The sequence below is a fragment of the Candidatus Saccharibacteria bacterium genome (genome assembly GCA_016789455.1).
Taxonomy (GTDB): Bacteria; Patescibacteriota; Saccharimonadia; order Saccharimonadales; family Saccharimonadaceae; genus CAIJKY01.
In genome coordinates this window covers 949,311-1,005,131 of record JAEUQU010000002.1, presented here as the reverse complement: position 1 = coordinate 1,005,131, position 55,821 = coordinate 949,311, and the positions used below count along the sequence as shown (strand labels likewise).

The 55,821-nt window shown below is 57.4% G+C and carries 66 protein-coding genes and 4 tRNA genes (2 of these 70 running past the window's edge); 44 read left to right on the top strand and 26 right to left on the bottom strand.

Going from position 1 to position 55,821, the window contains the following annotated elements:
* Positions 1-421, top strand: the 3' portion of a protein-coding gene (dinD, locus tag JNJ66_06440) for a DNA damage-inducible protein D (protein ID MBL8160065.1). It extends 416 nt beyond the left edge of the window; only the last 421 of its 837 coding nucleotides appear in the window; its start codon lies beyond the left edge, outside the window; its stop codon occupies positions 419-421.
* Positions 422-423: 2 nt separating this feature from the next.
* Here the strand turns inward: dinD and JNJ66_06435 are convergent, their stop codons facing one another.
* The 10 genes from JNJ66_06435 to JNJ66_06390 all read right to left on the bottom strand — a co-directional run bounded on the left by JNJ66_06435 (position 424) and on the right by JNJ66_06390 (position 8,207).
* Positions 424-687, bottom strand: a complete 264-nt coding sequence (locus JNJ66_06435; GenBank protein ID MBL8160064.1) for a hypothetical protein — start codon at positions 685-687, stop codon at positions 424-426.
* A gap of 6 nt (positions 688-693) precedes the next feature.
* Entirely contained in the window at positions 694-2,154 is a 1,461-nt protein-coding gene (locus tag JNJ66_06430) for a F0F1 ATP synthase subunit beta (GenBank protein MBL8160063.1), read from the bottom strand.
* Between the two features lie 112 nt (positions 2,155-2,266).
* Complete coding sequence (locus JNJ66_06425; protein ID MBL8160062.1) at positions 2,267-2,545, bottom strand: hypothetical protein; 279 nt, start codon at positions 2,543-2,545, stop codon at positions 2,267-2,269.
* A 182-nt stretch (positions 2,546-2,727) separates the two neighbouring features.
* Entirely contained in the window at positions 2,728-3,249 is a 522-nt protein-coding gene (locus JNJ66_06420) for a hypothetical protein (protein MBL8160061.1), read from the bottom strand.
* Between the two features lie 2 nt (positions 3,250-3,251).
* Positions 3,252-4,100: a F0F1 ATP synthase subunit gamma gene (locus tag JNJ66_06415; protein MBL8160060.1), complete on the bottom strand. Its 849-nt coding sequence runs from the start codon at positions 4,098-4,100 to the stop codon at positions 3,252-3,254.
* Positions 4,101-4,187: 87 nt separating this feature from the next.
* A complete protein-coding gene (locus JNJ66_06410) occupies positions 4,188-4,658 on the bottom strand; it encodes a hypothetical protein (GenBank protein ID MBL8160059.1) in 471 nt (156 codons plus the stop codon).
* Between the two features lie 76 nt (positions 4,659-4,734).
* Positions 4,735-6,219, bottom strand: a complete 1,485-nt coding sequence (locus JNJ66_06405; protein ID MBL8160058.1) for a sodium-transporting two-sector ATPase — start codon at positions 6,217-6,219, stop codon at positions 4,735-4,737.
* Complete coding sequence (locus JNJ66_06400) at positions 6,209-6,712, bottom strand: F0F1 ATP synthase subunit delta (protein MBL8160057.1); 504 nt, start codon at positions 6,710-6,712, stop codon at positions 6,209-6,211. The genes JNJ66_06405 and JNJ66_06400 overlap by 11 nt, the downstream gene beginning before the upstream one ends.
* On the bottom strand, positions 6,702-7,331 hold the full coding sequence (locus JNJ66_06395; protein MBL8160056.1) for a hypothetical protein: 630 nt from the start codon (positions 7,329-7,331) through the stop codon (positions 6,702-6,704). Before JNJ66_06395 ends, JNJ66_06400 begins: the two co-directional genes overlap by 11 nt.
* 9 nt (positions 7,332-7,340) lie before the next feature.
* Entirely contained in the window at positions 7,341-8,207 is an 867-nt protein-coding gene (locus JNJ66_06390) for a hypothetical protein (protein ID MBL8160055.1), read from the bottom strand.
* A gap of 75 nt (positions 8,208-8,282) precedes the next feature.
* Here JNJ66_06390 and JNJ66_06385 point away from each other — a divergent pair, with 75 nt between their 5' ends.
* The 30 genes from JNJ66_06385 to JNJ66_06240 all read left to right on the top strand — a co-directional run bounded on the left by JNJ66_06385 (position 8,283) and on the right by JNJ66_06240 (position 38,426).
* Positions 8,283-8,654: a cupin gene (locus JNJ66_06385; protein ID MBL8160054.1), complete on the top strand. Its 372-nt coding sequence runs from the start codon at positions 8,283-8,285 to the stop codon at positions 8,652-8,654.
* A 254-nt stretch (positions 8,655-8,908) separates the two neighbouring features.
* Positions 8,909-9,493: a hypothetical protein gene (locus JNJ66_06380; protein ID MBL8160053.1), complete on the top strand. Its 585-nt coding sequence runs from the start codon at positions 8,909-8,911 to the stop codon at positions 9,491-9,493.
* Between the two features lie 263 nt (positions 9,494-9,756).
* Positions 9,757-10,032: a hypothetical protein gene (locus JNJ66_06375; GenBank protein MBL8160052.1), complete on the top strand. Its 276-nt coding sequence runs from the start codon at positions 9,757-9,759 to the stop codon at positions 10,030-10,032.
* Positions 10,033-10,068: 36 nt separating this feature from the next.
* Positions 10,069-12,249 (top strand): hypothetical protein, encoded by a 2,181-nt coding sequence (locus JNJ66_06370; protein MBL8160051.1) that lies wholly within the window; start codon positions 10,069-10,071, stop codon positions 12,247-12,249.
* 24 nt (positions 12,250-12,273) lie between these two features.
* Positions 12,274-12,978, top strand: coding sequence for a hypothetical protein (locus JNJ66_06365; protein ID MBL8160050.1), 705 nt, complete (start codon positions 12,274-12,276; stop codon positions 12,976-12,978).
* A gap of 443 nt (positions 12,979-13,421) precedes the next feature.
* On the top strand, positions 13,422-14,126 hold the full coding sequence (locus tag JNJ66_06360) for a hypothetical protein (protein ID MBL8160049.1): 705 nt from the start codon (positions 13,422-13,424) through the stop codon (positions 14,124-14,126).
* 146 nt (positions 14,127-14,272) lie between these two features.
* Positions 14,273-15,073 (top strand): M15 family metallopeptidase, encoded by an 801-nt coding sequence (locus JNJ66_06355; protein MBL8160048.1) that lies wholly within the window; start codon positions 14,273-14,275, stop codon positions 15,071-15,073.
* 61 nt (positions 15,074-15,134) lie between these two features.
* The gene (locus JNJ66_06350) at positions 15,135-16,916 is read left to right on the top strand and encodes an ABC transporter ATP-binding protein (GenBank protein MBL8160047.1); all 1,782 of its coding nucleotides are present in this window, start codon (positions 15,135-15,137) and stop codon (positions 16,914-16,916) included.
* A 139-nt stretch (positions 16,917-17,055) separates the two neighbouring features.
* The gene (locus JNJ66_06345; protein ID MBL8160046.1) at positions 17,056-17,322 is read left to right on the top strand and encodes a hypothetical protein; all 267 of its coding nucleotides are present in this window, start codon (positions 17,056-17,058) and stop codon (positions 17,320-17,322) included.
* Between the two features lie 145 nt (positions 17,323-17,467).
* Entirely contained in the window at positions 17,468-18,142 is a 675-nt protein-coding gene (locus JNJ66_06340; protein ID MBL8160045.1) for a response regulator transcription factor, read from the top strand.
* 73 nt (positions 18,143-18,215) lie between these two features.
* Positions 18,216-19,205 (top strand): HAMP domain-containing histidine kinase, encoded by a 990-nt coding sequence (locus JNJ66_06335; GenBank protein MBL8160044.1) that lies wholly within the window; start codon positions 18,216-18,218, stop codon positions 19,203-19,205.
* Positions 19,206-19,362: 157 nt separating this feature from the next.
* Positions 19,363-19,890 carry a tetratricopeptide repeat protein gene (locus tag JNJ66_06330; GenBank protein MBL8160043.1) on the top strand — a complete coding sequence of 176 codons (528 nt, stop codon included), beginning with the start codon at positions 19,363-19,365 and terminating at the stop codon, positions 19,888-19,890.
* Positions 19,883-22,219: a hypothetical protein gene (locus tag JNJ66_06325; GenBank protein ID MBL8160042.1), complete on the top strand. Its 2,337-nt coding sequence runs from the start codon at positions 19,883-19,885 to the stop codon at positions 22,217-22,219. The genes JNJ66_06330 and JNJ66_06325 overlap by 8 nt, the downstream gene beginning before the upstream one ends.
* A 117-nt stretch (positions 22,220-22,336) precedes the next feature.
* Positions 22,337-22,903, top strand: a complete 567-nt coding sequence (locus JNJ66_06320; GenBank protein ID MBL8160041.1) for a tetratricopeptide repeat protein — start codon at positions 22,337-22,339, stop codon at positions 22,901-22,903.
* Entirely contained in the window at positions 22,890-25,289 is a 2,400-nt protein-coding gene (locus tag JNJ66_06315; protein ID MBL8160040.1) for a hypothetical protein, read from the top strand. The genes JNJ66_06320 and JNJ66_06315 overlap by 14 nt, the downstream gene beginning before the upstream one ends.
* Before the next feature lie 87 nt (positions 25,290-25,376).
* Positions 25,377-26,423 carry a type IV pilus assembly protein PilM gene (pilM, locus tag JNJ66_06310; GenBank protein ID MBL8160039.1) on the top strand — a complete coding sequence of 349 codons (1,047 nt, stop codon included), beginning with the start codon at positions 25,377-25,379 and terminating at the stop codon, positions 26,421-26,423.
* Positions 26,424-27,167: a hypothetical protein gene (locus JNJ66_06305; protein ID MBL8160038.1), complete on the top strand. Its 744-nt coding sequence runs from the start codon at positions 26,424-26,426 to the stop codon at positions 27,165-27,167.
* A 4-nt stretch (positions 27,168-27,171) separates the two neighbouring features.
* A complete protein-coding gene (locus tag JNJ66_06300) occupies positions 27,172-27,834 on the top strand; it encodes a hypothetical protein (GenBank protein MBL8160037.1) in 663 nt (220 codons plus the stop codon).
* Positions 27,831-28,073: a hypothetical protein gene (locus JNJ66_06295; protein MBL8160036.1), complete on the top strand. Its 243-nt coding sequence runs from the start codon at positions 27,831-27,833 to the stop codon at positions 28,071-28,073. Before JNJ66_06300 ends, JNJ66_06295 begins: the two co-directional genes overlap by 4 nt.
* 12 nt (positions 28,074-28,085) lie before the next feature.
* The gene (tadA, locus tag JNJ66_06290) at positions 28,086-29,867 is read left to right on the top strand and encodes a Flp pilus assembly complex ATPase component TadA (protein MBL8160035.1); all 1,782 of its coding nucleotides are present in this window, start codon (positions 28,086-28,088) and stop codon (positions 29,865-29,867) included.
* A gap of 63 nt (positions 29,868-29,930) precedes the next feature.
* On the top strand, positions 29,931-31,004 hold the full coding sequence (locus tag JNJ66_06285) for a type IV pilus twitching motility protein PilT (protein MBL8160034.1): 1,074 nt from the start codon (positions 29,931-29,933) through the stop codon (positions 31,002-31,004).
* Between the two features lie 3 nt (positions 31,005-31,007).
* Positions 31,008-32,222, top strand: coding sequence for a type II secretion system F family protein (locus tag JNJ66_06280; protein MBL8160033.1), 1,215 nt, complete (start codon positions 31,008-31,010; stop codon positions 32,220-32,222).
* A 130-nt stretch (positions 32,223-32,352) separates the two neighbouring features.
* Positions 32,353-32,844, top strand: coding sequence for a hypothetical protein (locus JNJ66_06275; GenBank protein ID MBL8160032.1), 492 nt, complete (start codon positions 32,353-32,355; stop codon positions 32,842-32,844).
* A gap of 44 nt (positions 32,845-32,888) precedes the next feature.
* Complete coding sequence (locus tag JNJ66_06270; GenBank protein ID MBL8160031.1) at positions 32,889-33,410, top strand: hypothetical protein; 522 nt, start codon at positions 32,889-32,891, stop codon at positions 33,408-33,410.
* A gap of 156 nt (positions 33,411-33,566) precedes the next feature.
* A complete protein-coding gene (locus tag JNJ66_06265) occupies positions 33,567-34,052 on the top strand; it encodes a type II secretion system protein (GenBank protein ID MBL8160030.1) in 486 nt (161 codons plus the stop codon).
* Between the two features lie 112 nt (positions 34,053-34,164).
* Entirely contained in the window at positions 34,165-35,106 is a 942-nt protein-coding gene (locus tag JNJ66_06260; GenBank protein ID MBL8160029.1) for a prepilin peptidase, read from the top strand.
* A gap of 69 nt (positions 35,107-35,175) precedes the next feature.
* Complete coding sequence (locus JNJ66_06255) at positions 35,176-35,931, top strand: hypothetical protein (GenBank protein MBL8160028.1); 756 nt, start codon at positions 35,176-35,178, stop codon at positions 35,929-35,931.
* The gene (locus JNJ66_06250) at positions 35,924-36,526 is read left to right on the top strand and encodes a prepilin-type N-terminal cleavage/methylation domain-containing protein (GenBank protein ID MBL8160027.1); all 603 of its coding nucleotides are present in this window, start codon (positions 35,924-35,926) and stop codon (positions 36,524-36,526) included. Before JNJ66_06255 ends, JNJ66_06250 begins: the two co-directional genes overlap by 8 nt.
* A gap of 1 nt (position 36,527) precedes the next feature.
* The gene (locus JNJ66_06245; protein ID MBL8160026.1) at positions 36,528-37,160 is read left to right on the top strand and encodes a hypothetical protein; all 633 of its coding nucleotides are present in this window, start codon (positions 36,528-36,530) and stop codon (positions 37,158-37,160) included.
* Positions 37,161-37,235: 75 nt separating this feature from the next.
* Positions 37,236-38,426, top strand: a complete 1,191-nt coding sequence (locus tag JNJ66_06240) for a hypothetical protein (GenBank protein ID MBL8160025.1) — start codon at positions 37,236-37,238, stop codon at positions 38,424-38,426.
* 429 nt (positions 38,427-38,855) lie between these two features.
* Here the strand turns inward: JNJ66_06240 and JNJ66_06235 are convergent, their stop codons facing one another.
* On the bottom strand, positions 38,856-39,836 hold the full coding sequence (locus JNJ66_06235; protein MBL8160024.1) for a tyrosine-type recombinase/integrase: 981 nt from the start codon (positions 39,834-39,836) through the stop codon (positions 38,856-38,858).
* A 272-nt stretch (positions 39,837-40,108) separates the two neighbouring features.
* On the opposite strand from JNJ66_06235, the gene JNJ66_06230 reads away from it, so the two are divergent.
* The 9 genes from JNJ66_06230 to JNJ66_06190 all read left to right on the top strand — a co-directional run bounded on the left by JNJ66_06230 (position 40,109) and on the right by JNJ66_06190 (position 45,748).
* Positions 40,109-40,540 (top strand): type II toxin-antitoxin system death-on-curing family toxin, encoded by a 432-nt coding sequence (locus JNJ66_06230; GenBank protein MBL8160023.1) that lies wholly within the window; start codon positions 40,109-40,111, stop codon positions 40,538-40,540.
* Between the two features lie 74 nt (positions 40,541-40,614).
* Positions 40,615-41,079, top strand: coding sequence for a hypothetical protein (locus JNJ66_06225; GenBank protein ID MBL8160022.1), 465 nt, complete (start codon positions 40,615-40,617; stop codon positions 41,077-41,079).
* A 174-nt stretch (positions 41,080-41,253) separates the two neighbouring features.
* Positions 41,254-41,778, top strand: a complete 525-nt coding sequence (locus tag JNJ66_06220; GenBank protein MBL8160021.1) for a nucleoside-diphosphate kinase — start codon at positions 41,254-41,256, stop codon at positions 41,776-41,778.
* Between the two features lie 142 nt (positions 41,779-41,920).
* A tRNA-Arg gene (locus JNJ66_06215) sits at positions 41,921-41,997 on the top strand.
* 9 nt (positions 41,998-42,006) lie between these two features.
* Complete coding sequence (locus tag JNJ66_06210) at positions 42,007-42,837, top strand: SDR family NAD(P)-dependent oxidoreductase (protein MBL8160020.1); 831 nt, start codon at positions 42,007-42,009, stop codon at positions 42,835-42,837.
* Between the two features lie 12 nt (positions 42,838-42,849).
* Positions 42,850-43,395: a hypothetical protein gene (locus JNJ66_06205; protein MBL8160019.1), complete on the top strand. Its 546-nt coding sequence runs from the start codon at positions 42,850-42,852 to the stop codon at positions 43,393-43,395.
* Between the two features lie 23 nt (positions 43,396-43,418).
* Complete coding sequence (locus JNJ66_06200) at positions 43,419-44,201, top strand: hypothetical protein (GenBank protein MBL8160018.1); 783 nt, start codon at positions 43,419-43,421, stop codon at positions 44,199-44,201.
* A 7-nt stretch (positions 44,202-44,208) separates the two neighbouring features.
* The gene (locus JNJ66_06195) at positions 44,209-44,730 is read left to right on the top strand and encodes a PH domain-containing protein (protein ID MBL8160017.1); all 522 of its coding nucleotides are present in this window, start codon (positions 44,209-44,211) and stop codon (positions 44,728-44,730) included.
* Positions 44,705-45,748: a SurA N-terminal domain-containing protein gene (locus JNJ66_06190; protein MBL8160016.1), complete on the top strand. Its 1,044-nt coding sequence runs from the start codon at positions 44,705-44,707 to the stop codon at positions 45,746-45,748. Before JNJ66_06195 ends, JNJ66_06190 begins: the two co-directional genes overlap by 26 nt.
* 151 nt (positions 45,749-45,899) lie before the next feature.
* Here JNJ66_06190 and JNJ66_06185 read toward each other — a convergent pair whose 3' ends face one another.
* The 7 genes from JNJ66_06185 to JNJ66_06155 all read right to left on the bottom strand — a co-directional run bounded on the left by JNJ66_06185 (position 45,900) and on the right by JNJ66_06155 (position 48,699).
* A complete protein-coding gene (locus JNJ66_06185) occupies positions 45,900-46,313 on the bottom strand; it encodes a hypothetical protein (GenBank protein ID MBL8160015.1) in 414 nt (137 codons plus the stop codon).
* Positions 46,314-46,486: 173 nt separating this feature from the next.
* Positions 46,487-46,885 carry a hypothetical protein gene (locus JNJ66_06180; GenBank protein ID MBL8160014.1) on the bottom strand — a complete coding sequence of 133 codons (399 nt, stop codon included), beginning with the start codon at positions 46,883-46,885 and terminating at the stop codon, positions 46,487-46,489.
* Positions 46,886-46,902: 17 nt separating this feature from the next.
* Positions 46,903-47,109, bottom strand: a complete 207-nt coding sequence (locus tag JNJ66_06175) for a hypothetical protein (GenBank protein ID MBL8160013.1) — start codon at positions 47,107-47,109, stop codon at positions 46,903-46,905.
* 395 nt (positions 47,110-47,504) lie between these two features.
* Positions 47,505-47,579 (bottom strand) — tRNA-Gly (locus JNJ66_06170).
* A gap of 121 nt (positions 47,580-47,700) precedes the next feature.
* Positions 47,701-47,776, bottom strand: a tRNA-Thr gene (locus tag JNJ66_06165).
* A 99-nt stretch (positions 47,777-47,875) separates the two neighbouring features.
* Complete coding sequence (locus JNJ66_06160) at positions 47,876-48,211, bottom strand: hypothetical protein (protein MBL8160012.1); 336 nt, start codon at positions 48,209-48,211, stop codon at positions 47,876-47,878.
* A gap of 146 nt (positions 48,212-48,357) precedes the next feature.
* Positions 48,358-48,699 (bottom strand): hypothetical protein, encoded by a 342-nt coding sequence (locus JNJ66_06155; GenBank protein ID MBL8160011.1) that lies wholly within the window; start codon positions 48,697-48,699, stop codon positions 48,358-48,360.
* A gap of 166 nt (positions 48,700-48,865) precedes the next feature.
* Here JNJ66_06155 and JNJ66_06150 point away from each other — a divergent pair.
* Positions 48,866-48,943 (top strand) — tRNA-Asp (locus JNJ66_06150).
* Here JNJ66_06150 and JNJ66_06145 read toward each other — a convergent pair.
* From JNJ66_06145 to JNJ66_06130, 4 genes are all read right to left on the bottom strand, one after another.
* A complete protein-coding gene (locus JNJ66_06145; GenBank protein ID MBL8160010.1) occupies positions 48,902-50,077 on the bottom strand; it encodes a recombinase family protein in 1,176 nt (391 codons plus the stop codon). The two genes, JNJ66_06150 and JNJ66_06145, sit on opposite strands and share 42 nt — an antisense overlap.
* 448 nt (positions 50,078-50,525) lie before the next feature.
* Positions 50,526-50,711 carry a hypothetical protein gene (locus tag JNJ66_06140; GenBank protein ID MBL8160009.1) on the bottom strand — a complete coding sequence of 62 codons (186 nt, stop codon included), beginning with the start codon at positions 50,709-50,711 and terminating at the stop codon, positions 50,526-50,528.
* A 115-nt stretch (positions 50,712-50,826) separates the two neighbouring features.
* On the bottom strand, positions 50,827-51,561 hold the full coding sequence (locus JNJ66_06135; protein MBL8160008.1) for a hypothetical protein: 735 nt from the start codon (positions 51,559-51,561) through the stop codon (positions 50,827-50,829).
* Positions 51,562-51,578: 17 nt separating this feature from the next.
* Positions 51,579-51,962 carry a hypothetical protein gene (locus JNJ66_06130; protein MBL8160007.1) on the bottom strand — a complete coding sequence of 128 codons (384 nt, stop codon included), beginning with the start codon at positions 51,960-51,962 and terminating at the stop codon, positions 51,579-51,581.
* A gap of 257 nt (positions 51,963-52,219) precedes the next feature.
* Between JNJ66_06130 and JNJ66_06125 the strand changes: the two genes are divergently transcribed.
* A complete protein-coding gene (locus tag JNJ66_06125; GenBank protein ID MBL8160006.1) occupies positions 52,220-52,441 on the top strand; it encodes a hypothetical protein in 222 nt (73 codons plus the stop codon).
* 1 nt (position 52,442) lies between these two features.
* The gene (locus tag JNJ66_06120) at positions 52,443-52,781 is read left to right on the top strand and encodes a hypothetical protein (GenBank protein MBL8160005.1); all 339 of its coding nucleotides are present in this window, start codon (positions 52,443-52,445) and stop codon (positions 52,779-52,781) included.
* A 190-nt stretch (positions 52,782-52,971) separates the two neighbouring features.
* On the opposite strand, the gene JNJ66_06115 is transcribed toward JNJ66_06120, so the two are convergent.
* Both JNJ66_06115 and lexA read right to left on the bottom strand, forming a co-directional pair.
* Positions 52,972-53,142 (bottom strand): YegP family protein, encoded by a 171-nt coding sequence (locus JNJ66_06115; protein ID MBL8160004.1) that lies wholly within the window; start codon positions 53,140-53,142, stop codon positions 52,972-52,974.
* Between the two features lie 111 nt (positions 53,143-53,253).
* A complete protein-coding gene (gene lexA / locus JNJ66_06110; protein ID MBL8160003.1) occupies positions 53,254-53,892 on the bottom strand; it encodes a repressor LexA in 639 nt (212 codons plus the stop codon).
* Positions 53,893-54,021: 129 nt separating this feature from the next.
* Between lexA and JNJ66_06105 the strand changes: the two genes are divergently transcribed.
* Positions 54,022-54,993, top strand: a complete 972-nt coding sequence (locus JNJ66_06105; GenBank protein ID MBL8160002.1) for a hypothetical protein — start codon at positions 54,022-54,024, stop codon at positions 54,991-54,993.
* Here the strand turns inward: JNJ66_06105 and JNJ66_06100 are convergent.
* Positions 54,990-55,499: a hypothetical protein gene (locus JNJ66_06100; protein MBL8160001.1), complete on the bottom strand. Its 510-nt coding sequence runs from the start codon at positions 55,497-55,499 to the stop codon at positions 54,990-54,992. The two genes, JNJ66_06105 and JNJ66_06100, sit on opposite strands and share 4 nt — an antisense overlap.
* Positions 55,500-55,740: 241 nt before the next feature.
* On the bottom strand, positions 55,741-55,821 hold the end of the coding sequence (locus JNJ66_06095; protein ID MBL8160000.1) for a hypothetical protein. 897 nt of this gene lie beyond the right edge of the window; 81 of the gene's 978 nt are visible here — the last part of the coding sequence; its start codon lies beyond the right edge, outside the window — the gene reads right to left on this strand; its stop codon occupies positions 55,741-55,743.

Here is a 55,821-nt window from a genome sequence, read left to right as displayed (position 1 = left end):
CGAATTTACCGAGTCCGACAAGCGCTTGTCTGGAGCTGTCTTGGAGAAGGGCGTACACCCTCGTGGACTTGCCCAGATTAAACAAGAGGGCGATAAGAGCATGTTTGGTGGCAAGAGTACCGATGAGATGAAGCGCGCCTATGGCATCGTGAACAAAAGAATCCCATGGGCAAACAGAGCTCCCAATGTTGTCTTGGCTGCCAAGAGCTTGGCTAACGAGATGACGGCCACTAACCTGGAAGACTATGCTATTGATAGCTACCCACAGATTATGGACGAAAACAAGGGCAACAACACTGAAGTAAGGAAGGCATTACTGGAGCGGGGAATCATTCCGGAGGAAATGCCACCCGAAGAAGATACGGACAAGATAATGCGGAGGGTGGCTGCCGAGGATAAGCGCAAGGCGCTTGAGGAGTAGTGCTACATATTCACAAACACCATCACCTCATTATCCCGCACCGTCAGGATGCCGTTACTGATGTTGAAGGTGACCGGATCTGACTTCATGTCGAGTGTGATGATCACCTCGCAGGGGAGCAGCATGGAAAAGAAATCGGCGTGGCCGGGCAGGACGTCGAAGGGACCCACCTTGTTGAGGGCTGAGACGGCGATGGCCGGCCCTTCGTAGTACACCTCGAAAGGGGCGCGGGCGATGACAGTGAGGAGGGCGGGCTGGCTGGCCATCTGCGGCTACTTCTTTTCGTCTTTTTTGCCTTTGTCGTCACTGGTGGCCTCAGGCTTTTCGGCGTCCTTCTTGGGCTCGGCAGCTTTTTCTTCTTCGCCTTCCGGCTTGCTTTCCAGGATGGCCTCGATGCCGTCCAGCGTCTGCTCCAGCGTAAAGTATTCGCCAGGCCGGCCGCTGAACTTTTCCGCCACCGAGAAGTCCTGATTAAAAAACTGGATTAACTTTTTAGCGTTCTGGTAATCGGCCCGGTCGGCGGGTGACAGCTCGTTTTCACCGACGATGGCGATGATGTTCTTCAGGCTGTCGTACTTCTGCATGATGGCCTGCACCCGGCCGGCCAGACGGTAATGGCGCTCGCCGACGACCTCCGGGGTGAGTAGTGACGACGTCGTCTTTAGCAGGTTGACGGCCGGTCGGATGCCGGTCTCAGCGATGGAACGGTCAAGCACCAGCACGGAATCCAGCTGCTGCGAAATAGCCTGCACCGCCGGGTCGGAAAGGTCATCCGCCGGGATATAGACGGCCTGGACGGAGGTGATGGTGCCGCTTTCGGTGGAGCTGAGGCGGTCCTGCAGGCGCCGCAGCTCGGCAAAGACCAGGGGAGAATAGCCACCTTCAGACGGAATCAGGCCCAGGTTGGTGGACAGCTCGGTCAGCGCCTGGATATGACGGTAGATGTTGTCGACGAAGAACAGGATGTCTTTGCCTTCTTCGTCGCGGAAGTACTCGGCAGCGGTGGCAGCGGCCGGCGCCACCATCGAGCGGATGGCCGGCGTGCTGTCCATCTGGCCGAAGAACATCACCGTATTCTTGAGTACGTCGGTGTCCTTGAGCGTCTCGTATAATTCGTTACCTTCACGGATACGCTCACCGACACCGCAGTAAATGGACATGCTCTTATCGCTGCGGCTGACATTATGGATCATCTCCGTCGTCAGAACCGTCTTGCCGACACCGGCGCCGCCGACGATGCCGATCTTACGGCCTTTGACGAACGGCGTCATGAAATCGATGACTTTCAATCCGGTTTCGAGCAGTTCCAGTTTCTTGCTGCTGCGGTAGCTTTTGGTGCCGGAGGGCTCGGCGACGGAGCGGCGCTGCTCGGTGACATCGACGCCTTCGTCCAGCGGTTCGCCCAGGGCGTTAAAGACGCGGCCCAGCGTCTTTGGCCCCACCGGTACGGTGACTTTCTTGTAACTGCGCGTGACGGTCTGGCCGCAGCGCAGCGCCGTGCTGTTGGCCAGGTTGATGCAGACGGCGCCGCCGTTCTTAAAATAACTGACCTCCAGGAAGATTTCCGGGTAGCCCTCGACGTTCAGCAGCTCTTTGGCATCGGGCATCTCGCCCAGGATCTGCACCTCCACCATCAGCCCGCGCAGCGAGCGGATGACGCCGACGCTGGCTGCCGGCTTGGCAGCGGGGGCAGGGGCCGGCTTGGCGTGAGTGGCGGAGGCGGTTTTTGTCATAATACTTACGGTTAAGTATACATCAGCGGCGGCAGAGACTCCACGCTGCTAGTATCAAAGTGAAAAGACTCCACCAGCCCCGGCACATGGCCAGGGCTGGTGGAGCGACGGCTCAGGCGTCGTGGGCCGCTTCGAGCGGGCTGGCCAGGCGGACGACCTGCTCGGCCTGGTCCGACAGGGCGGCGGCGCGGACGGCATCGGATGAGTCCAGCCTGAAGGTCCGGCCACCCCGCCTGCAGGCCCCGGTGTGTCCTTCGGCCAGTTCACCCATGCGCGTCAGGTCGCGCACCGTCGCGTTGTTGTGGCCATTGTGGCCGTAGTCGCAGTGGGCGCAGCGGAGCCACAGCTCCCGACGGATGTGCGGCCGGCCGTCCTCCGTCCACTCGGTCACGACCGTGACGAGCCAGAACTGGGGCTCAGCCCTCGCTTCGTCGATCAGGAGCGGCAAGTAGGTCACCGATCGGCGCAGGTCGGCGAAATCGGGCAGTTCCGTTGGAGCCGGTGTGGTGGGCATGGGGCCTCGCTTCGGTAGGGGACAGCTACGGCTCTATCATAAAATGCCAAAGCGAAAAGTCAATCAGTGTACGAATGGGCCAGGATGTCAGCGACCACTTCCGGCAGGGCTTTCTGCGTGGTAATGCCAACTGCACCCCGCGCCACAAGGCTTTGCTCAAAATGCCGGTGCATCAGCATGATATCCGATAGCTCCTGGCGGTCATGCCCGTAGGCGCGCTCCGTGCGGGAGTGGAGCCGCTGCAGCATGACGGTCTCGTCGAGCAGTAGCAGGAAAATCTTGTCAAAGCGGTCATAAAATAGGGGTTGATTGTCGGCCAGCGCACAGAAGTAGGCTTCGCCCGGCTGTTGCAATAACCGCTCGATCCGGCTGACATTCCAATTGTAGGCACCTACCCGGTCAAACCAGCCAGCGGGCACGGGCGAGGGCAGATGGATGCGCTGGCCGCCATGACTCTCGGCGTGCATGTAGCCGGGCATGGCCTCGGTATCGTAGGCGGTGTGGCCGCGGTGCTGCAAGGCGCGGGCGACCGAGGACTTGCCGGTGCCAGGGTATCCGGTAATCAGGAACTTGCCGGGCACGCTTAGGCCTGCGTCCGCCGCTTCTTCTTAAGCGCGATCAGCACCTCGCGCAGCCGCCGGTCACTCTCGGCACGCTTGGCGCGGTGGAATTCCAGCATGTAGTCGCCCAGTAGCTCATTGGCCCGTTTTTTGGCGACGGCCATTGCGTTGAAGCGGCTGGCGGACTGTGCCAGGCTCGACTCCATGATGGACTGGCTGAGAGCCAGGGTCATCATCGTCATCTCCATCTGGTCGGCAATCTCATCAAGCGACGGCTCAAAGATGGTCTCGGCCGTTGTCATGGTGTCTTCGTCGGAAGCCTCGCTCATCGTCTTGACGCTGGAGATAAGGTCGATTGATTTGATATCCTGCACGCCCAGCGACACATACTCCTCGTAATACACGATAATCTGCGAATAGGGCAGCACTGCTTCTATCACCGGCATGACGTTGATATAGCGGTCAGTCTCTGGCACTTGAAAGAATCTGATGTAAGGAATACCACGTTGAGATAACTGCGACGCTCCGTGCGAACCCAGCACGATGACATCGGTCGTCTTGGGGTCGTAATCATGGCTCATGGTCTCGACCAGCCGCTGGTCGATATCACCGCTCAGGCCGGCTTCGGCAGAAATTACGACAAAAACCGTGCGGCCATCGCCCAGTTCCCGGTTGGTGATGCGGGCATTAGGATCGGCCCGGATGGCGCTATAGCGCTTCCAAATCAGCTGGAAGAAGCTTTTTGATAACTCCACCTTCGTCTTGACTTTGGCCACCTGCGTACTGGCCAGACTCTCAAAGACACCGGTCAGGTCCTTGACGGTGCCGATCTGTTTGGCTTCTTTTTCAATCGCGTTGGGGCGACGGGTCATACACGCAGTATACCATCATGCTTATGGATGAAGATGTGCATGAAAATGTCCCAGGGACCCGCGTTGCCGCAGGGTCCCCAGGACGGTTCAGGCGATGGCCGGCTTGCGTAGCGCCGGCCTGAGCCGCGTCGTGCCCCTCAACGGCGGTATGTAATCGCTGAGGAGGGCGACGTGCCAGCTGCGCTTGTCCTCCTCCATGACTACCTCGTAGGTCATGGGATAGAGGGCGCTAAAGCCCCGCTCCAACGCCTGGTGTACCAGGGCGGCTATCACATGCTGGAAGACACCGGCCCGTCTGCCGAAGCCTCCAGGGTCGCCCAGATGGAACTGCAGGCCCTTGGCATCATGCCGGAAGCGGGCCAGCCAGCCATCCGGAGCGCCGTGGACGTAGGACGCCCGCCATGAACGGTCACAGCCCAGGCCCCGTAGGGGCTCGTAGCCGAGCATGCGCGTAGAGAACTCGATGCGCAGACGCTCCAGAACAGCCCTGTCCGGCGCGGCGAAGCCAGGGTGTTCGATGTGCCAGATGCCGCTGACCCGTTGTGCCAATGTGAACATTTCAGCTCCTGTGCAGAGGTGCGGTGGACATGCCTTATGTGCATCATACCGCATCCGGAGCCGGTGGCGTCCTGGATTATGCTGTTGTTTTTTCATCAGCCGGCGCCGCTTCCAACTGCGTTGCCCCATGCTTCTTCAACAGCTCCGCCTCCAACTTATCGAACGTCTCCTCATCGGTAACGTCCTTGACCTTATGCGCCACCTCACGCACTGATGCCTTCAGTGCCGTCACATCAATCTCCATCTCACCGCCGCTCAGCATGATGGTCTCCAGTAGCAACATCTGCTCGATCAGCGAACGGCGTTCCTCCGGCGGCTGCTGCAATACCTGAAAAATGTATTTACCCAGGGTCAGGTCGATGCGGGTTTCTTTGGAAAGCTGCGAGGAGAAGTGCGAGAATTCCTCGGCCTGCTTGTAGCGCGCAATTGTTTTGAACAAGGTTGATGACAGCCGTTTCTGCCGCCTGGTCTGCGCCTGGCCGCCCACACGGGAGACTGACAGACCGGCATTGACCGCCGGCCGGATGCCTTGCCTGAAAATACCCAGGTCGAAGATGATCTGACCATCGGTGATGGACATGATACTGGTGGAAAGATAAGCGGTGATGTCGTCGTTCGGCGTCAGTACGACCGGCAGTGAGGTCAGCGTCTTCATGTTGGTCTTGAGCTTGCCGGCCCGTTCCAGCAGGGAGGAGTGGGCGTAAAAGATATCGCCCGGGTAGGAATCACGGCCCGGGTCTACTTCCTGGAGCAGCGACAGCTGGCGATAGGCTTCGGCGTGGCTGCTCAGGTCGTCGTACATGATGATGACGTCCTCGCCGCCTTTGCCGTCGGCACCGGTGCCGTACCACAGGAATTCGGCCATGGCACAGGCCGCATAGGGCGCCAGGTATGACTGCGTCAACGAATCAAAGATATCGGCCATGACCACGATGGTATGTTCCATGGCGCCGGATTCACGCAGCCCGGACAGCAGTTTTTCCACGTCCACCTTGCGTTTGCCCATCAGCACATACACCACGATCTTATTCGACCCCTCCTGGTTGGCACTGAGCTGGCTCAGGAAGGTACTCTTACCAGATTTACTGTCGCCCAGGATGGCGATACGCTGTCCCAGCACGATAGGGAAGAAGCTGTCGACGGCCGTCACGCCGCTGGCCAGCTGCTCGTTCAGCATGCTGCGCGCCATGATACCGGGCGCCGGATTGAAGATGCTGGAAGTCTTTTTGGCATGGACCGGCCCCTTGCCATCCAGCGGCACGCCCATTGGCGTCACCACCCGGCCGATCAGCTCGCGGCCCACCGGCACCTGCAGTACGTCATTTTCGACAACGGCGAGCGTTCCTGGCGCCAGCCGTTCCGAATCGATGTTAAAAAGAATCACACGGTCGCCGTAGGCCTCACGCACGATGCCGCGCTGACCGTCCTCAAACAGTACCTGCGCGCCCAGTCGCACGCCCTCCAGGCCTTTGACTTCGACGATGAAGCTGTTGACGCCGACCACTTCACCCGTCAGATTATCGGCTTCCACCAGCCGCTGGAATGCCTGGTTATCGAACATGGCGCAGCACCTCCGGGAACTTGGCACGGTTATCTAATATCTGCCGACGGAAGGACCAATCAAAGGTATGACTGCCGCTGCGCACCACCAGCCCGCCCAGGATGCTGGCATTGAACTGGAAGTTCACCAGCACGTCCGGCGCGATGTTCTCCCGGCACCAGCCCACCAACGTCCCCTTGAGCCCACGCGTCGGCGGCCCGGCCAGGGTGATGGTCAGGGTCGGGGCTTTCTTCTTGCGGTCTTCCAGCTGCTGCACCAGTTCGTCCAGGCCGGCGGGTGTGGCCGGTTTGCCGGCGGTGTAATCGTGGATCAACTGGTTGGCGGCAGGTGAAAGCGGTGGCGGTTCAGAGATATTCTTGGCGTGCACCTTGATCTTGACTGCCTCGTGCGACAACCAGCGGGCATAGGCCCGCACTTCAAGCTGCAGCGTTGCCAGGTCCTGCAGGGAGGAGACGCTGTCGGGCAGGCGCAGTCCGGCGGGCTTAGCCGTCATCGCGGATGCCTCGCACCAGTTCGTCCTTATGGGCCTCGAGCATGGAGGTAAGATAAGCGGATTGCGCGCCCAGGTCCACGTTATGCTGCAGCGTCTCGGTCAGGAAAGAGGCGACGGCATCCGCCAGCTTGCCATCGAGCTGGTCCACCAGTTTCTGTTTCTCGGCGGCCAGCTCCTGGGCTAGCTTTTCCTTGAGGCCGTCGTGCTGGGTGCCGATGTCTGCCTGGGCTTTGGCAGTGGCCTGCTCGGCCTCGGCGCGCAGGCGGGCCAGTTCGGCCTTGTAGCGCTCAACTTCGCTCTCTACCATGGCGCCCAGCATCGTCTCCAACTGTTTGGTCAGTTTGCCGGTGGTGCCTTGCAGATCATGCTCGAGATCTTTCACCGAGCGGTCAAGCACTTTAGCGTAATCAGCCTGGGCTTTTTCAAGCAGTTTGGCGCGCTCGCGGGCGGGAAGCGTGGCGTGATCACCGGCATGAGCCTCGTGCTTAGTGTCATGCCCGTGCCCATCATGCTCCTGCGGCCGGAAATGCGCCCGGGCGTGCCGGAAACCGACCGCCGCTAGGATGCCCATCAAAAAGACATTGACCAGAAGGAAGATTTGTAATTGCTGTGGATCCATAAGTACTCCCTATAACCGTGTTAATACCAGATAAATCGCTGCAAAACCGCCGCCCAATATCAATAGGACCAGCGTGGACATATGAAGCAGGTTGCGGTAGATGGCCGACTGCGACATCGGGTTGCGGCCGACAGAAATGATGCTGCTGCGGATCATCGAGTAGATGATGCTGACCACCACGATGATGGTCACCAGAAAGATAGCCGCACTGATGAGGATAGGCGTGGAACTGACCGCCTTGCCAGCCAAGGCGTTGGCGACGTTCTGGATGGCCGAGGGAATGATGGTCTTTTCGGGTTCCTTGAAGTAGTAGGCCACGTTCAACAGTACCGGCACCTGGCCTAGCGTCACTTTATGCTCTTTGCCTTGTTTGTCCTTGTACGATTGCACCGTGCCGTTGCCGGCGTCACCCTGGACGATGCCTAAGACCATGACGCTGGCCGTCGCCTTCATACCCACCCCAGGAATGGGCGAGGCAGTGATGTGGTCACCGCGGGCAATCTTGCCGTTCATGTCCGAGATAAGCACCGGCACCGTGCCGCTGGTGGCCACCTGGACCTGCGAGCGCTGGCCGTTAGAAAGCGTGATCAGCGAACTCTCCGGATTGATGACCACGCCCAGCAGGTTGGCAATGTTGCTGGTGGAGGCGGCAAAGACCGTGTCGGTGGTGTTCTTCTCGATGCTGACAATCGAGCCGATAGGCAGCGGCTCCTTGACGTTGTATCCCTGCGTAATGGAGGTGTTGGCCAGCGCGATTGGCGCCAGGTGTAGGCTCAGGATGCCCAGCGCCGCCAGCCACAGCCCGCCGGAGCGCAGACAGGACAGCACCGCCGCATAGCTGATGCGGCCCGTAAGTAGCGGACGCTGTGCCTTCATATGTCTGTTGTATTCCTCTAGTGCTTAAGTATAGCAGGCGGGGGAGGGGCTGGCTATTTGCCGTATACTATATGTATGGAAACCATCCCTCAAGTCATACAGTGGAGCCACCCCGAACCCGCCACCGAAGAACTGGTCAAGCAAGAAATCCGCGCCAGCGGCCTCAGCGCCATGCGCTGGACCGGCGAACCCGATAAACATTGGCTGGGGCACTGGCATGGCCTGCAGAAGACGCTGTGGTGTGCTGTTGGTGAAATAACCTTTCATGTTAATGGCGAGGACATCCTGCTTACGCCGGGCGACAAGATGATCCTGCCGCCGGAGACGGTGCACTCGGCCGATGCCGGACCGGAGGGTGTGGTCTGCTATGAATCGCCGCCGGTGCATGAGAACACCAGTACGTTCGTGGAGACGGATGAGTCGGTTGCTGCGCCAGCTAAAGATTAGGCTGGAACGCGCCCAATAGGACGGGGAAGAAGCCCGAGCTGGATACACGGGTCTATACTGTAATTATAGCACGTATGCTTAATTTTGTCAAAAAACTGCCGTTTTGATTACTGAGGCGGCTTTAAGGTTCATTAAGGAAAGCTTCAAAACAGGAGACTAGTATAAGGCCTGTCATTTAGGATCCAGATGACAACGAACAGTTAATTAAATCAGTGTAGCCGCCGATTTAATGAAAAGTAATGAAAGGAGCATGAATGCACATACCAAAGAACCTAGTGGTCGCCGGCGTCGCCACCAGCATGGGAATCGCTGGCTTGGCCGCCGTCGGCACCGCCAGTGCTATGACTACCACCGGCACTAGTGGCGACAACCTCATCACCAAGATCGCGGAGAAGTTCAACCTGAATCAGGACGAGGTGAAGGCCGTCTTTGACGAGGCGCATGAGGAACGCGAAGCCGCCCAGAAACAGCAAGTCGAAGAAGCGCTGACCCAAGCTGTCACTGACGGTAAGCTGACCGAAGACCAGAAGCAGAAGCTGCTGGACAAGCGCGCCGAGCTTCAAGCAGAGCGCCAAGCCGAGCGCACCGAAATAGAAGGCCTCAGCGACGAAGACCGCCAGACCGCCATGGAGGGCAAGCGCGAAGAAATGGACACCAAGCGCCAGGAGCTGCAGCAGTGGCTCAGCGACAATGGCATCGATGAAACCTACGGCCGCTACCTGATGGGCGGGCGGGGTGGACATGGTGGGCCTGGGAGTCCGGGTGGGTTTGGCAGGCCGGATGGTACCGCCCAGGACAGTGGCGCCAGCGGCCAATCTGACACCAGTACTGAGCAATAGCGGGTAGGCTGGTTGTGGTGCTGTGATGCCCGCTGCAGACACGTTGGCTTAAATACACCCTCGCATAGCACGACTGCCCACCTACTTTGCAGGTGGGCAGTTTCTGTCGGAAAGAGTAGCGCTGCTGTATAATAAGCAATACATCTAGCATCATTAGGTCAGCAGATATGGGGCATGTGGTGGGTAATTCTAAAAAAGGAGCGGCGGTGGGGAAAATCTTTACGCGGAGTATATTGGCGGCTGCTGTGTTAGCGGGCGCGGTATTGCTAAATACAGTTACTTCAAGAGCGGCGGAGGCCGCAGCGATCCACACCAGTACTGGGTCATACATCCCCGAGTACGTCTACGCCCACAAGGACGGCAGTTACAACGCGTCGGTATGCAACAGCTCCACGACGCCATGGACCTATAGTAAAACCTACTCACCCAGCCATGCCGTCACCGATACCGTCACACGCGACAGTAACAAGCCATGGTGGGCACCATACTGCGACAACGTCGGCATGGGCGTCGGCCTGGATGACACCGTCTACGCCTAAGAAGTCAAGGACAGTAACGGGAATTTCCAGCGGCGCTTGTCGGCCTACCGCACCAACGCCGAAATGTGGCAGACACCATTCACGGCCGAGACCTGCCCGTCAGCCAGCACGCCGGAAGGCAAGCAGGGCGAGTTGTTCTTTCCAACCATTGGCTTTAATGGGTACGTCTTCGTCTATGCTTATGCGCCCTCCGGCTGCAGCAGCCCGGACAACCGCCTTTACATGCTCAACGCCCTCAATGGCAAGGTCATCGACAGCCTGCCGCTGCAGGGACCGAACCTTTCCGGCTCCTGGCACCCCAAGCAGTTCGACCACGTCTTCCCCGGTGAGAACGGCGTGGCCTTCCTGGACGGCACGAACGTCCGCTACGCGACCTTCGACACCAACAACACGCCGGGTATCGGCGACGACGAGCTGACAGAAGGTACTAACACTGCCATTGACCTTGCCTCATCCTCCGGTCAGTTCATCCTGCATGCCAGCGGTAACGGGGCGGGCTATGTTTATGCCATCTTGTCTAATGGTGCCAATTCTGACGCCAACAACCTCAACGCCTCCTGCACGGGCTCGGTTGAGCTGGCACGGGCGACACCCGCCAGTGGTAGCACGCCCGGCCGCTCCACTGTGCCGGTCAGTACCTGCAGTTTCGTGCCGGATAGCGTGGCCATATCACCAGACAACGGCGTGGTGGTGCTGGGTGCCCAACCGGGCACGTCCGGCGCCTACGACGACATGCTGGTCAAGTATTCGGTGAGTGACGCGGTGGTGTACAACAAAGACCTCAATAACATGAGCGGCGATGGTTTTGCTACTGTGCGGCGCACCAGCCAGCCGGCGGTTGACAACAACGGCGTTGCCATTTTGGTGTCGACGGCCGACGTCACACAGTACAGCAACTCCGACCGCTACGTGGTGGTGCGTAAGGTGGACGCCACCGGCACCATGTCCATTGTCTATGCCTCGTCGGACGACTACACCATGGATCCGAACGGGCAGGATAAGTTCGGGGCCGGCACGAAGGTCGACCTGCAAGGCGGCAAAGCATACTTCGTATCATGCAAGCTGGAGTGGTATGCGAACTTCTGTGGGGCGGCCAACAATACCTATGTGACGGTGCTGGACCTGGTCAATGTTATTGGGGATAGGTATCCGCGGTCTGAGCCGCTGACGAGTTATGACTATGAAGAGATTGATATGGATGGCGATAAGTTAAATATGTTCCATGAGAACCAGCAAGGTACAAGTGATTATTCGCAAGACTTTGACGATGATGGCATCGATGACAATAAAGAGTCCGAGTGGTACTCAGATAAAATCGTAACTTATTGCAATACAGATACTCAAAATAATCCCATAAACTGCGCCGCTCCAAATCCTCTTCAGAAAGATTTGTTTGTGCAGATTGACTGGACAAAAGACAATAACTACTCAACTCAGCCAACCCCCGATCAACTGATGCCCGTCGTAGAGGCTTTTAGAGAGTTTGGCATCGAAACACACTTCGACGTAGGCCATAATATAGGCAGTGCCTTAAGCGTGGGCGTAGACGATGACATAAAAGATTTTGGCGGAGGCAATCAAGTGCCTTATCGAGGCGACACTGTAGACTTAAATGAGTTTAGCCTTGACATTACAGACTACAAAAAAGGCGACACGCAAAACAATCTGACTTCGAACTTCAGTGATAAACGAAGAGGGGTGTGGCGTTACATGTTATTTAGTCGATTTATTCCTGACGATGATCCCAACTCTATTAAGCTCGGCACGGCAATAGGCGGAGATGATGACATGTTGATAGCATATGAATCAGTGGGCATTGTAGCACCAAACGATTTTGATGTGAGGTTATCAAAAGCAGTTATGCACGAGATGGGACATAGCTTGTGCTTAACGCCCATCGCCAGGTATGAGTTCCAGGATAGTACCTGTATATACTCTAAGGTTGATGGAGCTACATCCGTCACCCATTCAATGACGGAGAATGGCACTGGTTATTACGGCATAATGAATTACAACATTGGCACGAATACTAGCCCTCTAAGCAGTGTGAGTTACTCAGAAGGTTTGTATAACGACGACCACAACGACTGGGTAGCTGTAAAAAAGGGCATGAAGGACTTCAGTTTGCCTAAGCTTAAATTTGAATTAGATTTCACCACTACAGGGCTCGACACTGTTGATTGTAATGAAGAAGAGCATATGGTTCTGTGCTTTTAAATGGGTGAGGAGATTGCAAAACGCATGAAAAGCAAAAGAAAGAAAATACTTTACATAGTCTTAGTTCTACTTGTGGCCATCGCTGGCTCAATTGCAACTACGATGTACATATCCTCACAAGTCCGACCCCAACAAGGTGATACTGATGCTGACACAACTTCGAACAGCCCCGCACCCTCTGCACCTATCAATACAAGCATAATTGAGCGCGTTGATAATCTAAAGGTACTTACTAGCGTACCAGCGCCATCCGACTGGAAAAAACACGCAGCCGATACTGCAAAAATTAAAATTCACTATCCAAACGGCTGGACTACAGAAGAACGATCTCCGCTCACTTCCAACCCAAATCAATCACTTAGGACAATTTCACTGTCCAGTGACTCTTCCGACGACAGGTGTACAATAGCCACACGACCAATCAGCTTCGAAGAAGCCACGGCAGCCCATGAAGGAGGCGATGATGATGACCCCGGCACCATCGATCCAGCGCTGGACAAAGCTTGGCGAGACATCAAACAAAGTGATGCTTTCACTCTGAATGGGCAACGAGCAATCCGCTACCAGGAAACGTATCGGTTCTCAGGCTCGGAGCAGGCTCGCACAATAGTCGTCTACTACATTGAGTCGAAGATACCGGACCGTACATTTCACTTCTTTTGCGAGAGTATGAATCCGGACACTCCAGCCTTAATGGACGAGATGATTCACTATATCAGCTTTACGTAAACAACATATCCCACCCGCATAAGTACTACGATGAGGCATTTACTACATCCGACAATAAATGTAAACTCTTCCGCTTCTCTGAAAATTCCCGTAAGCGTCGTTCAAGCATAATGTATTTGATATAAGACGAAACATGTGCTTTTCCAAAAGTTGATCAAAGAACTACGGTTGAGATAACCGAGACAACGTCTACTGGCTATAATGGGGTAATGAACTATTCCGTAATGAACAGCCCGGAGCCATTGCTAGAGGTTAGTTACTCAAGCGGTTTATTTACAGATGATCATGACGACTGGGACGCTATAAAAAAAGGAATGGTAGACTTTACTATAAAATCAAAGTGGCTCAACAATCTAACTAATCAGTATGACGACCTAGATTGCTCGGATGTCGTACAGAGGGCTATATGTTATTGAAATTGATAATACAGAGGGTAAAACATTATGACAAAAATTGCTCTTAATGGTAAGTTGGCCTATGCACTTTTATCGCTATTATTAGTAGCATCATTATCAGCACTCGCATATGCAGCATGGCCAAAAAGACAATCTACACCTCAGTCAACCATAAACAATCAAGACTCTGGCACGAATAACGCCCAACCCTCGTCAAACATTAACATAAGCCAAGTGGATAAGATACGGGCAATAGAAAGCCGGGCAGCTCCTGCTGGATGGTCGAGCTATTCTTCAGATAGAGCCGATCTACGCTTGTCGGCTCCAGAAAACTGGAAAATAAAGCAGGCCATGAACGTTACTGGTTCTGAAGATCCTGGAGAGGTAAATATATCTTTAACTACGGAAGGTAACAATAATAGCTGCGGAATACGCTCAATTAACGACGCCTTTGCCAATACAATTGACAAATACGAGAAGACTGACCGTGATGATCCGGGGACTATTGATCCATCTCTCAATGTTATCTGGCACGATATTAAAGAAAGTGACCAGTTTGCGCTAAGCGGCAACCAAGCAGTTCGTTACGTTGTCACTGTTCGAAATGCTGCAGTGAAAGATGTTTATACAAAAAATGTTTACTTCATAGCAGCAGAAGAGGCCAATAAAACTTATGAATTTACCTGCAGGGGCGGAAAACTGGCAACTCCTGAAATGATGGATACATTGGTTCAATACATTGCTTTTAAGTAAACAAGATTCACATGTATAGTTAAAAATATATCAGCCCTAGGCCACGCCTACCTAGTCTTGAAATGGTTTTAATGTTCCAGGTAGTTCCTTCACTTTCAAGGTGAGACAGTTGATAAAAAGCCCAAAATATCGTGTAAAATAAAGCCATGAAAAACGCCCGCACCCTCGCCGCCCACTGGTGGCCCGTCCTCGCCACCATCCTCCTGATCATCGGCGGCTTCATTGCGCTGTTGCTCCTGACGCAACCATCTCCGCAGCCAGCTAGGCGGGACGCTGCGCAGGAGCCACAAAAACAGGCCATAGCCGACACGCCCTCCTCGCCCGACGGGGAAGCGCCATCCGCCCCCAAACCACCCACCTTCAACAAACTCCGCCACTCCACCGCCACCGCCGGCAGCCTCTGGGTCGTCGCCAACAAACAGCACCCGCTCAACCCCAAGGACTACGCGCCTAAAGAGGTGGCGACCGTCCAAGGCGTCTCCGTGGCAGTGGTGGCCCGTGATGACCTGCAGGCCCTGCTGGCGGCGGCCGCCAAAGACGGCCACACCCTCAAACTCATCAGCGGCTATCGCTCGCACGGCCAGCAGCACACCCTGCATGAGGACTACGCCCGCGAATATGGCCGCGAGGCCACCGAGACCTTCAGTGCCCGGCCCGGTTACTCCGAACACCAGACCGGCCTAACTGTTGATTTTGGTACAACATCTGGTGATTGTCACCTCAACGCTTGCTTCGGCGGCACGCCGGAAGGCAAGTGGCTGGCGGAGCATTCCTACGAGTACGGCTTCATATTGCGCTACCTGGAGGGCAAGGAGGCCATCACCGGCTACGAGCCGGAAAGCTGGCATTTCCGCTACGTGGGGCGGGAGCTGGCGGCCGAGATCCACGCCCGCGGCTATCCCACCCTGGAAGAATTCTTTGGCATAAGCGGCGGCACCAGCTACTAACCGGTCTTTCAATCTGTTATTTCTCTGGCAAATTCTGCCATAAGTGCTATACTTTTCAGCTGTGGCGCGTCGCAACTATTATTCACTCCGCTCCTACATCAGCTATATTGCGACCTTCAAGTGGCGCTTCGTTTTCGTCTTTTCCTTCTTTATCATTGCCGGCGCCTTACTGACGCTGGTGCCGGTGCTGATCGGGCAGCTCACTGCCAGTCTGACCACCCAGCCGCTCGATACCGACCGCATCTACTGGCTTACCGGGGCGCTGGCGGCCGTCAGCATCGCCCATAGCATCTTTTGGCACTCAGCGGAGCTGCTCTACGTCAAGTTGCTGCTGAGCCGGGCCTACGAGTACGAGGACATGGTCTTCCGGGCGGTCATCAACCAGAAATATCCGTACTTCGTCGGCAAGTTCACCGGCAAGATCGGCAGCTACGTCAGTACGCTGAGCAGTGAGTTCCGCCAGTTCCTGAGCCGCGTCTGTTATAGCTATGGCGATCTGCTGATCAAGCTGCCGGCGCTGGTCATCATCATGTTCAGCGTCAACACTATGACCGGCCTTATCTTCGTCGGTTCGATCCTGGTCATGTTCGCTGCCGGCCGCCTCAGCGTGGGGAAGATGAATAGTGCCGAGCAGCAGGCGGCTGACGCCAAATCGACCATGGATGGCCGCACTATCGACGTCATTTCCAACTTCGTCAGCATCAAGGCCTTCAAGAAGGAGGCGGCCGAGTTTTACCGTATCCGCCGCCACCGCGAGGAGGTCAAGGATACGGCCAAACGCTCCTACCTCTGGGCGGTGACGTTCTGGTCGACCATGAGCCTGGTGGTGCGCTGGCTGGTCTGGCCGCTGACCATCCTGCTCAACGTGCAGTTGTTCATCCAGGGAGAGATCTCCATCGCACAGCTGATTACTTTCCTCTCGGCCATCGTCATCTTCTCGGAATATGTCTGGACGGTGGTGTTCCATACCTCGCAGCTGACCTTGGTGCTTTCGCGTATGGAGGAATCGTACCGCTACCTGTTTGGGGAGGGGGACATTGTCCGCGAGTTCATCAGGAGCCGCGATGAGGGCAAGCTCTTTACTGATAAGAAGCCGCCGGCCTATACGGATGTTATGGAGCTGCACGGCCTGTCGTTCTCCTATCCGGACCAGCCGGAGGAGCGGGTGCTGGATGATATCCGCCTGAGCATTAAGAAGAACGAGAAGGTCGGCATCGTCGGGCGCAGCGGCTCCGGCAAGACGACGCTGACCAAGCTGCTGCTGGGGTACTATGATATTCCGCCGGGTGTGCTGACCGTCGACGGTGAATCAATTGACGCCACCCAGCTGGTCCACCTGGTGTCGTATGTGCCGCAGGATACCTCGCTCTTTCACCGCTCCATCAGCGGCAATATCGCCTATGGCGCGGATCATCATGTCTCGCAGGAGGATATCGTGGCAGCCGCTAAACGCGCCCACGCTCACGAGTTCATCCAGAAGACGCCGCAGCAATACGAAGCGGTAGTGGGTGAGCGCGGTATCAAGCTGTCGATGGGGCAGCGGCAGCGCATCGCCATCGCCCGGGCTTTCCTGGACAACAAGCCGCTGCTGGTGCTGGACGAAGCCACCAGTGCCCTGGATTCTGAGAGCGAAGTGCTGGTGCAGGAGGCCCTGGAGGATCTGTGGCATGAGAAGACGGTCATCGCCATCGCCCACCGGCTGTCGACGCTGCGCAACATGGACCGGATCGTCGTCATGGAGGACGGGCGCATCATCGAGCAGGGCAGTCACCGCGAACTGCTGGCCAAAAAAGGCCATTACTGGCGGCTCTGGCAGCACCAGAGCGATGGCATGATTGAGTAGCCAGGCAATGTTCTGCGGCGTTTTCACGGAACTATTCGACCCCTGTGAAAACGGCGCAATAAGAATGTTATATTTACAAATCCTCAGAATTCCTTCAGACAGCCCGCCTATAGTGGACAGTGCTAAACAGGAGGAACACATGAAAGCAACATCACTACCTCACGACTATGCGCTGGTGCTGGCCCAGGTTAACGACGCCGGCACGGAAGAATTCACCAGCCTTGCCGAATCGCTCAGCTACGACCAGAAGCGTCTGGCCCACATCGTCCGCGCCCTGCAGCACAAAGGCCTGATCCTGATCCGCCGCAGCGACTACCAGGACATGTGGATCGGTCTGACGCGCCGCGGCCAGCGCCTGATTGACAGTATGTGGCCGGAGTCGCGCCTGATGCCGCAGATGATGTAACACTGCTTTACCACCGCTTAGAATCTTGTATGGGCCACCGTTCGCCGCTACTCGCACAGTGGGGAGCGGTGGCCTTCCACTTATTTTCTCTATTGTCAATTAGATTTTCAGCTTACCTTCAGTGCGACTAGGCTAATATATAGGTATGAAGATATTAGTCATCGAGGACGAGCACAAGATAGCCAACGCGCTCAAGGAGGGCCTTACTCAGGAGGCCTACGCCGTCGATGTCTGTTATGACGGGCAGGAAGGCCTGAATGCCGCCCGCTACGAACCCTATGACCTCATTATCCTGGACCGCATGCTGCCTGGAGGTATGGACGGCTTGGAAATCTGCCAGACGCTACGGGCCGAGGGCAACCATACGCCCATCCTGATGCTGACCGCACGCGACATGGTGCGCGACCGCGTAGCCGGCCTGAACGCCGGTGCCGACGATTACGTCATCAAGCCCTTCTCCTTTGAAGAACTGCTGGCCCGCGTCCGCGCCCTCTTGCGCCGCCCGCATGAGGCCCTGGGCGAGACGCTGGAAGCGGGCGACCTGACGCTCAACACCGTCAGCAAGGAGGTGAGCCGGGCGGGGCAGAGTATCACGCTCTCGGCTAAGGAATACGCCTTACTGGAGTACCTGCTGCGCAATAAAGGCAAGGTGCTCAGCAAGGAGACCATCATCAGCCATGTCTGGGATTTTGACGCGGATATCCTGCCTAATACCGTCGAGGTCTTCATCACGTACCTGCGTGGCAAGATCGACCGGCCGTTCGAAGGTGAGCCGCTTATCAAGACCGTCAGGGGATTCGGATATAAGATTGATGCGTAAGGCGGCAGACAAGCACTAGACACTGATGGATAATGTCTTTTCTTTCATGAAGTCGGCGACAGTACGGTTAACGTTGTCCTATCTGCTCATCATCATGTTCATGAGCATCGGTTTTAGTATAATTTTTTACAACACTTCGATTGGCGAGCTGCAGCGCCAGATGCCGCCGGAGCGGATACTGAACCGCTTTGATGAAGTTGATCCTATCATCAACAAATTCTTTGAAGACCGGCTGAACGAGGGGCGTTCGCATCTGTTGTTGAACCTGGTGGCATTAAACTGTCTGACTCTGCTGGCCGGGGCGGGCATCAGCTATGTACTGGCCCGCCGGACCTTGCTGCCAATAGAGAACGCCATGGAGAGCCAGAGCCGCTTCACCCTCGATGCCTCGCACGAGCTGCGGACGCCGCTGGCTGCCATCCAGGTAGAGAACGAGGTGGCGCTGCGCAGCCGCAGCCTGACGCTGGCCCGGGCCCGCGAACTGCTGCAGAGCAACGTGGAAGAGGTGACCAAGCTGCGCGGCCTGGCTGACGGGCTGCTGCGCCTGGCGCGCGACGAAGCCCCGCAGCGCGAGCCGGTACCCATCAAAGCGGCAGTCGACGAGGCGCTCTACCGGGTGACGGCCCAGGCCGCCGAGCGGCGCGTGACGCTTAAGCGCGAGGACGCCGAGCTGACGGTCATGGCCGAACTGACCAGCCTGACGCAGGTGCTGGTGACGCTGCTCGATAACGCCATTAAGTACAGTCCGGCCGACACCGCCGTCACGCTGCGGGCGGTGCGGCAGGGGACGCTGGCCTCCATCGAAGTCAGCGACCAGGGACCGGGCATTGAGCCGGAAGAGGCTGACCGCATTTTTGAGCGCTTCTACCGGGCCGATCAATCACGCTCGCGCCAGCACGTGGAAGGTTATGGCCTGGGCCTCTCCATCGCCCGCAAGCTGGTGACGCAGCTTGGCGGCAGCATCGCCGTCAAGAGCCGGCCGGGCAAGGGCGCTACCTTCGTCGTCAAACTGCCTATAGTCAAAAATACACGGCGCCTATCAGGGGCGGAGCCACGAACATAGTTGCAATTCATTGTATAAGTAATTTATACTACGAGCGTAGTTACTCCTGATTGGTGAGAATTGGGATACCCATGCATACACGTGCATGGCGAGGGATAAAAAGAGTAAGAATACATAAGAATAGGATGGGACGATCGTCCCAAGAGAAAAAGAGGGTATGGGGCAGAAAAAGAACTTGATGATCGGTGGGGCGGTCGTGGTGCTGATAGTCGTATTTGTCAGTGTCGCGATTATCTTTAATGCTCGTGAGTGGAGCGTCTTCAATCCGCAGAGCAATGAACAGCAGCGGTTCGAGGCTGCCAGTAAGGCCGCTGAAGAAAAAGAGAACATCGGCGAAACCGGCGGTAGTGCCGATGAGCTGCGGAACTATCTTGATACCGAACCGCCAAAAGTCCAGGCCGACCAGGCCCGCCTCAAGCTTGCGGCAGCCTACCTCAACCAGCAGCAGCCCGACCGCGCCATCGCCGAGTACGAGCTGATCGGCACCGACAATCCCGAGACCAAACTGGCAGTTCTGCACGGTCTTGCTCTGGCCTACACCGACAAAGGTGATAAGGCCAAGGCTATTGAGCAGTACCGGCAGGCTATCGAGTTCATGAAAGCCCAGGACGACCAGAAGCATGCCATGAGAATCAAGATTGATGAATCATACATCAGGCAGCTGGGAGGACAGACCAATGAATAAGCTTGCCCGTATCTTTTTTGCTGCCTTGGTGATAGCTTCATCGCTGGCCGCCCTGGTGCCGCCGGCAACCGCCCGTGCCGATGACAGCGAGCGCTGTAGCGACCAGCGCATGCACGGCCGCTACCTGTGTCTTGGGTACTACACCAATGAAGGGCTGCACCCCGACGATTTCCCGCTGCGCAACGGTATCTTCGTCAACAACATCAATGACTTCGTCAGCTCCATCCGCAACTACCTCAACAGCTCCAACCGCCAGGACCAAGTGGGTGCCTCCATGGAAGTCAACATCATGCTCGGCAAAGATGGCCCGGAGTTCGGTGGCAGCCAGGACAATGGCATCAGGTTTGCCCGCGATAACTTTGGCCGCTGGGAGTCCCTGGTCCGTGAATACGATCGACTGGGCCTCATCGACTGGAACTACCGATGGTCAACTCCCGACAACTACATTAATTCATCGTACGATATCCGCTACCACGACCTGTCGTTCTTTACGCTCGACCGCGAGACCATCGAGGTCATCCGCTTCCGCATGCCACCCGGCGTCGGCGGGGAGCCGTACACTATCCAGCGTATCTGCGGCAACTTCACCGGCCGCGGCGAACTGCCACCGCCCAAGCCGACCAACTACGAGTTTGACGCCAACAGTACCGTCAGCGGCCAGGACCAGAACAGTGGTGGTAATTATGTCAACGACAAGAAATATATCTACGCCATGCCTGGCACCACGGTGCGCTTTGGCCACACCCTGACCAACACCGGCGAAGCTCCTGGCAACACCAATTACACCGTCCAGCAGGTCAATCCTAACGGCTCACAGCAACCGGCACCGCCCAAGACGACCAACCCGGCTCGCGCCAACCCCGGCAATATACGCCTGGCCCCGAATGAGCGGCAGCTGATTAACGAGAACAACTTCACTGTGCCGGCCAATGCCCAGCCGGGGCAGGTCTACTGTCAGTACGTCAGCTATCAGCCGACCAGCACTACCAACAGCGGCGCCTCCAACCGGCGGGATAAGCAGGCCTGTGTCGAAGTCGCCTACAACTACTCGCTCAGACCATCGGCCACCGCCTCGGAGACGACCGGCTCGAACAGTACGACAGTCAGCTTCACCTACACGATTGACAACACCGGCCAGACTACCAGCCGCTCGACCACCACCTGGACGGTCCAGCAGCTGGTCATCCAGCCGGGCACCACCTTCAACCTGCCTGGCACCGTCACCGACAACGCCAGCTGTGCCAATTTTGTGAGGGCGGGGGTGACCTGTAGTCAGATTCACAGCGGTAACCCGCAGCCTTTCTCCCCAGGCACCACCACGCTGCCGAACAACCCGGCCACCAACCTGAGCCTGAGCAACTACCCGGCCGGCACCAAGATCTGCCGCATCCTGACCGTGGCGCCACCGACCCAGAACAACAACCCCAGCAACCGCTGGAGCGTGCCCAGCTGTGTGACCGTCGGCAAATATCCGACCGTCCACTTCATGAGCGGCGACATCAGCGTCGGCGGGGCATATCCCAGCGCGGCGGGCACCTGTACCCACCGCCAGGACAGCGGTAATGTCTACACTGTTGCGAACTCAACAACAAGTGGCTCTACCGTCGAGTATGCCGGTTTCATCCGCGGCAGTATCAACCAGAACTCGGGCAGCAAGAAGGGCTTTGGTACTGCCAGCCTGACGGCGACGGCCTCCCAGCGCATCACCGCCTGGCGCCTGGCCTTTGCCAACAGCAGCAACCCGGCCGGTAAGTTCGGTGACGACCCGCACTGTATGACCGACTACTACTCACGCTTCGCTCCGCAGATCGGCGGCGAGGCCAGCCCGCCGTCCGTCGACCTGGGCGCCATCAACCAGAACCGCATCCATTACACCGGTGACATCCGCATCCAGCGTTCGCAGATTCCTGCTGGCAAGAGCCTGATCGTCGTCGTCGACGGCAAAGTGACTATCGCCGGTGACATTACCTACCCAGGCAGCTACGCCAACTTCGATGCCATCCCGTCAATTGCCATCGTTGCCCGCGGCAGTATCATCGTCGAAGAAGGGGTCAAGCGCCTCGATGGCAGCTACTTCACCCGCGGTACCTTCGAGACCTGCCAGGTGACCGGCCGCCTCTCGACCGGCCTGTGCAACCAGCAGCTCGTCCTCAACGGCGCGCTCTATACCGATAAGCTGCAGCTGCGCCGCACCGCCGGTGAGAACAGCGACCCGGCCGAGCGCTTTGTCTACGGTGCCGAGCTCCTGTACAAGAACGTCCTGGAGCCAAGCGGGAGCCTCAAACACATTGACACCATCAACCAGCAGGACCTGCCGCCGCGCTACTAAGCGCGGCCGGGGCTTGCCGGTACGCTGTTTGAGCAATATACTTATGGTTAAGTCGGCCGCATGAGCCGCAACGAAAAGTCAAAGACCATCAAAGACTATGGGAAGGGTAGAAGAAGCATGAGGCGAAAATACGTGTTGGCCATCGCGGTCACTGCCGTCCTGGTGGCTGCCGGTATCGGCGGCTATCTCTGGCTCAACAGCCGCGAGCAGGGTCCGGGGCCGGCCCAGGAAAAGAAGCTGTCTGAGGCAGAGGTGAAATATAATGCTGCCGCCAAGGAAGCCGATGCCAAGTCGGAGTCCGGCGATGACGCCGCCGCCGAAGCGGCCATCCAGCAGTACCTGGCCACACAGCCGCCTAAAGAGCAGGCAAATGACGCCCGCCTCAAGCTTGCCGCCGCCTATCAGAACCAGCAGAAGTATGATGAAGCTATCGCCGAGTACGAGAAAGTCGGCACCGAGGACGACGAGACCAAAATTGCAGTTCTGCAGGGCTTGGGTTACGCCTACGAAGGCAAGGATGAGTACGGCCGGGCCATCGAATACTTCACCCAGGTCGTTGATACACTTAAGTTGCGTGGCAACAAAGATGGCGACCGCATCGTCGAGACCAACCGCAACCACATAGAGGAGTTGCAGCAGCGGGCTGCAGAGGCGGAAAGCGGAGCTGAAGATGAAGAGCTATAAACGGATAGCCTTGGCTGTCCTTGCACTGCCGCTCATACTGACGGCCGTGGCCCTGGTGCCACAGCCGGTTGCCAATGCGGAAGTGGAAGAGGAAGACTGCCAGGACGGCCGGCGATTCGGCCGCCAGGACTGTTACGGATTTTACACCAACAGATTCGTCGGGTATGGCGGAGATGATCTTCCGCTCAGCGATGAAGCCTATTTTGACGATATCGAAGAGACGGTATCGAGCATGGATGAATATCTTAACGGCAACAACCGTCAGGACAACATCTCAGCCTCGCTGATTATCAACCTGATGATGGGACAGAACCTCAACTCGTTCAACGGCGACAGGGATGCCGGCATCAGCCGCGCCCGCGCACTATGGGACCAGTGGGAGGCTGCCGTCCGTGATGCCGACAACCGTGGGCTGATCGATTATGACTACCGGTACGCCGGGCCGGAGGGCTACTCTAACAGCGGGTTTGTACCCTCTATGGCCGACATGTACGGCTACTCCAGTGAGCGCGAGACCATCGGCGTCACCCGTTTCCGCTCTCCGGACGGCGGCCGGCCGTTCATGATCGAGACTGGTTGCGGCAATATTGTCGGCGATGGTGAGTTCAAGAAGCACACCGTGCCGGCCAACCCGGGCAACGGCGGCAATCCAGGCAATGGCAACCCCGCCCCCAGCTCTTACGCCATCGATGGCGACAGTGTAGTCAGCGGTGCCGACCAGAACACCGACGGCCGCTACGTCACCGGCAGGAAACAGATTAGCGCCTTGCCAGGCAGTACCGTCAGGTTCTCGCACATCCTAAGGAACTGCAACAACTGCAGCAGGTCCGGCGCCATCAACTACACCGTCAGGCGCATCGACCCGGGCGGCAATGTCAGCAATGCGCCCGCGAACAGGCCACAAACGAATCCCGGCTCCATCACGCTGAACGCGAACCAGACGGATACGGTCAATGAAAACGATTTCACCATCCCGTCAAACGCCACTCCGGGCCAGCAATACTGCCAGCACATCAGCTTCACCCCGCGCAGCAACACCGATAACGGCACCGGCGGCGGCCAGCCCATCCAGGCCTGTGTGCAGGTGGCCTACAACTACGACCTGGTGCCCTCGGCCTCTGTCTCCGAACCGTTGAATATCGGCGGCATGGCTACCTTCACCTTTACCGTCAACAACGCCGGCCAGACGGCCAGTAATGCCGCTACCGGCTGGACCATTCAGCAGATCGTCGCCGAGCCAGGATCTTCCATCAACCTGCCGGCCAACTACACCGATTCCGCCACCTGCGCCCTCTATAGCAGCGCCAGTGTGACCTGCTCGCAGATCCACGACGGCGGCCAGATGTCGTTCAATGCCGGCAGTACTACCATCCCCAATAACCCCGGCTCTACCATTGACCTGACCGGCTACCCGGCCGGCACCAGGGTCTGCCGCGTCCTGGCAGTCGACCCGCCAACCCAGAGCAACAGCCCGCGCAGCCGCTGGAGTACGCCCGCCTGTGTCATCACTGGCAAATACCCGACCGTCCACTTCATGGGTGGCGACATCAGCGTCGGCGGGGCATACCCCACCAGTACCGGCGACTGCACGCACCGTCCGGACAGCGGCAATGTCTTCACGGTTGCCAACTCCGGCACTAACGGCTCGGTCGTCGAATACGCCGCCATGATCCGCGGCAAGATCAACCACAACGCCGGCAGCCGCCGCGGCTTCGGTACGGGCGGCATTCCCGGCACTGATGCCCAGCGCATCACCGCCTGGCGCCTGTCTTTCGCCAATACATCCAACCCGGCCGGCAATCTTGGCGACGCACCGCACTGTATGACCGACTACTACGCCCGCTTCAGTCCGCAGCAATCGCCGGAAGCGGCACCGTCACCACTCGACCTGGCCACGGTCAACAGGGAAGTCGTCCGCTATAACGGCGACGTCACCATCGGCGCCTCGGCCATCCAGCCCGGCAAGCGCCTGCTGGTGGTGGCCGACGGCAACGTCACTGTCAACGGCGACATCACCTATCCGTCCGAGTATGCCAACCGCGATGAAATCCCGTCCATCGCCATCGTCGCCCGCGGCGACATCACCGTCGACGGCAACGTCACCCGCCTGGACGGCAGCTACTTCAGCCGTGGCACCTTCGCTACCTGTGGCGCCACTGGCAACCTTTCGTCAAACATTTGCAACCGGCAACTGGCCGTCAATGGTGCCATCTATACCGACCGGCTGCAGCTGATGCGCACCTACGGCGCCGACGACAGCGGCAACTCCGAACCGGCCGAACGTTTCACCTACGGCATCGAACTGCTATACAACAACGTCCTCGAACCCAGCAGCAATGCCCGTCCGCAGGTAGTCAACGAACAGGACCTGCCCATCCGTTTCTAGGGGAGGGAAGATAAGGAAAGAGGGCATCATGAGCACGGCAAAAGGCTTCACAAACAAAACGCTTACGTATATAATCGGGGATAAGTTATGAAACTATTCGAAACGGTGGGCGATTTCTTCGCACTGGACATTGGAACAACAGCAGTGCGAGCACTAGAGTTAAGGGGTGCTCCGGGTTCGTGGTCGCTTGTGCGCTACGGCTCGGCTCCCGTTGACATGAAGGTAGCTACGAGCGACAGCCCAGAAGATCGCAAGCGCCTTGCAGAAGTAATTAGCAACTTAATCACACAGGCAGGCATCACGACCAAGAACGTCGCCGTTGGCATCCCATCCAACAAGACCTTCGTGACCATCGTCGACCTGCCGGACGTCTCCCATGCCGAGCTGGCCAGTACTATCAAGTACCAGGCCGAGCAGTACATTCCGATGAGCCTCGAAGAGGCCAAGGTTGACTGGTCCTCACTGGGCAAGTCCATGCGTGAAGAGAACAAGGTTGAAGTCCTGCTGGCCAGCGTCGCCAACAAGTTCAGCGAAGACCGCCTCGACCTCATCGAGGGCATCGGTCTCAACGTCGTCGCCTTCGAGCCGGACTCCATCGCCCTTGTCCGCTCACTGGTGCCAGCCGGCGCCAATCCGGCCAGCGGCGCGCTGATCATGGACATCGGCGATTTCTCCACCGACATCGTCGCCGTCATCGGCAACACCCCGCGCCTGGTCCGCTCACTGCCGACCGGCATGCAGACCCTCATCAAGGCCACCGAGCAGAACCTGAGCATTGATAGCGCCCAGGCCAGCCAGTTCATCCTGAAGTTCGGCCTCTATCCGGACCGTCTGGAAGGCCAGATCTACAAGGCGCTGGAAGGCTCGCTCGAGCAGTTCGTCGCCGAGGTCAACAAGACCGTCAAATTCTTCCAGACCCGCTACCCCAACGTGCCGATCGGCCAGTGCATCCTCAGCGGCTACGCTGTCTCCGTGCCAGCCTTCAACGAGTACATGACCTCTAAGACCAGCCTGCCGATGGTTGTCGGTAACCCATGGCAGCAGATTCACTACAGCACTGACCAAGAACAAAACCTGTTGCAGCTGGCACCAAAGTTCGCTGTCGCAGCCGGGCTCGCCCAGAGGAGCGCCTAAATGAGTCAATCAAGCCACCAGTCATCCGTCCAGCTGAACCTGCTGCCGGACGTCAAGAAAGAGTACCTGCAGTCCCAGCGGACCAAGAATACCCTGATCAGCATCTGTGTGCTGACTACCATCGGTGCCACCGGCCTGGCCGCCATCTTCTTCGCATTGGTCTACCTGGTCCAGCCAGGCTTGATCGGCGGGGCGCAGGCAGCCGTCGACAGCAAGACCAAGCAGCTCAAGGGCGTCAAAGACATCGAGAAGTACCTGACCGTCCAGAACCAGCTCAACTCACTGCCCGAACTGCACGAAGGCAAGGTGCTCTACTCACGCATCTTCAGCTACCTTAAGACCCTGAACCCGGCCGCCCCCAACAACGTCCGCCTGGCCAGTCTGGTCGTCGACGAAGAGAACAAAGAAATTTCCATCAACGGCGCCACCGACAACTTCCAGGCCTTCAGCGTCTTCCAGGACACCCTGAAGAACGCCAAGCTGTCCTACAAGGTTGACGGCGAGACTAAAGAAGGCGACCTGCTATTCGAAGAGGGAAGCATCATCGTCGACCAGCAGGACCTGACCCGCAGCGAAGGCAAGCAGGAGCTGTCCTTTACCATGCGCATCCGCTACAACGAACCAGGCTTCAGCCCGGCTAACACCGACCCGGTCCTGAGCGTCCCGAAAAAGGAAACCACCCAGTCTGCAGTTAACGCGCCAAGCCTCTTTGAGGAAGCGCCGAGAGTAGAGAGCGGAGAATAAACATATGAGTACGAAAACGACAGGACTACGCAAACGCCAGGAAATCAGCAGCGCCAACCGCACCATGCTGCTGTGGATAGTCGCGGCCTCGGTCGCCGTCTCCTTCCTGCTGGTGGCATCACAGTTCCTTATCCAGCGCTTCAACTACAACGCCAAGGTGCTGGGCATCAAGAATAAGGCTGTCAGCCAGCTTGATGAGAACCTCAAGAACATTGAGACGCTCAAGAAAGAGTTCACTACCCTCGATCACGGCAACAAGAACGTCAACTCGCGCAAGGTGCTCAACGCCCTGCCAAGCGAGCTTGACCCGAGCGCGTTCGGTACTTCCATCCAGCAGGCCGTCGCCCCCAAGTCCGGTGTCACTCTGGAAACCGTCAGTATCGACCGCACCGCCTTGAACACCGAAGGCTTGGAGCCTGTCGAAGGTGAAGAGCCGGTCGCCCTGACGCCCACCCCGCAGGAACTGCGCGCCACCGTCGCAGTCAGCGGCAACTACGACCAGGTCGCCAACTTCGTGAAGGACATGGAGCTGGTCATCCGCCCGATCAAGTTTAACAAGGTCAACCTCTCAGGTTCTGACAGCAACACCCGCGCCACCATCGAGCTGACGACGTACTACCAGCCAAAGAAGACCGTCGAGGTCAAGAAAGAGGTGGTAAAAGAATGAAAAAGAACGATATCGCCCTGATCATCCTGGTGGTTTCCATCAGCCTGGTCACCTCATACTTCCTGCTTGGTGCAATCATGGGCAAGCCCAGTACGCAGAAGCTGACAGCGGAAGTGGTCGAACCGATTTCGCCGTCGCTCGAGACGCCCAGCCCGAAGATCTTCAATGACCAGGCAATTGATCCTACTGTGCAAATCAACATCGGCGACGCGGCGAATACCCAACCATTCCAACAATAGGGAAGGCGGAGTATGAGCCTACTTACCGACGACAACCAGAAGAAACTCGAAGCTTCGATCATCAAGGATAAGCTGCTGACGGCCGAACAGCTGCAGCAGCTCAAGATTGATGCCGAAAAGGGCATGAAGACCCTGGTCGCGCACCTGATTGACAGCGGCACCGTCTCCAATGAGGACATGACGCGCATGATGGCCGAGGCCTACGGCGTGCCATACGTCAACCTGCTCGATGTCACCATCGACCAGTCAGTCCTGAAGCTCCTGCCCAAAGACACCGCCGAACATTTCATGGCCGTGCCACTTGGCGAGGTCAGCAACCGCCTGGCCGTCGCCATGCTGGATGCCAACAACGTCCAGGCCGTCGACTATCTTTCAACCAAGATCCAGCACCCTCTCAAGGTCTATATGGCCTCCGAAGAGGGCATTTACCACGTTCTGGACCAGTACCACACCGACCTGCAGCAGGGCGTCAGCGCCGCCATCGATTCCGCCGAGGAAGGCGCCAAGCAGGAGGCGCAGACCAACAGTGAGACCCGTGCCATCACCACGCTGGTGCAGGATTCGCCCATCAGTCGTGCCCTCAGCACCATCCTGGAATACGCCGCCCGCTCCCGCGCCTCCGACATCCACGTCGAGCCGCTGGAGAACGAGCTCAAGATCCGCGCCCGCGTCGACGGTGTCCTGCGTGAGATCATGCGCCTGCCCAAAAGCATCGAGCCGGCCCTCATCTCCCGCGTCAAGATTCTGAGTAACCTCAAGATCGATGAACACCGCATCCCGCAGGACGGCCAGTTCGCCATCCACGTCGCCGGCAAGGACGTCGACCTTCGTATCGCCATCAGCCCGGTGGTCTGGGGCGAGCAGGTGGTCATCCGTCTGCTCGACAAGAGTGGCTCCAGCTTCGCCCTGGAAGAAATGGGCTACGCCGGCCGCGCCCTGCGCACCGTGCGCAAAGGCATCAACCGCCCCAACGGCATGATCCTGACCAGCGGTCCGACCGGTTCCGGTAAGTCCACCAGCCTCTACGCCCTCATCCAGGAGATCAAGAACGACGAGATCAACATCGTCACCCTGGAAGACCCGGTGGAGTACAAGATGGACGGCGTCAACCAGATCCAGGTCAACGCGGAAGTCGGCCTGTCCTTTGCCAGTGGTCTGCGCTCCATCCTGCGCCAGGACCCCGACGTGGTCATGGTGGGGGAGATCCGCGACAAGGAGACTGCCAACCTTGCAGTCCAGGCCGCCCTGACCGGCCACCTGGTCTTCAGCACCCTGCACACCAACTCTGCGGCAGGTGTGCTGCCGCGCCTGCTGGACATGGGCATTGAGCCCTTCCTGATCGCCTCGACCGTCAACGTCGTCATCGGCCAGCGCCTGGTGCGCCGCCTCACCGACAAGCGTGAGTCCTACCAATCGACCGAAGCCGAAGCCGCCAGCATCAACGAGACCATCGGCAGCCTTCTGCCTGCCAAGCAGGCCGATATCGCCGCCGTCAGCGACGACATGGGCTACAAGGACTTGCCGCTGGCGGGGCAAAAAGCTTATACTTTAGCCAAGGGCCGCGACAGCGCTCAGACGCCTGGCGGTTTCAAGGGGCGGATGGGTCTGTACGAGGTGATGGACGTATCAGAAAATATCCAAAAGCTGATCATCCAGCACGCCACCAGCGCCGATATCCAGCGCCAGGCCATCGCCGAAGGAATGATTACCATGCGCCAGGACGGTTACCTCAAGGCACTGCAGGGCTACACCACCCTCGACGAGGTCAACCGAGTGGCAGCCAACATGGCATAGCCGGACAACGAACATAGCAGCTAAAAAGGGAATAGAACGGATAAGGAAAGAGGGCATCGAGATATGAACAGCCAGGAAACACTAAGGATTGAGCTGTTGCTCGAAGAAGTCATCCGAAAGAAAGCCAGCGACCTTCATATTCAGATCGGCCTGCCGCCGATGCTGCGCGTGGACGGGAGCCTGCTTTCGATTGCCGGTTACGAGCCGCTCAACGCCGAAGAGGTAGAAGGCCTGGTCTTCTCCATCCTCGACGACGACCAGAAACAGATTCTCCTCAAGGACAAGGAATTCGACTTTTCCTTCGCCTTCGGCGACCTCGGCCGCTTCCGTGTCAACGCCTTCCACGAACGCGGCAACCTGGCCGCCGCCCTGCGTCTGATTCCCAACGAGATCAAATCCATCGCCGAGCTGGGCATGCCCCAGGTCGTCAACTCCTTCGCCAACTTCCCGCGCGGCCTGGTGCTGGTCACCGGCCCGACCGGCTCCGGTAAGTCCACCACGCTGGCCGCCATGGTCGACCAGATCAACAGTGAAAAAGCCCATCACATTATCACCATCGAGGACCCGATCGAGTTCACCCACAAGAGCAAGCGCTCCGTGGTCGTCCAGCGCGAAGTCCACTACGACACCTACTCGTTCAGCGCCGCCCTCCGCTCCAGCCTGCGCCAGGACCCGGACGTCGTGCTGATCGGTGAGATGCGTGACCTCGAGACCATCTCGGCTGCCATCACCATCGCCGAAACCGGCCACCTGGTCTTTGCCACGCTCCACACCAACAGCGCCGCCCAGTCCATCGACCGTATGATCGACGTCTTCCCGCCGCACCAGCAGCCACAGATCCGCGCCCAGCTGGCCAACATCCTGCAGGCCATCGTCTCACAGCGCCTGGTGCCAGCCCTGGGTGGCGGCCGTATCGTCGCTGCCGAGATCCTGGTTGCGAACTCAGCCGTGCGCAACATCATCCGCGAGGGCAAGGCTCACCAGCTCGACGCCGTCATCCAGACCGGTGCCGACCAGGGTATGCAATCGATGGACAAGACACTGGTCAACCTGGTCCAATCCGGTACGGTCAGTTACGATGAAGCCCGCAACTACGCAGTCGATCTTTCTGAATTCGATAGGATGATAAGGGGATAGTCCGTGATTACCTTCAACTACACCGCGCGTGACACCACGCGTAACAAAATCATAAAGTCGACCGTCCAGGCCGAAAGCGAGCGCGCCGCCGCCAAGCTGCTGCTCAGCCAGGACATCGTCCCGCTCGAGATCCGCGAAGAGCGCGGCCGTGGCGGCCTACTTGGCCGCATCACCGACCGCGTCAGCACCAAGGACAAGGTCATCTTCACCCGCCAGCTGGCCACGCTGATCAATGCCGGCCTGCCGCTGGCCCAGGCGCTGCGCACCGTGGTAGAGCAGACCAACAGCAAGAAGCTGAAGAGCGTCGTGGCCGATGTCATCACCTCCATCGAAGGCGGTTCCTCGCTGGCCGACGCCTTTGCCCGCCACCATGACATCTTCAACGAGGTCTACATCTCACTGATCGCCGCCGGTGAAGCCTCCGGTACGCTGGACATGTCGCTGGAGCGCATCGCCAACCAGCAGGAGAAGGATGCCGAAATCATGAGCAAGGTCCGTGGCGCCATGGTCTACCCGATCATCGTCCTGACCGTCATCGTCGGCGTCATCGCCTTCATGCTGCTGACCGTGGTGCCGCAGATCGAACGCCTGTTCGACGACCTCAACCAGGAACTGCCGTTCGCCACCGCCGTCATGGTCGGTATCGCCGATTTCTTCATCAGCTTCTGGTGGCTGGTGCTGCTCATCCTAGCCTTTGCCGTCTACTTCCTGCGCCGCTACATCCAGACCGATAGCGGCCGCCGCGCCTGGGACACGCTGAAGCTCCGCATGCCGCTGGTCGGCCCGCTGCTGTCCAAGCTGTACATGGCCCGCTTTACCCGCACCGGCGAGACGCTGCTGGCCGCTGGCGTGCCGATGTTGGAAGTCCTGAGCATCTCCGCACGTTCTGCCAACAACGTCGTCGTGGCCGACGCTATCTCCAAGGCTGCCGAGCGCGTCCGTGGCGGCAAGGCACTAAGCAAAGCCCTGCAAAGCGAAGATGCCATCCAGCCCCTGGTGCCGCAGATGATCAGCATCGGTGAGCAATCGGGCGGCATCGACAAGATGATGGGCAAGGCCGCTTCCTTCTACGAAGCCGAGCTCGATAACGCCGTCAAGGCGCTCTCCACCGCCATCGAGCCGGTCCTGATGGTCGTACTGGCCGTCGTCGCCGGTGGCCTGGTGGCTGCCATCCTGCTGCCGGTCTACGGGTTGATCAACTCGGGGACGTTGAACTAGCCGCACCGTTTGGTAAAAAGTGTCTTGCCTCCGCAGGGCACTTTTTAGTGTAAAATTGACAAAACATAATAAATTTGATATAATATAAAGTTGGAGCTACATTCACGATCCTCGAGAAGAAAGGCGACACATGTTCACCAATCGTGGACACCTGTTCGTCGGTCCGCCGCCCCGCAGGTTCAGCCTGCTGTGGCTGCTGATCCGGGCATACGACTTCAAGGTGATGCCGGCGGAGTCGTTCCGGCGCTACGCCATACGACAGGCCCGCCGCATCGGCTTGTTCAGTGCGATGTTGTCGTCGGCGGTGTCGCTGCTGGCGGCGTTCATCCGCCCGGACTTGTCGCGGGTGTGGTGGTTCGCAGTGCCGGCACTGCTGCTGATGGTCCTGGCCTGGTATGCCTGGCTCCTCGGCGAGCGCCTGCATTCCCGCAGCGACGACATGATACTGCTGGTCTGGGGCGGGCGCTACAGGCGCGCCGAACAGGTGCTGGGGCGCGACGCCCTGTCGCGCCTGGCCGCTTCGCCTGACCTCTGGCCCCGGCTGGCCGTCCTGGCCCGCCCGGACAACGACGAGCGGGAGCGCATGTATTCCATCGTCGAGGACCTGCGGACGTACGTCTGAGGCGCAGGCCACCCTACCTGTCACATCCCACGAGAAGGAGTGCCATGTTCACCCACGACCAGGACCTGTTCATCGGTCCGCCGCCGTTCCGCTTCAGCCTCTACGGACACCTCGTCGACCGCTACGGCCGGCGAGGGCAGCGCAAGGGGCCGTTCACGGTCTATGCCTACCGCTGGCTGGGGCGCATCTTCCCGGCGGTGCTGTCCGTCGGACTGCTGGACGCGGTGATGCTGTTCGCCTGGGGATCCTCGCGGATCGTCATGGCGGGCGGCATCATCGTGGCGCTGGCCTGTCTGGCCATCGCCATCGGGTACTGCCACGCCACCTACCAGCTGCGCCGCCGGGGCGACGACGTCATTCTGCCGTTCTACGATGAACGGCTGGTCGCGCTCGGAAAGCGCTTCGGCTGGCCGGCCGTCAGGACAATGGCCCAGGCGCCGCTGAGCGAGAACCTGCTGCTGCCGCTGGCGGCGACGGGGCTGCGCAAGTACGGCACCGTCATCGAGCAGATCGCTGCTGCGCGGCGCGGCCAGGCGCTGCGGCCGGATCGCCGCGGCGACGGCTGAACACCGGCGGGCATCATCCGCCCGCCGTCCAACCCGGGCCGCCTCACGACAACACCGTGAGGCGGCCCATTTCACTTTTTCAGACTTGCCATATCACGCTTGAGCTTTATAATAGACGGTATCAACATAAGCATATTCATCTAAGGAAAGGGTGGTATGAAGACACAATCAAATAAAAACGGTTTCACGATTATTGAAGTCGTGCTGGTACTGGCAATCGCCGGTCTGATCTTCCTGATCGTTTTCCTGGCTCTGCCAGCTCTGCAGCGCTCACAGCGCGACACGCAGCGCCGTGGAGACGCCTCGCGCATGCTGAGCCAGCTTGAAGCCTACGCCGGTAACCGCAACGGCAATTACCCAAGCAGCACCGCACAGCTGACAACCTTTATCAACACGTACATGACCAATGGTGGCCAGAGCTTCCAGGACCCGCAGGGCAGCAACTACACCGTCCAGTACCGCACCTACTCGGCCGGGTACACCGCTCCGACTGCTGCTGGCCGCATAGACTACATCACCAGCGCCGCCTGTAACGACAGTGGTAACGGTAACAACGTCCTGACTGCCGGCGCCGGCAACCGCAGCGTCGCCGTCGTAACCTACCTCGAGCAGGGTGGTTACTTCTGCCAGGACAACAAGTAGTAATACGCTTTGTTGAGCAGGACGCCCCCAGCGATGGGGGCGTTTTTGCTGCCGATTGTCCAACCCCGCAGTAATCTGCTAAGATGAAGCTAATGATTAGGGGTATACAAACATGATTGAGAACGTTCTTTTTACTGTGATGCTGGCGGTCGTGGGGGTTGCCTTCGGCAGTTTCGTCAATGCGCTGGTCTGGCGGCTGCGCAAGCAGCAAGAGCGCGAAGAAGCCACGGCGCTAGAAAAGGGCAGTGAGGTTGTCAAACAGGTAGCCCGCCGCGTCAAACATGCCGTCACCGGCACGCAGGACGAGGGTGACGACTATTCCATCAGCCGCGGCCGCTCGATGTGCCCCAACTGCCACCACCAGCTGGCTGCCCGTGACCTGGTACCGATTTTCAGCTGGCTTTGGCTGCGCGGCAAGTGCCGGTACTGCAAGAAGCCCATCAGCGTCCAGTATCCGCTGGTCGAGATCGCCGTCGGCACCTTGTTCGTCATCTCATACCTCTGCTGGCCCGACAAGCTGACCTACTGGTACGACTGGATGGACCTGGCCTTCTGGCTGGCCTACGTGGTGCTGCTGGCGGCGCTGTTCATCTATGACCTGCGCTGGTATATCCTGCCGGACAAGCTTGTCTGGACGCTGGTGGGGCTGGCGCTGCTGCAGCTGGCCATTCATGTGATTTTTGCATTCGACAACACCCAGCGGTTTGACATACTGCAGATGGCCGTCTACGGGCTGCTGCCGATATCGGGGTTGTACTGGGTTATCTATATGTTCTCACGCGGCCGGATGGTCGGTTTCGGCGACGTCAAGCTCGGTATTTTCATGGGACTGGTGCTGGGTTGGCAGAAAGCGCTGATGGCCCTCTTGTTCGCCAACCTGATCGGCGGCATCATCGTCTTCCCATTGTTGCTTCTGGGCAAGCTCAAGCGCGACAGCCGCGTGCCGTTCGGTCCGATGCTTATCGCCGCCTTCTTCATCGCCGGCCTCTGGGGCGACCAACTGATATTGTGGTACCTGGCCGGCCACTTCAGCCTGCTATGGTTCGGGTTATAGGGCGGGGAAGTTATGCACAGCTTCAAAGGTTCTGTATTCAATAAGGCTTATGCTATAATTGCCAGCAAGATGTGGGCAAAAAAAAGCGGCGGTTTCACGATTATCGAGGTCATGCTTTTCCTGGCGGTGAGCGGCCTGCTTTTGACGGTCGCCCTGATCGGCACCGGCTCAATGATGCGCCAGATCCGCTTCTCGGACAGCGGGCGCAGCCTGCATGCCTTTGTCCAGGGGCAGTACAATGACATCCTGACGGGCGTCAACCCGCGCACCGCCAATGCTGCCTGCGCCGCCAGCGCTACCAGCGGGGCCGGCTCCAGCCGCTGCCTGCTGCTCGGCAAGCTTATCCGTTTTGAGACTGACAGTGACGTGGTCAAATCCTACCCGGTCATCGCCACCCGTATCCCCGACCTGGCCGGCGCTGACGCCACGCTGAGCGACGAGCAGCTGATCGCGACTGCCGCCCAACCGGTCGTCATCAAGAATACCGGCGTCGAAGAGTTCGAGATTCCCTGGGGCGCCGAAATCATCGGCAGCCGCCGCACCAGCGACAAGCAGACGGCCAACACCTATCTGCTGCTGCGCAGTCCGCGTTCCTCGCGCATCGTCTCCTATACCTTCAATGCCACGCCGACCGAGTTCAACACTATGAGCAGCCTGACGTCACGCCTGACGCCGGCCGCCACCCAACGCGCCACCAACTACTGTTTCCAGGGTATTGAGACGCCAGGCCTGCCTGCGATGCTGATCGTCGCCGGTGGCCAGGGCCAGAACGATATCCGGTTGCAGTTCGATGTAACCCCAGCAGGAAATTGTGACAATGTCTAAGAAGCTTTTCTCCCACCACCAGACGCGCGGCCAACGGGGTGACACCCTGGTCGAGGTACTGCTGGCCATGGTGATCCTGAGCGCCGTCATCGTCGGTGCCAGCATTCTCATGAACAGCGGTCTGCGCAGTTCTATCAACGCCGTCGAGCACACCCAGGTCCGCAATGTCATTGCCAGCCAGGGCGAATTACTGCGGTACCTTCGTGACGGCTATCAGGCCGGCAGCGACGACTTCAACAGTGCCCAGTGGCGCAAGATCGTCAACCAGGGCAACCAGTACGTCGCCACTGCGGCGCCCACCGACGTCGAGGCCTGCGCGCCAGGCCCGGGGCGCAAGGCCTTCTATCTGGTCGCCACCTTCCTTGATGTTTCCCAGGCACCCCGTATCGACCTGGTAGAGTACGATGGCACCTCCAACGACACCGCGCCGCACGCCGTGCCTGGCCGTGGCGTCTGGGTGGAGGGCGTGGCCTCGACCGGAGCCAGCCCGGCCTATATCGATTTCCACCTGCGCGGCTGCTGGATCGGCCTGGGCAGCTCCATCAACCAGCACGTCAACTCGGTAGTACGGCTTTATGTACCGGAGGGAAGCTAATATGAAAATAACCACACCCGTGGCAATCCGCCGCCACACTGCCGGCTTCACGCTGGTCGAGCTGATGCTCTCCATGGCCTTTTTGGCCTTCCTGCTGCTCTTCATCGTCGTCGCCATGATCCAGCTGATCGCCACCTACAACAAGGGGCTGGTCTACAAGGAGATCAACCAGGCCGGCCGGACTATCACCGAGGAGCTGACCCGCAACCTGCGCGTTGCCGGCGCGGCCACTATCAACACGCAGTACAGTGACTACGGCCGCTTGTGTGTCGGTGGCCAGTCATACATATGGAACGCGCCCGACACCCAGCCGCGCAACCGCTTCACCGGCAACGGTGAGGAGATCGGCGGCGTCATCCGCGTCCCCGACACGGCCGGCCGCTACTGTAGCGGCGGCACCAATCCGCCCGCCGTCGACCGGGCCGGCATGACCATCATGGCCCACAGTAACGTCGAGATCCGCCACACCGTCACACACTACGGCGATAACGGCCGTCTGACCCGTATCAAGATCCTGTTCAGTAGTAGCGGCGTCAATGCTCCGCCGCCGGGCTCCGACGAATGTCAGCCGGGCAAGCTGGGCGAGTATTGCGCCACTGCCTACTTCGACATCACGGTCGCCAACCGCAACTGACGTTGGGCGGCCGGACAGGTGAGAGATTGAGATTCAAGCATAAGCAGGGTAGAATAGGGACAAAGGAAGAGGGGAATGAGTAGTTACAAAAAAACACAGAGTAGTCAGGCCGGCTTCGTCTCGCTGTTCAGCGTCGTGTTCTTCACTTTGCTGGCTTCGGTCATCACCATCGGCTTTATCCGTATCATGAACCGTGAGCAGCGTCAGGCGCTTGATAACGACCTGACCTCACGCGCACTGGCCGCCGCCGAGGCGGGCGTCGAAGACGCTAAGCGCGCCATCCTTAAATACACCCAGCTGCCAAACGGCACCGAGCGCGATGCCTACCGGGCCGCACTGACCGGCCAAGCCTGCGACACCCTGTTTGGTGCCGGCTCACCGGTCCGCACTTCCATCGGCCTTGGCGGCCAGGAGGGCGGCACCGTCTCGCCCACGGACCAGCAGAACCTGCGCTACAACTGTCTGAACGTCCGGCTGGACACCGCCGATTACATCTCGTCCCTGGCGGCCAACGAAAGTCAGATCATCCCGCTGCGCAGTACCGGTGCCTACAACCAGGTGAAGGTGCAGTGGCACCGCAACTCCAGCTCGATTGACAGCGACAGCGACGGCATTGCCAACCCGTCCAACGTCAACCCGCTCAACCCGACCGTCCAGCAGTTCAACACCAGCGGTGCCAATGGCCAGCAGCCACCGGCCTACATGCGCCTGCAGGTCTTTGGCCTGCCCAAGAGTGGCAACTTCAATAACGCCGCCCTGGAACAGCGCAACTTCACGCTCTTCGGCGTACCCGTACAGGGTCCGCTCAATACTACCGTCACGGCCAATGTTGCCGACCCGCGTGGCTTCAACATGAGCAAATCATCACCGATCCGCACCAACTGTATGAATGCCGCCCAGTCGGCCGCCAACTCCGGCAACTATGCCTGCCAGATGACGGTGACGCTGCCCGGTGGCGCGCTTGATACCGCCAACAACAACTACTACCTGCGCGTGACGCCGCTGTACCGCAAGACGCACTTCCGCCTGTCACTCATGAACAACGGCACCAACGTCAACTTCAATGAGGTGCAGCCGTCCATCGACTCAACCGGCTCGGCCGCGGATGTCTTCCGCCGCGTCGAGGTGCGCACGACCTTCCCCGAGCAGCTGCCGACGCCGCCGCGCTACCTGATGGAAGTGGGTGACAGCGTTTGTAAGGACTTCTTTGTCACGGATAATCCGGCGAACTTCCTGCCTACCAGCCCCGAATGCTATGGTAAATAACCAAAGTTAAATCCACATGAAAAACCGGCGACTCGCAGCCGGTTTTTCATGTGTGGCTTCTCCGCTGGCTGGGCGTTGCCTGTTTCTAGTACAGTCCTGAGCTCGGAGTGTGCTTGGATAGCACACTCCTCGTGCGGAGGTGCGTCGAAGCCAGGCAATCGCCCTGCCAGCTAAGCCGTGCGCAGTAAATCCGGCAGCGATGCGCCGGTTGTTGCAGGCGGATGCTTGCCAACCATCGCCATGCATGAGGATGGCCACGACGCCCAAACCGGACGTGTTCGGCATCCTTTCACCAAAGCACGGGCGTCGGGCGGGATATGCGCCTAGTATTTTCTCGGCACCTCCGCACGAGCAGTATGCTATCCAAGCATACTGCGAGCTCAGGACTGTGCAGAGAAAATACTAGGCGCATATCCCGCGCGCCCCGGCCTACTTCTCGTGAAAACGCTCGTACACTTCCTTCAGGTGCGGATCGGTCACGTGCGTATACACCTGAGTAGTGGCGATATTAGCATGCCCCAGCATCGCCTGCACACTACGCAGGTCAGCACCGTTAGTAAGCAGCCCGGTAGCAAAGGAATGGCGCAACGTATGCGGCGACACATGCTTGGTAATACCCGCCAGCTTAGCATACTGCGCCACCAACCGCTGCACACTCCGCGGCGTGATCCGCTTGTAATTACCGGAAGTATCGACAGCGGCCATCCCGCTATACGAGATAAACAGGGGACCAAGCGTATCCGCCCGCCTCTCCAGATACGCCGTCACCGCATCGGCGGCACGTTGGGAAATGAACACCGGCCGGTCCTTCTGCCCCTTGCCGCGCACCATGAACTCGCGCCGCTTCAGGTTGATGTGGTCACGGTTGAGGTTGATCAGCTCAGATACGCGCAGTCCGCTGGAGTACAGCAGTTCGATGATGGCGAAGTCTCGCAGGGCGATCAACTCGTCGATGGCCAGCGCCGCCGCCGGCTTGTCACCCTTGGCAGACTTCGCCTTGGTGTGCACGGCCGACAGTAGCCGCTCGACCTCCTCATGGTTCAAAAAACTTACCTGTTTGCGCCGCACCTTGGGCAGCTCGATCTTCTCAGGGGTCAATGTCTCAATCTCACGCTTGGAAAGGTAGGTCAAAAAGCTGCGCAGGGCGATCAGGTGGTAGCTCTGGGTCAGGGTAGAGAGGCCCAGTCCGGCATCGTTGGTGTAGCGGTTAAGCCACAGGCGCCACTTGCGCACCAGCTCGCCGTCGATGCTGCGCACGTCGATGTCGTCGGCGAACTCTACCAGCCGCTGCAGGTAGAGGTGGTAATTCTCGGCGGTCTTCTGTGACCGGCCGCGCTCAACCTCGACGTGCTCGATGAAGTCGGCTAGCAGGTCGCTCAAGTATAGTGGCTCTGATGGCTTTATTTTCATTTGATTTACTCATTATACTATGACTTAACATAAGCTTTTCAATAATAAGCAAATTGCATATCATAGAGTAGAGGCACGCTTTATTTACACATACCATAAACTGAGCATAAGCCTAATATTTACTAAAAAACAAATAAGTGATATAATAACAATATGAACAAACAACCTAGCGTACCAGTGCCGCCTACGCCACAGCGCAAAGCAGAAATTGATGCTGCCGTTAAACTTGTTGTTAAAAAATACAAAAAGACCCTCAAAATGTTAGCTCAAACATGAAAAGACTGTCCATTGGCGATGTGCAGTACATAGCACATGCGTTGGCAGTGGAATGGATGCAGTTTGATGAGCCCTTGCCGGACTTTGAGACTAGGTATCCGGGTAGGCTTGAGAGTTGCATCGAACAGCCTTTCCAGACTTACGAAGGGGTAGAGCTATACGAAGGGCTGGCGGCAAAAGCAGCCATGCTCTTTTACTTAATTATCAAGAATCATCCTTTTGAGAATGGCAATAAAAGAATGGCCGTGACCATTACGGTTGTCTTTCTTGTGCTGAATGGCAAATTCGTTAAGGCTACACCTCATGAAATGTATAAGGCTGCATGTCTTGTGGCCGAAAGTAAGAGCGAAGAAATGGATAAGCACATTACGGTACTGATCGGGGCGTTTCAGGAATATCTCATGCCACTCAGCGAACTTAAAGACTGAAGCCGGACCCCGGAGCCGCACTTGGGGGTGCAGCTCCGGAATCCGGCGGGCGGGTGGCCTCAGGCATCCACCAGGTGGGGGGTGCCCACGACGTCGAGCAGGACGCCCAGCGCCACCCGTTCAGGACGGCGCGGGTCGTCCACCAGCATGGCGTGGCACAGCTCCCGCATGGTCGCGGTGACATCGGCGTAGTGCTGGCTGCGCGGCTGCTTGGCCGCGAAGGCCGGCCAGCCGACACAGAACGCACCGCGCGACCGCAGGTGGGCGAGCAGGCTGTTGGCGCCCCAGGTCGGCTGCGGCCGGGCACCGATGGCCGGTCGCAACTGGTCGCTGACGATGACGACCTCAGCCTGGCCTGCCTTGGCCAGCGCATCCGTGGCCGTCTCTGCCAGCACGATGGTGACGTGCTGCGGCCTGGCGAGCTCATCATCGATGAGCTTGGCGCGTTCTGCGCAGGGCTCGCTGGCGATGAGGATTCGCAGGGGACGGCCGTGCCGGGCCAGGCGCTGGTCGAGCGACAGTTCCCGGGCGGTGTGTGACATGATTAGGTGCTCCCTAAGGTGTCGGGCCCATGGTGGGCGCGTCTAAGTCCTGAGACAGGGCAGAGTCTACCCCAATCTACTATTATAGCACATAATCTAAATAAAATCAAAAATCCGCTTCCTATGATATGATAAGCCTAAATAAGCAATAAGTAATCAGGAGTTAATCTTTTGAGCGAAATCCAGCGTACTTTAATCGTACTCAAACCCGACACCATCCAGCGTGGCCTCGTCGGCGAAATCATCACCCGCCTGGAGCGGGCCGGCCTGAAGATCGTCGGTATGAAGATGGTCGCCCCAGATGAGGAGCATTTCCACAAGCACTACGAAGGCATCAGCAAGCTGATCAGCCGCTGGGGCGAGGAAATCTATCACATCACCCTGAGCCAGATGACGGAAAGCCCGGTCATCGCCATGGTCATCGAAGGCGTCGAGGCTGTCGAGCACGTCCGCAAGATGGTCGGCAAGACCGATCCCAAGGATTCCCAGCCAGGCACCATCCGCGGCGACTACACCCACATCACCCGCGCCTATACCAACCCGCGCGGCAAGACCCTGCCAAACATCCTGCATGCCAGCGGCGACGCCGAAGAGGCTGCCCAGGAAGTGCCGCTGTGGTTCGACGAGGGCGAACTCTACGAGTACACCACTGCTGCCGAGGCCATTATCCGCGGCCGCACGCCTGAAGCCAAGTAGGCAACTGACTCCCGGCCGGTTCCGGCCGCAAAGTTGCTCACAAGCGCAGACAATGGTAGTAAAATGGAGGGAGGCGCGCTACGGCTGCGTCTCCCGTCGGTTTCCGTCGGGCTAAACCGGCACCAAAGGAAGCCGCCTGTACGCCTCGGTAGCTCAACTGGATAGAGCAGATCCGTCCTAAGGATAAGGTTGTAGGTTCGACTCCTGCCCGGGGTACCAGAATTTTGAATCATGAATAAAGTCATTGTCATTACCGGCGCCAGCGATGGTATTGGGGCGGAAGCGGCCAGGGTTCTGCGGTCCTTAGGGAACCGCGTGGTTGTAGTTGGCCGCGACCAGGAGAAGACCGCGGAATTCGCCCTGGAAATCGGTGCGCCGTACTACGTGGCCGATTTTGCCAGCCTGAGCCAGGTCAAGGCTCTGGGTCAGAAGCTGCTGGCCGATTTTCCGCATATCGACATCCTTATCAATAATGCCGGCGCCATCATGAGCGAACGCCAGGAGACGGTTGACGGCCATGAGCAGACCTTCCAGATCAACCACCTCTCGCCGTTCCTGCTGACCAGGCTGCTGCTGCCGCGGCTGATTGCCGACAAGGCCAGCATCATCAACACCAGCAGCGTCGCCAACCGCATCTACGCCCGTTTCGATATCAACGATCTGGACATGCACATCGATTACAACCCGCAGCGCGCCTACGGCAATACCAAGCTGGCCAACATCCTCTTTACCCGCGAACTGCACCGCCGCTTTGGCGACCAGGGCGTCTCGGCCGTGGCCTTCCATCCCGGTAATGTCGCCACTAATTTCTCGGCCAACTCCACCAGCTACCTGCGGCTGGTCTGGCAGACGCCTCTCAAGCGCTTCCTCATGACGCCGCAGAAGGGCGCCGAGACGCTGCTGTGGCTGGCCAAGGGCACGCCCGGCCAGGACTGGAAGCCGGGCGAGTACTACGAGAAGCGCCACATCGCCCGCGCCAACAAGCAGGCTTACGATCCGCTGCTGGCCCAGAAACTCTGGGAAGAGAGCGAGACGATGATCGCCCGCTTCCTCGTCTGATACTATAAGGACATGACACAACCGAAAGCAGCGAACATCCCCGCCATCGAAAAGGCGACAGGAAAGAGCTGGCCCGAGTGGCTGGCTTTCATGGAACATATCGAGGCTCAGCAGCTGACACATAAGGATATCGCCCGGGCCATCACCGCCCAGGGGCTGGCGGACGGCTGGTGGGCGCAGGCCGTGACCGTGGCGTACGAGCAGTACGTGGGACGGCGGCAGCCGGGACAGCAGTCGACCGGTGATTTTGCCGTATCGGTCTCGCGGACCGTCGAGGGTTCGATGGACGAGGTCATGGAGCGCTGGGCGGCCATCGCCGGCGCCATGGCCGAGTTCAATGGTATTCTCATCGCCCGGGAGCCACGCCGGACCGCCACGGAAAAGTGGCGCCACTGGCGCTGTGCCCTGGCGGATGGCACTCAGACCGTCGTCAACACCCAGGACAAGCCGGGCGGTAGAGGCAAGGCCATTCTTACGGTCACCCAGGAAAAGCTGCGCGGCGCCGAAGCCTGCGAGACCTGGCGCGTCTACTGGAAGGGCTTTATCGCCCAGGTGTAGTATACTAAGCATAAGCTTTTATCATGTATCCAGACGACCAACCACGCTACGCCTCCGCCAATCAGCCGGCTCCGGAGCCAGTCCCGCAGGCCGGGCTGCCGCCCGAACCGCAATTGCCGCCACCGGTACCGTTCCAGGAACCGGCCGCGCCGCCACCGCCTCCAGCTGCCGGAGGCGGCAGTAAGACGTTGTTGAAAGTAGCTGGCGTCAGCCTGCTCGTCCTGGTGCTGTGCGGCCTGACTGCCGCCGGTGTCTACGGTGCCGTGCAGGGGCAGGCCAGTGCCCGCGCAGCCGCGCTGCAGGCGCAGGTCGCCAAGCTGGAGGCCAGCAACAAAGAGAAGGACAAGCAACTCAAGGAAGCGGGCGGGGAGCCTGGTGGTATCGACAACAGCACCGATACCAAAGAGAACCTGCTTTCCATCCCTGAACTGAACCTCAAGATCAACTTCGATGACCGCCTACGCGGCCTGACCTACGTCCATCACAAGATCGAGGGCGTCGACGTGGTCGAGTTTTCTACCAGTGGCCTGCTCAACACCATCGAGCGCGTACCTGATGTGGCCGGGCGGGGCTGGTACGTCGGCAACCTCACTTCTGTCTACTTCGTCGATAAAGGTGGCGAAGAGCCCGGCGAGTACGTCAAGAACAACACCCTGCGCGACCTGGGCGACAAGCTGCTGGTAGAGCAGCTGCCAGAGAACATGCCGTTCGCCGAGCCAGGCTTCGAAGATTTCAACAAGGTATATAACGAACAGAAGCCTGTCCTGAAGGAATATCTCCAGAAAGCAGAGTTCATCAAAACGTAAGGTTGCTATGTCACAATTCCACGGCCAACACGACGACGAGAACGTATTGATGGTATTCCGCCGCCATCCCATCGCTATGCGCAAGGGGTTCTATGTGCTGTTGGTACCGTTCCTGTTGGGCTCGCTGCCGACGCTCATCTGGCCCGAGAATATCAACTTCCTGTGGATCTCGCTCGGTGGCTTCGGTCTCGGCCTGCTGGGCTTCTTCTACTTCTGGATGGGCTGGTATTTCAGCGTCTTCATCATTACCGACCAGCGTATCCGGATGATTTCGCAGCGGGGTTTTTATAACCGCAGCGTCATCGATGTCGCCCTGACCAAGATCCAGAATATGATCGTCAACGTGCCTGGTTTTTCGGCGACCATCTTCAAGTTTGGTACAATAACCGTGCAGACCTACGTTGGCGACCTGATTCTTGACCGTCTGCACGACCCGGAAAAGATTTACGATGACCTGCTGAAAATCGTCAACGAGCATACTAAAGGAATACAAGACAACACCTATGAAGAAACATCTCAAGAAGCTTAGCGGCAAGCTGCGCCGCAGGCAGGACGCGGCCGCGCCCGTACCGCGTATCACCAATGATACGCTGGCAGAGCACCGTGAAGCCGTTATCGCCAAGGGCAAGCGCTACAAGTACCCGATGCAACAGACCAAGCACCGGACCGTGGCGGTCTCCATTGCGATCGTCGTCCTGCTGGTTATCGGCCTGGCCATCCTGACCTGGTTCCGCCTGTACCGCGCCCAGGATACCTCCGGCTTCTTTTACCGCGTGACGCAGATTATCCCGATGTCAGTCGCCAGTGTCGACGGCGAGGCCGTACCGTACCGCGATTACCTTTTGGAGCTGCGCAGCGCCATGCACTATCTCAGCACCAAGGAAGCCATCAACTTCGCCTCCGATGCCGGCCGCGACCAGCTTGAATACCAGAAGCGCGTCGCCCTGAACAAGGTCATCGAGCAGACCCTGGTGCGCAAGCTGGCCCGCCAGGAAAACATATCCGTCAGCCGCCAGGAAGTCGATGACTTCATCAAGACCCAGGTGGAATCCAACCAGCTGGGTGCCAGCGAGGAGGACTTCCGCAAAGTCATCAAGGAGTATTACGACTGGAGCTTTGACGAGTACCGCCAGTCCATCGAGAACCAGCTTCTGCGCCGCAAAGTCGTCTTCGGTATTGATGATCCTGCCCGTAGCCGCACCGAGGGCATCCTCAAAGAGCTGCAGGGCGGCGCCGATTTCGCCAAGCTCGCTACTGAGAAATCCGACGATGCCGCCACCAAGAAGAACGGCGGCGATATCGGCTTCATCGGTCCCAACAGCAATGACCCCGACGACATATACGAAGCCGTCCGGGGCGTGGAGAAGGGCAAGCTCTCCAAGGTGTCCCAGGGTGCGGATAACTACTTCGTCGCCAAGGTCGTCGACAAGCGCGACGACGAGATCCACGTCGCCCACATCACTACCCAGCTCAAGGAGTTCCCGCGCCGCCTCAAAGAGCTGCGCAAGAACAATAAGATTGAAGAATATATCGCGGTCGAACGTTGATGCGCCGGCCTGAACAGTAAAAAATATATACGAAGTTGTCGGACGTGCCGTGGAAGCCAATGAGGCCCCCACGGCACGTTTCATGTCCGCGTGCCGGACGGCGGAGTGCTCCCGGCCGCGCTCAGGCACTCATGTCCACCGTGGACTGGGTTCAGGCACCCAGGGCCGCCGTGGGCTGGTCGAGCGGGTGGGTGCTGTGCAGCGGCTGCTGGCCCTGCGGCACCGGGCCGCCGCTCTGGTCGCCCGCCTCGTCCCCGTCGAAGCGGCGGAAGAACGAGAGGGCGGTCGCCCGCCAGGCCGTACCGTCTTCATGGCGGTTGCCGCGGAAGGTGATGGTCGCCAGCTCGTGGCCCTGGAAGGTGAAGACGATCTCGCGGACGTAGTGGGTGCCGTGCTCCTCCGAGTACTCGCCCCGGATCTCGCGCATGAGGATGCCGTCGAACCACGGCGTCATCCGCCGCCACTGCGGGGCCCGCAGGCCCGTCAGCATGCCGTTGCGCCAGGTCTCCACCAGCTTGATGGCGCAGGCGGCGGTGGGCGGCAGGCCTATCAGGTAGGTTGACACGATGTCCAGCCTCTCTGCCGGTCTATGTCCGGCCGGTCGTCGGAAATAAAAACGCTCCCATTATCGGGAGCCGTAACAGAATGTACAACATTTCATATATGAAGTCAATAGTGGCGGCAGGAAAAGGCGGTGGTGCCGCGGAGGCCGAAGTGGCCTCCGCGGCACGGTGCCCGTCAGGTCCTTGCCGGTACCGGCATGTCTTCTGCGCGGGAGCTGACCAGTGGTTCCAGGCCGTTCACGCTGCAGTCCTGCAGGAGAGCGTCTGGGCGCATGCCCGGCCTGTACTGCAGCCAGCTGACGAACCAGCGGATGTGCCGTTCACCCTGGTTCTGGCAGCCGCGCATGGTGACGGTCGCCAGGCTGTGGCCGCGGAGGATGAACTCCACGTGCCGCTCGTAGATGCGGCAGGCCGCACTGCCACCGGCCGGCGCGATCCGGCCCAGGCGGTAACGGCCATCCTGGATGCCGGCGAGTGACCAGCCGCTGGGGCGGCCGGCGCGGAGCTGGCCGCGGCACAGCAGATCGATGGCCTGGCTGGCCAGCCGTTCGCAGACCGAGATGGATGGAGCCATGGGGAGCGTCCTTTCGTCTAGCTGTGGGTCATCATGGTGACGGCGTACTCGGCGTCGGTCTCCTTGAACGATTCGCCGGTGTAGGGCAGGGTGTGCCTGCGGTAGTCGTAGTTGGCTCGCCCGTCCCAGTGGTGGGCGTACGAGATCTCGACGACGCGCCAGTTGATGGCATCTTCACCATCGACACGGTAGCCGCGCAGCTCGACGGTGGCGATCTTCTGCATGCCGCCACGCAGCGTGGGCGCGTAGAAGTCGATGTAGCGCGACGGCTGGTTCTGATCACCCGGATCGCCCGGCCGGGGCAGTACTGGCCCGGCCGTGATCTTGGCGAAGAAGCTGAAGTTGCTCCACGCGGCGTTGGCGGTGATGCTGGAGTCGGGACGCCAGCATCACCAGCCGCAGCAGGGCGGCAGTGGCCTCCCGTACGCAGGGCGAGAGGAGGATGTTGCTATCTTCCATGGAAATTCATCCGTTCCGCTCCGTACTGGAGCATCGGGGTGGTGGTGCAGGTGTGTCCTGACGGACAAAGAGACCCGGATGGGCCTCTCTATATAAAAACATTAACTATCAAAAAAGTCAAAAAGTAGGGTGTGTACGGCTGGCCATAATGGCTGCCGCATGGTGCGGGTACAGAGAATCGAACTCTGCGCTCGACCTTGGGAAGGTCGCATATTAACCACTATACGATACCCGCGCATTGGCCGTATGTCGGGGCGCGGCGCCTCTCGGATTATCTGGAGCCACCTGGCGGGATCGAACCCATAAGGCCAAAGTCTTGGCCTTATGTCGGGCTCGAGCAAAGCGTCCCGGACTCTTGGAGCCACCTAACGGGATCGAACCGTTGACCTACGCGTTACGAATGCGTCGCTCTACCAACTGAGCTAAGGTGGCACACATGAATCACATCGATAGTACCATGGGCGCGGGTATTTGAAAACGCCGCTCCGGCCGGGGAGGCCCGGCTGGAGCGGCGTAGGGGCGGCCGGGAGGTCAGTCCCGGACGGTGAGTGTGTACTCGCGCGGTGCGCGGGGGTGCTTTTCCCGCCAGTTCCGGTACAGGCCCCAGATGCCGAAGACGACGGCGGCCGCGACCAGCATGGCGATGAAACCGGCACGTTCACTGACGTGCGCCCGGAAGAAGGTCTCCGTCAGCATGATGGGAATGCTGACGACCAGCGTCCCCAACAGCTCCCGCCAGAAGTCGTAGCTGTCGAAGCTGCACATCTTGCAGCCCACGCTGACGATCAGGCTGAGTGCCAGCGCGACCACCAGGCCGCTGAACAGCCAGTCGGGCAGGATGACGGTGGGGTTGGGTAGCCAGTGCATGGCCGGGGCTCCTCATGGGATCGGTGCGGGCGGGGCGCCTGCAACTATCATCAGAATAAAATAAAACGATATATATGTCAATATGGCACGAAGAGGACTGGAAAGCCTCGCCAGTCGCACCGGCAAGGCTTTCCGCACTGCCTGCTTCACTCCCGCCTGAAGCTGAAGCATTGGTGGAGCTGGGCGCCGAAGAAACAGATCGCCCCCACCGCCAGGCTGGTGCCCAAGGCGACCAGGCCTGACATCCCGCTTAAAGCGACGATGTAAAAGCAGGTCGCCGCAGGAAAGGCCACCAGGGCCAGGTTGGTCAGGGCAAGCCGCGGGGACATGCCCATGTGTATCCGCCGGCCGGTCAGCCGGCTGACGGGGTATAGCCAGGCGTACAGCAGTCCTGCGAACAGCAGGCAGAACAACACGGTCAGCAGCACGACCAGGGTGATGTGCGTCACCGGCGTCGCGTACTGCGGCGGATCCGTCGGGCGGGACATCCGCCTCCTTTCGTCGTGCGATGGGCTCCGTGTACATTATCAGTATAAAAGGGCGTTTGGCGCAATGGTTTTGTCCCAGCGCGACCCGCTCCACATCCATCTTGTCAAACAGGGAACTGTCTGTTATGCTTTGAAAGTCTTCTGGCGTCCCGCCATCTGGTTAGATGGGCTCGTAGTGAAGTCGGCCTATCACGCCTCCCTGTCACGGAGGAGATCGCCGGTTCGAATCCGGTCGGGCCCGCCAATTTAGACCGTTAGTCCTGCTGTGCAAGTATGAGAAAGGTTCTCTAGGTGTTAGCAGGACTTTTTTGTTGCTCAATTTCCAGTTCGAACCTAGATAAAGCATGAGGCGTCGCTTTTCTGTGTCATTAGCCTCCATGAAAACGTCACCCAGGTTAATAGCGCTTGAGAAGACACTCTGAGCTAGTTCTAGCCACTTTTTGGCGTCATGCTCCTGATTGGCCAGGAGTGCGTCAGTTCTAACAAGTGCAGACTGGTACTTCTCGGCCTGCAACTTATAACGGTCGTCTCCAATAACTCCAGTCACAAGCTTCTCATCTAACCTGTCTAGAGCATTCTGAGCCTCTTTCTGCTCTCGTAGCCAGCGAGTCTTGTTCTTTCCTGTATCTCTTTGGGATTCTTCATAAAGACGCTGCAACCAGCCAATTGCTGCTGCGGCCTCCGTCTCGCTTATCTCGAAAGCTGCAAGGTGCTCACGAACGGCGCGCTCAAGTTCAGTATTTCTGATCTGCGCTTCGTCACATTTTACTGTCCGACTCTTTTTGGTGCAGGTGTAATAGGTATATTCGGCGGTGCTGCCGCCGGATAAGCGCTTGGCTTTAGTGTAGGCTGTTATATTATGACCGCAGGTATGATATAGCAACACGCCCTTGAAGGGGAATTGACGCCCTCTGGTGGATTGGCGGTGGGTCGGCTTCTTCCAGCCCATGGCTACCTGCACTTGATCGTATAGATCAGTACTCACCAAAGGAGAGTAGGTGCCTACATGCCATTCTTCTCCACCATATTGGAATACCCCAGTGTTGGCGCGCCGCCGCAATAACTCAACCAGAGTCTGCTTACTGATAGGCTTGTTGCGTGAGGATGATAATCCCATCTGCTGGGCAGCACGCCATAGCTCATCCAAGGTATAGGTACCACTCGCCGCCAATTCATAGACTTTGGTTACAAGAGGAGCCTTTTCGGGGTCGGGTACTATATTCCGCATTCCAGGACCAACTATGGCATTCCTGTAGCCAAGCGGGGCAGGGCCTGGATACTGGCCATGGACGCGCTTCATGGCAAAGCCCTCTCGAACGTGATAGCTAAGATCATCGTTATTCTTCTTAGCAATCGCAAACTCAAACTGTAGCATCATTATGTCGTTGCTATTATTGCGGTATACACCGTTGGGAGTATGGATGGCGAGTAGCTTGCCGGTATCGAATGCGTGGATGATGGCGCCACCGTCCACGGCATTACGGCTCAGTCTGCTGAGCGCCCAGACAACAATGTATCGAGCTTCGCCATTCATAATCCGCTCCATCATATCGTTGAAGATGGGCCGTCCTGGTGATTTTGCTGACCGCTCCTCTGGCGCAAGTTGAATAGGACTAAAGCTCTCACGTTTAATAACCTGCTGGACCTGGGCATCCTGCTTATCTATAGATAGCATCTGTCGGTCGTCACGGTCTTGGGAGCGGCGAAGATAGACAAACGCTTTTTTCTTGGGTAGTTTGGCCTGAAAGTCCATTGCTGTATCTCCTTTGAATTAAGCCTAGCAGATTGCTTCAACGGCTAGGATGTTGTTATTGAAGCACTGATCATTATTGTTCACGACTGTCCTCTCCGTATAAGCTACGATATCGAATGTTAACGATAAGCATGCAAAGCTCAAACAGCATGCGCGCCTCGGTAGGCAGTTCATCCATAGGTGAGTCCCTGGTCTTCGCCAGCAGGCTTAGTACGCTTTCGGGTGGTGTGGCCGCTGTGCGGCTCTTAAGTTCGTTCATAAGACTCCATGTGGTAGTCCGCCATCTGCCGCTATGTGGCGGTTTCCATAGGGGCAGTACGGAACCTACTTTAGAGTGTGAATTGAACCTAAAACATCTTCACTAGAACTAGGGCTTATTGACGATTCTTGCGACGTCTCATCTGCAGCTCACGCTTGGCAATCTCCGGCGCCGTGAACTGTCTTCCAAACTCCTTCTCGATTACTCTGGCGATTGATGCGGTCTTATGACCCATGGTTTTTAGCTCATGCATCCGTTCATCTATTATTTCATCGGGAGATACTCGCCGAATCCTCTTTGAAGTATTTCGTGCGGACTCAAAGTATAGCTCTTGGGTTCCCTGTATGGCAGTCTGCAACTCTTCATAGTACTCATCAATAAAGTTCTTAAGCTCATCCTTGCTAATCCCGGGAGGTATCACCAAATAAGTCACTTCTTTTGAGGTGGCAATGTCGATGTCACTGATCTTCTTCACGGCTTCACGCGCCCGCTCATTATCATTGTATGCGGCCTGCGGGTCAGCGGCCGGAATAATTACTTTGAATCCATGGTTTAAAAATCTGACGGGCGGAGGAATCATGTTCAGGAGCGCTTCATCGGTAATATCCTTGTTTTCCAAGCAAGCTATGATTAGTTGGTCCATGCCTTGGCCTAAACTGTATGTCTTGAGAATTCGAATAACTTCCACTGAACGTTCAGCTCCTTGGGCAAGGCGCTCATGTGTGTCGTCAAGGTCTTTCTTAAAGTCGGCACGTATGCGAACGCGGTCAAATATACTCCAGCTACGCTTGAGCCATTCAGGCAGGCGATGATACTGAGTGAAAGAGTAGGGAGCTTGCTGGATGGCCATGTACAGGCCATTTTATATCAGTCCAGTACACTTTGAATATTGATCATGGTTCTATCGACTTGGACGCGCTCTTTGAGCATGCCGTGATGTTTCATGAGTAACTCGATGGCTTTTATTTTATCGCGCGTCACCGTGGCTGAGTTATTGATGATTTCACCCAGTGCCTCAAGGAGTTGGTTGGCTGTAGGGGCCTGAGAGTCTCCAGGTGTTTCCGATAACCACTTAGGGCGGTTATGGAGTAAATCTTTAGCTGTAGCCTCACTGTAGCCGCTCCTAAGCGCTGACTGATAGGCATTGCTATATGTATCACTAGTGGGGCTGTAATAAGCATTAAGAAACGCCCTCTGACGTGGGTCGCGTGTGTATTGATTAGCTCGGTGTGCTGGTGTGCCACCCGTCATATGGAGAGTCCTCATTAAGTCCTTATGCTTGTAATTTATTATAAAATATTGTATAGTCCAAAGCAAGTCGTTCAGACGACGTTGGCCTAAACCTCTACTTAGTAGGGGCATGGTCATAAAAACCATTAGGAATAACAAGCTCATCGTCAGAGCACTATTCCTAATGGTCGGTACTGGAAACGGTATCGGGTGACTTCGGTTATCGCTGGCGGTGAGCTTTTTGTTTGCCGCCCAATATTGCCAATGGGAGACTAAATATGACTAGTAAGACGAATACTGCAAAAGAAACGCCAGCAGAGCGCAAAGATAGAATCATGAACCACTATACTGGCTTGGCGTTTGCTTTGGGCAGCGTGGTGGGGATATATGTAGGTAGGACTTTTACGGGCTGGATTGAGACTTTTGTGCTGGCGCTAGTTTTTGGTGCGTCAGCGCATTATGTTGCAAAGCTAATTGTTGATGCAAAGGTTAAGTTATAGCATGACAGCCATGCACGAACAAGAAGGCTACGAAAAAGCCGCCAGCGCCCACTCGGGAAATGCCATTACTGTGTGGCTGTTAGTTGGCGGTATTTATAACTTTGCAACAGGAAATATATGGAGCTGGGCAACGGTGTTGCTTGTGCTGCCCGGAGTATTCTTGGCATCTTTCGCATCAATACCAACCTACTGGCTAAAGCACAAAAAACACCAAATTGTTCCAAAAACCAATAGCATTGGCGTTTTAATACTATTTACGCTCACGACGCTACTATCGGTGCTATGGATACCGGCGCTAGCTATTGGTGCAATGTTGATTCTCAGAGCACTAAACCTGTAGGGTTTTCACTACGGCGCCCGTGGGCAATATGATGATGCTTATGCTTGCGTACTAATGTAGAAAAATGTATAGTACGAGTTAGAAACGTTTCTACTATCCAAAAACCCACCTGCGCAAACAGGTGGGTTTGTTCGTATTAGACGCGTACAATGCCGACACTGGGATTATACAAATCTAACAAATGTTGCCGTTACCGGCCGTAGAGACTAACTACCGTGCTGCTCACATTGTTGACAGCTCGCCGCACTGAGTCCTCGGAGCTGTAGCCTTCGCCACCGTCCGCGATAATACGGTTATTGCCATCTTTGAGCCGCCAATACCATAAGCCGTTGGTTGCTTTAAAGTGTTCAAATCTAGCCATAGTGTTAGTTCCTGGCGCTAAGCGCCAATTAAAGATTGTTAAGGTTCGGGTGCGTAAGTGCCTAAGCGCCCAGTCCGGTACTCGCATGGAGTACCGTCAGGGAGTTCAGGGCTAAGTTGGATCGGGCAGGGTGCCAATGACAATCCCTTGTATCAGGAAGTCTTCCTGCAGGATGATGGGGCGTATGCTTGCGTTGGTTGAGTGGGGCTTGAGTACGACCTTGTCCTCTGCGAAGGTGAGCTCTTTGATGGTGGCGCTGTCGTCGATAAGTGCTACGATGTTATCTCCGGCGTTGGCGATCTGCTGCTGCCTCACAATGGCGAGGTCACCGTTCATAATGCCGCGCTTGTCCATTGAGTCCCCACTGACTCGAAGCAAGAAACACTTGGCGCCCTTGGCCTTTGCAAGTAGTCGCTCATCTACCGACACATATGCATCAATGTTCTGCTCCGCTAGGATGGGGCTACCGGCCGCAACCGTACCAACAATGGGCAGACTAACGGTACTGGCGTGCTCCTGGCTGGCGAAGACATCCTTGACGAGCTGGAGCTGGCCGCTGTCTTTGCGCTGCAACAGGTCCTTGGCGATCAGCTTATTGATAATTAAATCTGCGGAGCGCGGCGAGCTCTTTTTGATGTGCCGCATAACTTCTCTTACCGATGGTGAGCCTTCGCCTCTAAGTAACCGATTACGTATATATCGGAAGGCGGACTGTTCGGTAGTATTCAGGCTAGTTGTATGATCGATCACTATACAGTATTATACAGCATGTATAGCTGGTGACGCAAGGGTAATAACCGCATACGTCGACCACGAGGCAAGTTCGGGCTAAACGGGATATAGGAACGGCATACTGACGTTGACTACAAGGAGGCGATAGTGTTTAAAAAGGCGAAGAAACGACTACCTGGCCCTGAAGTGATTAGGCTTCTTAATCGCATTAGCGAGAGCGCCACGGACGGCAAGTCCTCAGTGGGTGAAATGATAAGGCTGTGTATGAGGCTTGCAGCGAAGATAGGTAACGAGGAGCTGCTTTCCTGGGCAAGATCAGAAGCGGGTGGCTATAAAAATGATGAAAACCTTCCTGAATACAGAATTATTAACGCGCACGTGCTGGGAAACTTCTTTGGTTACGGGGGTAGTCGTTTAACAAACGCACCAATACCAAAATTTTTAATTGACACTGATCATATATCTAACCTTTTCAGCATCAGGCTCCTGCAACCTATTGCCGAGCTGGAAAAGCTTGGTGCAAGCATGACAAACGAAGATAATATGCTTCGTATGCCCTGGAATGGAAATGCTATTGCTTACTACCAAAGAAAAGAAATGTTCGAGGGCATGGTGCTAGGTTCTGCGGCCAAGGTGATTGACCGCACTTTGCTTCATGGCGTGGCTGAAAGTGTAAGGACTAGAGTTCTAGACTTTGTGATTAGCATTGAGGCGGAGCTAAACTTGGGTGCAGGAACCTTGCAGGCACCAGAATATATTGAGAGTCCATCCAATAAAACGGTGACTCAAATATTTCATACTACCATTTATGGCAATGCTGCAAATGTGGCGGTCGCGAATTCAGCCGATGTGCATCAGTCGGTCGATATGATTCAGCCTGGAGATTTTGCAAGCTTACGGTCTTATTTGACTAGCCAAGGACTAGCTGCTGTACAAATTGACGAACTTGAAAAAGCCGTGGGCGAAGATGAGAAACAAGGAAAACGTCCCGGCGCCGCCGTACAAGAATGGCTATGGAGGATGATGCGCAAGGCAGGCGAGGGCGGAGGTTCAGTAGTAACTAATGCTTCTGGATCACTATTGGCGGAAGCAATAATGAAATACTTTGGGCTAAGTTAGACTTTAACTCCCCAAGTTACAATATTGTCATCTTTGAGCGCGTTGCGCGTTGCGGCAAGCCGTCTATTTAGCTTTCGTTTAAGGTAAAACAGTAATGGAGCTGTCCGCACCGGATACCAGAGTACTTTGGTTAAATGCTCGCCAGCTTCTCTTGCGGCGGCTGCAAGTTCTACGGGAATGCCTCCACTATGTTCATCATCATTAAACTCATTATCTGGTGAACAGCTGTAGTTATGGGCAACTGCCGATATATAGATGTATGATTCGACAAGTTCACGATCTGTAGTGGCGATTAAGGCGGCTGCCCTTAGCTTAATTACCTTTAATTTAAATGTATCGTATCCAACTGGGTGCCAGCGATTCGCTTCTACTTCCAGCATCGCGTTGAGCGCTTTTGCTCTTGCTGTGCGTCTATCCTTTGATTGCATTAAGTATGGGCCTAAAATGCTTGTTACCACAGCGCCACCCAGCGCGCCTACCAGTAAGTTGAGTGGTTCAGTTGTCATGTATGCCATATTAATCTAAGTAGTTTTTGAAATCCATCCAACCGCTTAAGTGAGTTCGGGTGCTGTCTGCTGACTAGCATCGGCAAGGTTGGTGAAAGCGTATACGATAATCATACATCTGGTTGCGTCCACCATGTTAGATGCAAACTTTGCCGTCCTGGCAACGCTGACTATGGCAAGTAGTCTAAGGGGCTATGTATCCATTCCACCAAAGACGAAACGCTCCGATTGTAGCATGTAACTACCACCCGTACAGGGTAGACGGCAAAAGACGCTTCATATCGGTCTTATTAATTGATTTAAGGTGACCTTTGTCTAGCGT

Coding starts and splice junctions, on each gene's coding strand:
- JNJ66_06160 (MBL8160012.1), bottom strand. CDS start 48,211: ATGCACTGGCTACCCAACCCCACCGTCATCCTGCCCGACTGGCTGTTC.
- JNJ66_06200 (MBL8160018.1), top strand. CDS start 43,419: ATGTATCCAGACGACCAACCACGCTACGCCTCCGCCAATCAGCCGGCT.
- JNJ66_06255 (MBL8160028.1), top strand. CDS start 35,176: ATGTGGGCAAAAAAAAGCGGCGGTTTCACGATTATCGAGGTCATGCTT.
- pilM (MBL8160039.1), top strand. CDS start 25,377: ATGAAACTATTCGAAACGGTGGGCGATTTCTTCGCACTGGACATTGGA.
- JNJ66_06140 (MBL8160009.1), bottom strand. CDS start 50,711: ATGAACGAACTTAAGAGCCGCACAGCGGCCACACCACCCGAAAGCGTA.
- JNJ66_06285 (MBL8160034.1), top strand. CDS start 29,931: ATGAACAGCCAGGAAACACTAAGGATTGAGCTGTTGCTCGAAGAAGTC.
- JNJ66_06260 (MBL8160029.1), top strand. CDS start 34,165: ATGATTGAGAACGTTCTTTTTACTGTGATGCTGGCGGTCGTGGGGGTT.
- JNJ66_06190 (MBL8160016.1), top strand. CDS start 44,705: ATGAAGAAACATCTCAAGAAGCTTAGCGGCAAGCTGCGCCGCAGGCAG.
- tadA (MBL8160035.1), top strand. CDS start 28,086: ATGAGCCTACTTACCGACGACAACCAGAAGAAACTCGAAGCTTCGATC.
- JNJ66_06390 (MBL8160055.1), bottom strand. CDS start 8,207: ATGAAGGCACAGCGTCCGCTACTTACGGGCCGCATCAGCTATGCGGCG.
- JNJ66_06275 (MBL8160032.1), top strand. CDS start 32,353: ATGTTCACCAATCGTGGACACCTGTTCGTCGGTCCGCCGCCCCGCAGG.
- JNJ66_06380 (MBL8160053.1), top strand. CDS start 8,909: ATGCACATACCAAAGAACCTAGTGGTCGCCGGCGTCGCCACCAGCATG.
- JNJ66_06385 (MBL8160054.1), top strand. CDS start 8,283: ATGGAAACCATCCCTCAAGTCATACAGTGGAGCCACCCCGAACCCGCC.
- JNJ66_06410 (MBL8160059.1), bottom strand. CDS start 4,658: ATGTTCACATTGGCACAACGGGTCAGCGGCATCTGGCACATCGAACAC.
- JNJ66_06205 (MBL8160019.1), top strand. CDS start 42,850: ATGACACAACCGAAAGCAGCGAACATCCCCGCCATCGAAAAGGCGACA.
- JNJ66_06175 (MBL8160013.1), bottom strand. CDS start 47,109: ATGCAGAAGATCGCCACCGTCGAGCTGCGCGGCTACCGTGTCGATGGT.
- JNJ66_06270 (MBL8160031.1), top strand. CDS start 32,889: ATGTTCACCCACGACCAGGACCTGTTCATCGGTCCGCCGCCGTTCCGC.
- JNJ66_06125 (MBL8160006.1), top strand. CDS start 52,220: ATGACTAGTAAGACGAATACTGCAAAAGAAACGCCAGCAGAGCGCAAA.
- JNJ66_06100 (MBL8160001.1), bottom strand. CDS start 55,499: ATGACAACTGAACCACTCAACTTACTGGTAGGCGCGCTGGGTGGCGCT.
- JNJ66_06265 (MBL8160030.1), top strand. CDS start 33,567: ATGAAGACACAATCAAATAAAAACGGTTTCACGATTATTGAAGTCGTG.
- JNJ66_06400 (MBL8160057.1), bottom strand. CDS start 6,712: ATGACGGCTAAGCCCGCCGGACTGCGCCTGCCCGACAGCGTCTCCTCC.
- JNJ66_06365 (MBL8160050.1), top strand. CDS start 12,274: ATGAAAAGCAAAAGAAAGAAAATACTTTACATAGTCTTAGTTCTACTT.
- JNJ66_06195 (MBL8160017.1), top strand. CDS start 44,209: ATGTCACAATTCCACGGCCAACACGACGACGAGAACGTATTGATGGTA.
- JNJ66_06135 (MBL8160008.1), bottom strand. CDS start 51,561: ATGGCCATCCAGCAAGCTCCCTACTCTTTCACTCAGTATCATCGCCTG.
- JNJ66_06415 (MBL8160060.1), bottom strand. CDS start 4,100: ATGACCCGTCGCCCCAACGCGATTGAAAAAGAAGCCAAACAGATCGGC.
- JNJ66_06145 (MBL8160010.1), bottom strand. CDS start 50,077: ATGATGCTACAGTTTGAGTTTGCGATTGCTAAGAAGAATAACGATGAT.
- JNJ66_06315 (MBL8160040.1), top strand. CDS start 22,890: ATGAAGAGCTATAAACGGATAGCCTTGGCTGTCCTTGCACTGCCGCTC.
- JNJ66_06340 (MBL8160045.1), top strand. CDS start 17,468: ATGAAGATATTAGTCATCGAGGACGAGCACAAGATAGCCAACGCGCTC.
- JNJ66_06130 (MBL8160007.1), bottom strand. CDS start 51,962: ATGACGGGTGGCACACCAGCACACCGAGCTAATCAATACACACGCGAC.
- JNJ66_06355 (MBL8160048.1), top strand. CDS start 14,273: ATGAAAAACGCCCGCACCCTCGCCGCCCACTGGTGGCCCGTCCTCGCC.
- JNJ66_06245 (MBL8160026.1), top strand. CDS start 36,528: ATGAAAATAACCACACCCGTGGCAATCCGCCGCCACACTGCCGGCTTC.
- JNJ66_06235 (MBL8160024.1), bottom strand. CDS start 39,836: ATGAAAATAAAGCCATCAGAGCCACTATACTTGAGCGACCTGCTAGCC.
- JNJ66_06250 (MBL8160027.1), top strand. CDS start 35,924: ATGTCTAAGAAGCTTTTCTCCCACCACCAGACGCGCGGCCAACGGGGT.
- JNJ66_06115 (MBL8160004.1), bottom strand. CDS start 53,142: ATGGCTAGATTTGAACACTTTAAAGCAACCAACGGCTTATGGTATTGG.
- JNJ66_06325 (MBL8160042.1), top strand. CDS start 19,883: ATGAATAAGCTTGCCCGTATCTTTTTTGCTGCCTTGGTGATAGCTTCA.
- JNJ66_06435 (MBL8160064.1), bottom strand. CDS start 687: ATGGCCAGCCAGCCCGCCCTCCTCACTGTCATCGCCCGCGCCCCTTTC.
- JNJ66_06320 (MBL8160041.1), top strand. CDS start 22,337: ATGAGGCGAAAATACGTGTTGGCCATCGCGGTCACTGCCGTCCTGGTG.
- JNJ66_06330 (MBL8160043.1), top strand. CDS start 19,363: ATGGGGCAGAAAAAGAACTTGATGATCGGTGGGGCGGTCGTGGTGCTG.
- JNJ66_06240 (MBL8160025.1), top strand. CDS start 37,236: ATGAGTAGTTACAAAAAAACACAGAGTAGTCAGGCCGGCTTCGTCTCG.
- JNJ66_06430 (MBL8160063.1), bottom strand. CDS start 2,154: ATGACAAAAACCGCCTCCGCCACTCACGCCAAGCCGGCCCCTGCCCCC.
- JNJ66_06395 (MBL8160056.1), bottom strand. CDS start 7,331: ATGGATCCACAGCAATTACAAATCTTCCTTCTGGTCAATGTCTTTTTG.
- JNJ66_06360 (MBL8160049.1), top strand. CDS start 13,422: ATGACAAAAATTGCTCTTAATGGTAAGTTGGCCTATGCACTTTTATCG.
- JNJ66_06300 (MBL8160037.1), top strand. CDS start 27,172: ATGAGTACGAAAACGACAGGACTACGCAAACGCCAGGAAATCAGCAGC.
- JNJ66_06155 (MBL8160011.1), bottom strand. CDS start 48,699: ATGTCCCGCCCGACGGATCCGCCGCAGTACGCGACGCCGGTGACGCAC.
- JNJ66_06405 (MBL8160058.1), bottom strand. CDS start 6,219: ATGTTCGATAACCAGGCATTCCAGCGGCTGGTGGAAGCCGATAATCTG.
- JNJ66_06305 (MBL8160038.1), top strand. CDS start 26,424: ATGAGTCAATCAAGCCACCAGTCATCCGTCCAGCTGAACCTGCTGCCG.
- JNJ66_06120 (MBL8160005.1), top strand. CDS start 52,443: ATGACAGCCATGCACGAACAAGAAGGCTACGAAAAAGCCGCCAGCGCC.
- JNJ66_06345 (MBL8160046.1), top strand. CDS start 17,056: ATGAAAGCAACATCACTACCTCACGACTATGCGCTGGTGCTGGCCCAG.
- JNJ66_06180 (MBL8160014.1), bottom strand. CDS start 46,885: ATGGCTCCATCCATCTCGGTCTGCGAACGGCTGGCCAGCCAGGCCATC.
- JNJ66_06295 (MBL8160036.1), top strand. CDS start 27,831: ATGAAAAAGAACGATATCGCCCTGATCATCCTGGTGGTTTCCATCAGC.
- JNJ66_06230 (MBL8160023.1), top strand. CDS start 40,109: ATGAAAAGACTGTCCATTGGCGATGTGCAGTACATAGCACATGCGTTG.